The sequence below is a fragment of the Flavonifractor sp. An9 genome (genome assembly GCF_002161245.1).
GTDB lineage: Bacteria > Bacillota > Clostridia > Oscillospirales > Oscillospiraceae > Flavonifractor > Flavonifractor avicola.
On record NZ_NFHC01000001.1, the window covers coordinates 226814 to 284484 of the forward strand.

At 59.7% G+C, this 57671-nt stretch carries 51 protein-coding genes (2 of these 51 running past the window's edge); 28 read left to right on the forward strand and 23 right to left on the reverse strand.

Annotation, left to right across the window (positions count from 1 at the left end):
- Window positions 1-168, forward strand: partial view of an alanine/glycine:cation symporter family protein gene (locus tag B5G40_RS01155; RefSeq protein ID WP_087398489.1) — the 3' end only. Its footprint begins 1212 nt before the window's first position; only the last 168 of its 1380 coding nucleotides appear in the window; the start codon falls outside the window, past its left edge; its stop codon occupies window positions 166-168.
- Window positions 169-212: 44 nt separating this feature from the next.
- Here B5G40_RS01155 and B5G40_RS01160 read toward each other — a convergent pair whose 3' ends face one another.
- Window positions 213-1985 (reverse strand): CvpA family protein, encoded by a 1773-nt coding sequence (locus tag B5G40_RS01160; RefSeq protein ID WP_242959108.1) that lies wholly within the window; start codon window positions 1983-1985, stop codon window positions 213-215.
- 265 nt (window positions 1986-2250) lie between these two features.
- On the opposite strand from B5G40_RS01160, the gene B5G40_RS01165 reads away from it, so the two are divergent.
- Window positions 2251-3909, forward strand: a complete 1659-nt coding sequence (locus B5G40_RS01165) for a Na/Pi cotransporter family protein (protein WP_087398490.1) — start codon at window positions 2251-2253, stop codon at window positions 3907-3909.
- A gap of 59 nt (window positions 3910-3968) precedes the next feature.
- Here B5G40_RS01165 and B5G40_RS01170 read toward each other — a convergent pair whose 3' ends face one another.
- From B5G40_RS01170 to aspS, 5 genes are all read right to left on the reverse strand, one after another.
- A complete protein-coding gene (locus B5G40_RS01170) occupies window positions 3969-5270 on the reverse strand; it encodes an MATE family efflux transporter (RefSeq protein ID WP_087398491.1) in 1302 nt (433 codons plus the stop codon).
- A 174-nt stretch (window positions 5271-5444) separates the two neighbouring features.
- Window positions 5445-6866 (reverse strand): Asp-tRNA(Asn)/Glu-tRNA(Gln) amidotransferase subunit GatB, encoded by a 1422-nt coding sequence (gene gatB / locus B5G40_RS01175; RefSeq protein ID WP_087398492.1) that lies wholly within the window; start codon window positions 6864-6866, stop codon window positions 5445-5447.
- Window positions 6863-8305 carry an Asp-tRNA(Asn)/Glu-tRNA(Gln) amidotransferase subunit GatA gene (gene gatA, locus B5G40_RS01180; protein WP_087398493.1) on the reverse strand — a complete coding sequence of 481 codons (1443 nt, stop codon included), beginning with the start codon at window positions 8303-8305 and terminating at the stop codon, window positions 6863-6865. Before gatA ends, gatB begins: the two co-directional genes overlap by 4 nt.
- Window positions 8306-8315: 10 nt before the next feature.
- Window positions 8316-8603: an Asp-tRNA(Asn)/Glu-tRNA(Gln) amidotransferase subunit GatC gene (gene gatC, locus B5G40_RS01185; RefSeq protein WP_087268720.1), complete on the reverse strand. Its 288-nt coding sequence runs from the start codon at window positions 8601-8603 to the stop codon at window positions 8316-8318.
- Between the two features lie 12 nt (window positions 8604-8615).
- The gene (gene aspS, locus B5G40_RS01190) at window positions 8616-9914 is read right to left on the reverse strand and encodes an aspartate--tRNA(Asn) ligase (RefSeq protein ID WP_087328382.1); all 1299 of its coding nucleotides are present in this window, start codon (window positions 9912-9914) and stop codon (window positions 8616-8618) included.
- Window positions 9915-10361: 447 nt separating this feature from the next.
- On the opposite strand from aspS, the gene B5G40_RS01195 reads away from it, so the two are divergent.
- Window positions 10362-10898 (forward strand): uracil-DNA glycosylase, encoded by a 537-nt coding sequence (locus B5G40_RS01195; RefSeq protein WP_087268725.1) that lies wholly within the window; start codon window positions 10362-10364, stop codon window positions 10896-10898.
- A 76-nt stretch (window positions 10899-10974) separates the two neighbouring features.
- Here the strand turns inward: B5G40_RS01195 and B5G40_RS01200 are convergent, their stop codons facing one another.
- Both B5G40_RS01200 and B5G40_RS01205 read right to left on the reverse strand, forming a co-directional pair.
- Window positions 10975-11187 carry a helix-turn-helix domain-containing protein gene (locus B5G40_RS01200; RefSeq protein ID WP_087188564.1) on the reverse strand — a complete coding sequence of 71 codons (213 nt, stop codon included), beginning with the start codon at window positions 11185-11187 and terminating at the stop codon, window positions 10975-10977.
- Between the two features lie 12 nt (window positions 11188-11199).
- Complete coding sequence (locus B5G40_RS01205) at window positions 11200-11757, reverse strand: DUF2975 domain-containing protein (RefSeq protein ID WP_087328385.1); 558 nt, start codon at window positions 11755-11757, stop codon at window positions 11200-11202.
- 146 nt (window positions 11758-11903) lie between these two features.
- Here B5G40_RS01205 and B5G40_RS01210 point away from each other — a divergent pair, with 146 nt between their 5' ends.
- The 5 genes from B5G40_RS01210 (at window position 11904) to rpsU (ending at window position 16949) form a co-directional block, all read left to right on the forward strand.
- Entirely contained in the window at window positions 11904-12386 is a 483-nt protein-coding gene (locus B5G40_RS01210) for an RNA polymerase sigma factor (protein ID WP_087328387.1), read from the forward strand.
- The gene (locus B5G40_RS01215; protein WP_087398494.1) at window positions 12380-13687 is read left to right on the forward strand and encodes a DUF4179 domain-containing protein; all 1308 of its coding nucleotides are present in this window, start codon (window positions 12380-12382) and stop codon (window positions 13685-13687) included. The genes B5G40_RS01210 and B5G40_RS01215 overlap by 7 nt, the downstream gene beginning before the upstream one ends.
- A gap of 146 nt (window positions 13688-13833) precedes the next feature.
- Window positions 13834-16254, forward strand: coding sequence for a leucine--tRNA ligase (gene leuS, locus B5G40_RS01220; RefSeq protein ID WP_087398495.1), 2421 nt, complete (start codon window positions 13834-13836; stop codon window positions 16252-16254).
- Window positions 16251-16655: a VOC family protein gene (locus B5G40_RS01225; protein WP_087188558.1), complete on the forward strand. Its 405-nt coding sequence runs from the start codon at window positions 16251-16253 to the stop codon at window positions 16653-16655. The genes leuS and B5G40_RS01225 overlap by 4 nt, the downstream gene beginning before the upstream one ends.
- Window positions 16656-16766: 111 nt before the next feature.
- Window positions 16767-16949 carry a 30S ribosomal protein S21 gene (gene rpsU, locus B5G40_RS01230; protein ID WP_009259223.1) on the forward strand — a complete coding sequence of 61 codons (183 nt, stop codon included), beginning with the start codon at window positions 16767-16769 and terminating at the stop codon, window positions 16947-16949.
- Window positions 16950-17004: 55 nt separating this feature from the next.
- On the opposite strand, the gene B5G40_RS01235 is transcribed toward rpsU, so the two are convergent.
- Window positions 17005-17784, reverse strand: coding sequence for a hypothetical protein (locus tag B5G40_RS01235; RefSeq protein ID WP_087398496.1), 780 nt, complete (start codon window positions 17782-17784; stop codon window positions 17005-17007).
- 248 nt (window positions 17785-18032) lie between these two features.
- Between B5G40_RS01235 and B5G40_RS01240 the strand changes: the two genes are divergently transcribed.
- The 10 genes from B5G40_RS01240 (at window position 18033) to B5G40_RS01285 (ending at window position 27193) form a co-directional block, all read left to right on the forward strand.
- Window positions 18033-18533 carry a YqeG family HAD IIIA-type phosphatase gene (locus tag B5G40_RS01240; RefSeq protein ID WP_087398497.1) on the forward strand — a complete coding sequence of 167 codons (501 nt, stop codon included), beginning with the start codon at window positions 18033-18035 and terminating at the stop codon, window positions 18531-18533.
- Window positions 18530-19378: a TIM barrel protein gene (locus B5G40_RS01245; protein ID WP_087398498.1), complete on the forward strand. Its 849-nt coding sequence runs from the start codon at window positions 18530-18532 to the stop codon at window positions 19376-19378. The genes B5G40_RS01240 and B5G40_RS01245 overlap by 4 nt, the downstream gene beginning before the upstream one ends.
- 265 nt (window positions 19379-19643) lie before the next feature.
- Window positions 19644-20705: a M24 family metallopeptidase gene (locus tag B5G40_RS01250; protein WP_087398499.1), complete on the forward strand. Its 1062-nt coding sequence runs from the start codon at window positions 19644-19646 to the stop codon at window positions 20703-20705.
- A 79-nt stretch (window positions 20706-20784) separates the two neighbouring features.
- Entirely contained in the window at window positions 20785-21354 is a 570-nt protein-coding gene (gene efp / locus B5G40_RS01255; RefSeq protein ID WP_087188553.1) for an elongation factor P, read from the forward strand.
- Window positions 21355-21550: 196 nt separating this feature from the next.
- Window positions 21551-22021, forward strand: a complete 471-nt coding sequence (locus B5G40_RS01260) for a CD1247 N-terminal domain-containing protein (RefSeq protein ID WP_087188552.1) — start codon at window positions 21551-21553, stop codon at window positions 22019-22021.
- Between the two features lie 202 nt (window positions 22022-22223).
- Window positions 22224-24671, forward strand: a complete 2448-nt coding sequence (gene feoB, locus B5G40_RS01265) for a ferrous iron transport protein B (protein ID WP_087398500.1) — start codon at window positions 22224-22226, stop codon at window positions 24669-24671.
- 4 nt (window positions 24672-24675) lie between these two features.
- Window positions 24676-24840, forward strand: coding sequence for a FeoB-associated Cys-rich membrane protein (locus B5G40_RS01270; RefSeq protein WP_087328412.1), 165 nt, complete (start codon window positions 24676-24678; stop codon window positions 24838-24840).
- A gap of 13 nt (window positions 24841-24853) precedes the next feature.
- Window positions 24854-25579, forward strand: coding sequence for an NAD-dependent protein deacylase (locus B5G40_RS01275; protein WP_087398501.1), 726 nt, complete (start codon window positions 24854-24856; stop codon window positions 25577-25579).
- A 100-nt stretch (window positions 25580-25679) separates the two neighbouring features.
- A complete protein-coding gene (locus B5G40_RS01280) occupies window positions 25680-26135 on the forward strand; it encodes an AlbA family DNA-binding domain-containing protein (protein ID WP_087328418.1) in 456 nt (151 codons plus the stop codon).
- A gap of 131 nt (window positions 26136-26266) precedes the next feature.
- The gene (locus B5G40_RS01285; RefSeq protein WP_087398502.1) at window positions 26267-27193 is read left to right on the forward strand and encodes a helix-turn-helix domain-containing protein; all 927 of its coding nucleotides are present in this window, start codon (window positions 26267-26269) and stop codon (window positions 27191-27193) included.
- Window positions 27194-27240: 47 nt separating this feature from the next.
- Here the strand turns inward: B5G40_RS01285 and trxA are convergent, their stop codons facing one another.
- The 3 genes from trxA to B5G40_RS01300 are packed head-to-tail and all read right to left on the reverse strand — an operon-like array spanning window position 27241 to window position 28735.
- Window positions 27241-27555, reverse strand: coding sequence for a thioredoxin (trxA, locus tag B5G40_RS01290; RefSeq protein ID WP_087398503.1), 315 nt, complete (start codon window positions 27553-27555; stop codon window positions 27241-27243).
- A gap of 26 nt (window positions 27556-27581) precedes the next feature.
- Window positions 27582-28439 carry an NAD(P)/FAD-dependent oxidoreductase gene (locus tag B5G40_RS01295; protein WP_087398504.1) on the reverse strand — a complete coding sequence of 286 codons (858 nt, stop codon included), beginning with the start codon at window positions 28437-28439 and terminating at the stop codon, window positions 27582-27584.
- On the reverse strand, window positions 28421-28735 hold the full coding sequence (locus B5G40_RS01300; RefSeq protein WP_087188541.1) for an ArsR/SmtB family transcription factor: 315 nt from the start codon (window positions 28733-28735) through the stop codon (window positions 28421-28423). Before B5G40_RS01300 ends, B5G40_RS01295 begins: the two co-directional genes overlap by 19 nt.
- A gap of 155 nt (window positions 28736-28890) precedes the next feature.
- Here B5G40_RS01300 and B5G40_RS01305 point away from each other — a divergent pair, with 155 nt between their 5' ends.
- The 9 genes from B5G40_RS01305 (at window position 28891) to B5G40_RS01345 (ending at window position 41487) form a co-directional block, all read left to right on the forward strand.
- Window positions 28891-29154: a metal-sensing transcriptional repressor gene (locus tag B5G40_RS01305; RefSeq protein WP_087188540.1), complete on the forward strand. Its 264-nt coding sequence runs from the start codon at window positions 28891-28893 to the stop codon at window positions 29152-29154.
- 20 nt (window positions 29155-29174) lie between these two features.
- Window positions 29175-31694: a heavy metal translocating P-type ATPase gene (locus B5G40_RS01310; protein ID WP_087398505.1), complete on the forward strand. Its 2520-nt coding sequence runs from the start codon at window positions 29175-29177 to the stop codon at window positions 31692-31694.
- A gap of 225 nt (window positions 31695-31919) precedes the next feature.
- Window positions 31920-33155: a BMP family lipoprotein gene (locus tag B5G40_RS01315; RefSeq protein WP_087398506.1), complete on the forward strand. Its 1236-nt coding sequence runs from the start codon at window positions 31920-31922 to the stop codon at window positions 33153-33155.
- 166 nt (window positions 33156-33321) lie between these two features.
- Window positions 33322-34863: an ABC transporter ATP-binding protein gene (locus tag B5G40_RS01320; RefSeq protein ID WP_087328448.1), complete on the forward strand. Its 1542-nt coding sequence runs from the start codon at window positions 33322-33324 to the stop codon at window positions 34861-34863.
- Window positions 34860-36161, forward strand: coding sequence for an ABC transporter permease (locus B5G40_RS01325; RefSeq protein WP_087188536.1), 1302 nt, complete (start codon window positions 34860-34862; stop codon window positions 36159-36161). Before B5G40_RS01320 ends, B5G40_RS01325 begins: the two co-directional genes overlap by 4 nt.
- Entirely contained in the window at window positions 36158-37189 is a 1032-nt protein-coding gene (locus B5G40_RS01330) for an ABC transporter permease (RefSeq protein ID WP_087188535.1), read from the forward strand. Before B5G40_RS01325 ends, B5G40_RS01330 begins: the two co-directional genes overlap by 4 nt.
- Window positions 37190-37267: 78 nt before the next feature.
- On the forward strand, window positions 37268-37717 hold the full coding sequence (locus B5G40_RS01335) for a helix-turn-helix domain-containing protein (protein ID WP_242959110.1): 450 nt from the start codon (window positions 37268-37270) through the stop codon (window positions 37715-37717).
- Window positions 37718-37798: 81 nt separating this feature from the next.
- Window positions 37799-39088, forward strand: coding sequence for a glutamine-hydrolyzing GMP synthase (guaA, locus tag B5G40_RS01340; protein WP_087328453.1), 1290 nt, complete (start codon window positions 37799-37801; stop codon window positions 39086-39088).
- Between the two features lie 218 nt (window positions 39089-39306).
- Complete coding sequence (locus B5G40_RS01345; protein WP_087398508.1) at window positions 39307-41487, forward strand: alpha-galactosidase; 2181 nt, start codon at window positions 39307-39309, stop codon at window positions 41485-41487.
- 45 nt (window positions 41488-41532) lie between these two features.
- Here the strand turns inward: B5G40_RS01345 and B5G40_RS01350 are convergent, their stop codons facing one another.
- From B5G40_RS01350 to B5G40_RS01380, 7 genes are all read right to left on the reverse strand, one after another.
- Window positions 41533-43230, reverse strand: coding sequence for a glycoside hydrolase family 13 protein (locus B5G40_RS01350; protein WP_087398509.1), 1698 nt, complete (start codon window positions 43228-43230; stop codon window positions 41533-41535).
- A 6-nt stretch (window positions 43231-43236) separates the two neighbouring features.
- Window positions 43237-45240, reverse strand: coding sequence for an alpha-amylase family protein (locus B5G40_RS01355; protein WP_087398510.1), 2004 nt, complete (start codon window positions 45238-45240; stop codon window positions 43237-43239).
- Window positions 45230-46186, reverse strand: coding sequence for a carbohydrate kinase family protein (locus B5G40_RS01360; protein ID WP_242959112.1), 957 nt, complete (start codon window positions 46184-46186; stop codon window positions 45230-45232). Before B5G40_RS01360 ends, B5G40_RS01355 begins: the two co-directional genes overlap by 11 nt.
- A 34-nt stretch (window positions 46187-46220) precedes the next feature.
- Window positions 46221-47561 (reverse strand): glycoside hydrolase family 32 protein, encoded by a 1341-nt coding sequence (locus B5G40_RS01365; protein WP_087398511.1) that lies wholly within the window; start codon window positions 47559-47561, stop codon window positions 46221-46223.
- A gap of 114 nt (window positions 47562-47675) precedes the next feature.
- Window positions 47676-48536, reverse strand: coding sequence for a carbohydrate ABC transporter permease (locus tag B5G40_RS01370; RefSeq protein ID WP_087188254.1), 861 nt, complete (start codon window positions 48534-48536; stop codon window positions 47676-47678).
- On the reverse strand, window positions 48536-49408 hold the full coding sequence (locus B5G40_RS01375) for a carbohydrate ABC transporter permease (protein ID WP_087188255.1): 873 nt from the start codon (window positions 49406-49408) through the stop codon (window positions 48536-48538). Before B5G40_RS01375 ends, B5G40_RS01370 begins: the two co-directional genes overlap by 1 nt.
- 12 nt (window positions 49409-49420) lie before the next feature.
- Window positions 49421-50797 carry an ABC transporter substrate-binding protein gene (locus B5G40_RS01380; protein WP_087327974.1) on the reverse strand — a complete coding sequence of 459 codons (1377 nt, stop codon included), beginning with the start codon at window positions 50795-50797 and terminating at the stop codon, window positions 49421-49423.
- A 373-nt stretch (window positions 50798-51170) separates the two neighbouring features.
- Here B5G40_RS01380 and B5G40_RS01385 point away from each other — a divergent pair, with 373 nt between their 5' ends.
- Window positions 51171-52214, forward strand: a complete 1044-nt coding sequence (locus B5G40_RS01385) for a LacI family DNA-binding transcriptional regulator (protein WP_087398512.1) — start codon at window positions 51171-51173, stop codon at window positions 52212-52214.
- Between the two features lie 198 nt (window positions 52215-52412).
- On the opposite strand, the gene B5G40_RS01390 is transcribed toward B5G40_RS01385, so the two are convergent.
- The 4 genes from B5G40_RS01390 to metK form a co-directional block, all read right to left on the reverse strand.
- Window positions 52413-53660, reverse strand: a complete 1248-nt coding sequence (locus B5G40_RS01390; protein ID WP_087398513.1) for a WG repeat-containing protein — start codon at window positions 53658-53660, stop codon at window positions 52413-52415.
- A 31-nt stretch (window positions 53661-53691) separates the two neighbouring features.
- Window positions 53692-54198, reverse strand: a complete 507-nt coding sequence (locus tag B5G40_RS01395) for an RNA polymerase sigma factor (protein WP_158099463.1) — start codon at window positions 54196-54198, stop codon at window positions 53692-53694.
- A gap of 121 nt (window positions 54199-54319) precedes the next feature.
- Entirely contained in the window at window positions 54320-56860 is a 2541-nt protein-coding gene (locus B5G40_RS01400) for an RNA polymerase sigma factor (protein WP_158100252.1), read from the reverse strand.
- A gap of 144 nt (window positions 56861-57004) precedes the next feature.
- On the reverse strand, window positions 57005-57671 hold the 3' portion of the coding sequence (metK, locus tag B5G40_RS01405; RefSeq protein WP_087268823.1) for a methionine adenosyltransferase. Its footprint extends 515 nt past the window's final position; the window shows 667 of its 1182 coding nt (coding positions 516-1182); its start codon lies beyond the right edge, outside the window — the gene reads right to left on this strand; its stop codon occupies window positions 57005-57007.

Here is a 57671-nt window from a genome sequence, read left to right on the forward strand (position 1 = left end):
GTATTTTTGTGGGCGCTGGTGTGGGGCAGTGTAGCCGACGTAACAGCGGTGTGGCAGCTGGCGGATATTTTCAACGGGCTCATGGCACTGCCCAACCTGTTCGCCCTGCTGCTGCTGTCCCCGGAGGCTTTGGCCCTGCTGCGGGAGTGGAAAAACAAACAGAGATGAAAAAGCGCACGCTGCTGATGCAGCGTGCGCTTTTTGTAGAAATCTTATTCCGCCGGAGCAGGGGAGGGAGAAGCTTCCCCGGTATCGGTCTCCTCCTGAGGAGCGGGAGTGACGATCGGCGAGGGAGCGGGCTGGGCCGCTCCGTCCAGAGTGATGGTGGAGCCATCCAGAATGGAGGAGGTCTCCCCGTCAATGGCGGGGGTGTGCTGGATAGTCACCTGGTCGCCCACATTGAGAATGACAGCCAGGGGATTCTGAGCGGCAGAGATGGCGTAGTAGGTGGGATCGCCCTCCAGCTGAATGAAGTAGTAGGAGTTGCCCTCCATGACTGCCGAGCGGATGTCGCTGATGACGCCGGAGACCTCAGTGCGTGGGGTGTCCTCCGGGGTGGTGATACCCTTGTTGTTGAGCAGCTTGATATACTCCTGCTCACAGGCCGACACGGTGGAGCCGGTGGCCACCACCTGATACTGGGCCACGTTGACCATGGCGTAGCTCTTCACCAGATTGGTGGCGTCCTTCAGGGGAATGAAATAGGTGGGCTCCCCGGCGATGTTAAGCAGCAGCGGGAAGGTGGCGGTATACTTCAGGTCCTGGACCACACCTTCCGCGGAGGACATGGCCGCCGCTTCGGTGGCGCCGGGGGCGGAGTAGAACTTGGTCTCCTTGGTACGCTGATTGGACAGCAGGAAGCCCAGGTTGGACTGGTCGGCATTGGCGGAGGTAACGCCGGTGTACATATACACGTCGTCGTTGAGGGCAATATAGTTGGAGCCGCTGGTGGTGATGGTCACGTCCCGCTGGCCGAAGATGGAGTTGATGAAGCCGTTGACCAGGGTGCCATGATAGTCATACTGCTGCATGATCAGCTCAGGGGTAAACACGTTGTCCACCCAGCTGGGGATATCGGCCAGCTCATAGTAGGTGCATTCACCGGTGATGGCGTCCACCAGCACCGCACCCTGGATATCGTCACCGCCGAACAGGCCGATGGTCTTGACAATGCGGGGGGCGATCCAGTAGGGGTGGCCCTCCTCGTCGATCTCAAACTGAGGCGTGCCAAAGATAAAGGTAGGGTAGTTGAAGCGCAGGTGGCGCTCGATGTTGCGGTTAAGGGGCTCAGAGAAGGAGTATTTCATGCCCTCCTCCAGCCGGACCACCGTGGCCTCCTGGGTAACCATGTCCACCATCACATAGGCGGGCAGACCGGTACCTCGATTGGTAAACCATTTGAACAAGTCGGCGTAGGCAATGGGGGCCACGCGGACAGGCCGGCCCTGGTAGTTGATCTGGGTGGAGTCAAAGGAATATTCAAACTGACTCACCATATCGCTGAGGGTACCCATCTGGCGGTCGCTGAGGTATTCGGCGGAGGACTCGTCCAGGGTGGGAATCTCGTTGAAGGAGATCTCGGCGATGTCGGTGGCAAAGTTGCCGTCCTCCACGGTGAGCAGATCCCGGTAGGCCCCGGCCCGGAAGATAGGCAGGGAAATGAGGGTGCCCACGATGCCGATGGCGATGAGAACCAGCAGCAGGATGCCGGCCGGCAGACAGCGGGATTTGATGAAGCGCAGGTAGTCCTTGGGCCCACTGCCGTCCCGGATCAGGTCCATGCCGGAGGTGAGGATGGAGGTGACCACAAATACGATACACAACACGGCGATAAAGACATAAAAATCGCCGGACTGGGGATTGATAGGGGGCAGAGCCACATAGAAATAGACCAAGCCGATCAAAATGGTGAGTACAATACAGAGCACCAGTTTTCCGGACTTGCTTTTGGGCCCATGGGCCTTTTTGGCCGGTTGCTGTTCCATGAACGTTTCTCCTTTAGGCAATTTCGACATTTTTTTCAGTATCAGAAGGGACTGATAAAGGTAGTATAGCCCATAGTGGTGGAAAAGGCAACTGAACAGGCATTAAATTTCCATAAAATGAGTGGAAAAACCTGCCGGAGCAGAGGGAGAAAGGGAGCAAAACTTCGTACAAAATCCCATTGACGACAAACTTTACATTCGATATACTTAGACATGACATTGTAAAGAAACTGAAAAAGAAATATAAAAAAAGAGGAGAAAAAACGTGGGAAACATAAGCATCCTTCTGGGGCTGCTGGGCGGCCTGGCCTTGTTCCTCTACGGTATGCAGATGATGAGTTCCGGCCTGGAGGCCGCAGCTGGCAACCGTATGAAGCGCATCCTTGAGCGACTGACTTCCAACCGTTTCCTTGGCGTCCTGGTGGGCGCGGTGATCACTGCGGTGATCCAATCTTCTTCCGCCACAACAGTCATGGTGGTGGGCTTCGTTAACTCCGGCATGATGACCCTGCGGCAGGCTGTGTGGATCATTATGGGCGCCAATATCGGTACCACCATTACCGGCCAGCTCATCGCCCTGGACGTGGGCGCCATGGCACCCCTGTTCGCCTTTGTGGGTGTGGCCATGGTGGTGTTCCTGAAGAAACCCCAGATCCACCACTACGGCAACATCCTGGCCGGTCTGGGCGTACTCTTCATCGGCATGGAGATGATGAGCTCCTCCATGGAGCCCCTGCAGGAGTGGCCCGCCTTCGTGGATGTGGTCAGCACCTTCTCCAACCCTCTGATCGGTATTCTGGTGGGCACCCTCTTCACCGCCCTCATCCAGTCCTCCTCTGCTTCGGTGGGTATTCTGCAGGCCCTGGCGGTCAGCGGTGTGATTGGTCTGGACAGCGCCGTGTTCGTTCTGTTTGGCCAGAACATCGGCACCTGTATCACCGCTGTGCTTGCTTCCATTGGCACCAGCCGCAACGCCAAGCGCACCACGGTGATCCACCTGATGTTCAACCTGTTCGGTACGGTGCTCTTTACCACCATGTGTATCCTGACGCCGCTGACCGACTTCATGGTGAGCCTGACCCCGAATTATCCGGCGGCCCAGATCGCCAATATGCACACCCTCTTTAACGTTGTCACCACCATTCTGCTGTTGCCCCTCGGCAACGGGCTGGTGAAGCTGGCCATGTTCATCCTGCCCGACCGGAGTGAGAGCGGCGAGGAGGGAATGCACCTGGCCTACCTGGTGCCCAACCCCACCCACACCAAGCAGGAGCACCCCATCGGCTTCTCCGCCATGTATATCACCCAGCTGCGGCAGGAACTGAACCGGATGCTGGGGATGGCCCGGGAAAACATCGCCACCTGCTTCCAGGCGGTGCTGGATGTGGACCCCAAGAAAATGGAAGGTGCCGAGGCCACCGAGGACTATCTGGACTACCTGAATAAGGAGATCTCCCAGTATATCTCCCAGGTTATCGTCCATGAGACCAACGAGCAGGATTCCACCGCCGTCAGCGCCTACTTCAAGATCACCGGCAACATTGAGCGCATCGGCGACCATGCCATGAACATCTGCGAGTATACCCAGATGATGCATGATAAGAACATCCAATTCTCTCCCGAGGCCCGGGAAGAGATTAAGCGGATGGAGCAGGTCAGCCTGGAGGCCCTGGATCTCCTGGGACAGGAGGTTACCGATCCCACTAAGTGGCTGACCAAGGTATCCGCCCTGGAGCAGCGGATGGACGACATGACCGAGGAATACCGCCGCAACCAGCTCAAGCGGATGCGGAAGGGTTCTTGCTCCGACGAGGCCTGCATCATCTTCTCCGAGCTGCTCACCGACTTTGAACGGATTGGCGACCACGCCCTGAACATTGCTCAGGAGCGGGCCTCCATTTCCTCCGACGCCACCGGCGTTTAAACCAAACCAAAACTCCCCCCGGTTCAACCTTTGAGCTGAACCGGGGGGAGTTTGTTTTATTAAGATAGTGGAGTACGAAGGACCCTGCGGCTGACACCCAGAGCCAGAAAGAGGGTAAGCAGCTCTGTGACCGGGAAAGCCAGCCAGATCCCGGTGACGCCCAGCAGCCATGCCAGCAAAAGTACCAGCGCGGCAATGCCTACGCCGCCCCGGAACAGGGACAGGAGAAAGGAGGCACGGGGCTGCTCCACAGCACCCAGAAAGGAGGCGGCAATAATGTTGGGTCCGGCAAAGAGAAAGCCCCAGAAATAGATCCGCAGCCCGCTTACTGCCAGCCGGGCCAGTTCCGGGTCGCCATCCCGGTTGAACAGGGCTGCCAGGGGCTCGGCCCCGAATTGAGCGATGAGGGCCAAGGCCAGACCCACCAGACAGGAGACCAGCAGGGCCAGACGGCAGAGCCGACGGACGGTGTGATGGTCTCCCCGACCGTAGGACTGACTGATGAGAGGCTGGGCCCCCTGGGACAGGCCGGTAAACAGAGCCAGAGCCATGAGCGCCAGATTGGCCACCACGCCGTAGGCTGCCACCCCAACCGTACCGGCAGCCCGGAGCATCAGGGCGTTATAGAGAGCCAGCACCATGCAGGAGGTAAACTCATTGAGAAAGGCGGCGCTGCCCAGGCCTGCCACGTCGGCCAGGGACCGGACCGGGTTGGCAGGCCGGCTCAGCCGGTACTGATTCCGACCAGTGAGGCTGTGGAGAGAGGATAGACACAGCCCGATTACCGGAGCGATGCCGGTGGCCAGAGCTGCCCCGAAAATGCCCATATTCAAAGGGTAGAGGAAGAGGTAGTCCAGGGCGATGTTGGCCAGACTGCCGGTGAGCATGGCGGTCATGGCCAGCTTGGGATTGCCGTCATTGCGGACAAAGCACACCATTATGTGATTGAGCAGGAAACAGGGGGAGAAGAGCAGCACCGTGCGCAGGTATGCGGTACACAGAGGGAGGGTGCCGGTGTCAGCCCCCAGCAGCAGAGCAATGGGCCGGGCACAGAAGGCTCCCAGCAGAGCCAGGATGATCCCCAGCCCCAGCCCGGTGAGCAGGGACAAGGTAAAGGTGCGGTTGGCCCGGTCCTCATCCCCCTGATACCGGCAGATGGAGTAGCGGGTGGCGCCCCCGATGCCCAGCAGGATGCCCAGTCCGTTGATGAGCCCGAAAATGGGAATAGCCAGATTGAGGGCCGCCAGCCCGTCGGAGCCCAGCCGGTTGGCCACAAAAAAGGTGTCCGCCATAATGTAGCCGGACAGGCCAAGGGCCCCCAGCATATTTAAGGAGATGTACTTGAAAAATGTCCGCCGCATGGTTTGTCCTCCCGGGTGCAAATGAAAAACGTGCCTGAGTATATTCCTTCAAAGACCTACGGAATATACTCAGGCACGTTGTCTCGCCCATCCGGTGACGGGCGTCATGCACATGGTTTACTTGTGGATAAGAGCATACCAGAAGAGCGGAATCCTGTCAAGGTGTGAGGCGCGTTACTGGGACAGCTTTTCCCGCAGCACCTGGTTGACCACCGCCGGGGCGGCCTGGCCTTTCAGCTGCCGCATGACCTGGCCCACCAGGAAGCCGAAAGCCTTTTCCTTGCCGGATTTGAAGTCCTCCATCGACTTCTGGTTGGCGGCCAGCACCTGTTCCACCACGGCGGCCACCAGCCCGGCGTCGGACACCTGGGCCAGACCGTGCTCCTTAATATAAGCATCCACGTCGCCGTTGTCGGCAAAGACGGCCTCAAAGACCTTGACGGCGGTGTTGCGGTTGAGCTTACCCTCCTGAACCAGAGCGATGAGTTTGGCCAGAGTGGCGGGCGTCAGCTTCATGTCCTTGGCCTCCAGGCCGTGGGCGGACAGCTGGCCCAGCACCTGGCCCATGATCCAGTTGGAGGCCTGCTTGGGATCGGCTCCCAGGGCAACCACTTCTTCAAAAAAGTCAGCCAGAGCCTTCTGGGAGGTGAGCATCTCAGCGTCGTAGGCGGGCAGCCCCCAGTCCCGCTGATATCGCTCCCGCTTGGCCTCGGCCAGCTCGGGCTGGGCGGCCCGGAGTCTTTCGATATATTCGTCGGACAGCTCCAGCGGCGGAATGTCCGGCTCGGGGAAGTAGCGGTAATCCTGGGCGTTCTCCTTGGAGCGCATGGCGTAGGTGGCGTCCTTGTTCTCGTCCCAGCGGCGGGTCTCCTGGACCACCTGCTTGCCTTCCTCAATGAGCTCGATCTGCCGCCGGGCCTCATAGGCGATGGCCCGGGAGATGGCCTTGAAGGAGTTCAGGTTCTTCATCTCGGTGCGGGTGCCGAACTCTGTGGACCCGGCGGGACGCACCGACAGGTTCACGTCGCACCGCAGGGAGCCCTCCTGCATCTTGCAGTCGGACACGCCCAGATATTGCAGGGTGGAGCGCAGCTTCTCCAGGTAGGCGATGACCTCCTCAGCCGAGCGGAAGTCGGGCTCGGTGACGATCTCGATGAGGGGCACGCCGCAGCGGTTGTAGTCCGCCCGGGTCTGGTCCAGCCAGGGGTCGTGGACCAGCTTGCCCGCGTCCTCCTCCATATGCAGCTCGTGGATGCGGATGGTTTTGCCTTCCCCAATGTCCACTTTGCCGTCGTGGCAGATGGGCAGGTAGAGCTGGGAGATCTGATAGGCCTTGGGCAGGTCAGGGTAGAAGTAGTTCTTCCGGTCAAAGCGGCTGAAACGGCTGATCTCGCAGTTCAGAGCCAGACCGGCCTTTACCGCAAACTCCAGTACCTTTTCGTTGAGTACCGGCAGGGTGCCCGGCATACCGGTACACACCGGACAGCAGTGGGTGTTGGGCGCGCCGCCGAATTGGGTGGTGCAGGAGCAGAAGATCTTGGTTTTGGTGGCCAGCTCCACATGGGTCTCCAGACCGATGACGGTTTCCCAGGTCATTGTGCGTCGCCTCCTTTGGGGGTTTTTCTGTGCCAGCCGGTGTCCAGCTGGAAGGCGTGGGCGGCGTTGAGCACCCCGCCGTCGCCCAGGGCGGGACCGATGAGCTGGGCGCCGATGGGCATACCCTTGCCGTCAAAGCCGCAGGGCATGGACAGGGCGGGCAGGCCCGCCAGGTTGACCGACACGGTGTAGATGTCGCTGAGGTACATCTTCAGGGGATCGGTGAGGCTCTCCCCCAGCTTGGGGGCGGTGGTGGGGGCCACCGGGGTAAGGAGCAGATCATACTTGGTAAAGGCCTCATCAAAGGCCTTCTTGATGAGGGCTTTGACCTGGAGGGCCTTTTTGTAGTAGGCGTCGTAGTAGCCGGAGGACAGCACGAAGGTGCCCAGCAGGATGCGCCGCTTCACCTCGGAGCCGAAGCCCTGGGTACGGGTCTTGCAGTAGAGGTCGGTGAGATCCCCGTAGTCCTCAGCCCGCCATCCGTACTTGACTCCGTCGAACCGGGACAGGTTGGAGCTGGCCTCGGCGCAGGCGATGATATAGTAGGTGGGTACCACGTATTCCATCACCGGCAGGGCAAATTCCTCCACCTCGGCCCCACGGGCCTTCAAAACCTCGGCGGCGGCCAGCACGGCGGCGCGCACTTCTGGGTCCAGGCCTTCGCCGAAGCAGTCTGCCGGCAGGCCAATCTTCTTGCCATTCAGGTCGCCGGTGAGGGAGGAGAGGAGCCCCCCGGCGGGGGCGTCCAGGCTGGTGCCGTCCCGGGGGTCCTTGCCCTGGATGAGATCCAGCACCGCCGCGCAGTCGGCAGCGGACCGGGCGATGGGGCCCATCTGGTCCAGGGAGGAGGCGTAGGCAATGAGGCCGTACCGGGACACGGTGCCGTAGGTGGGCTTCATGCCGGTGACGCCGCAGTAGGCGGCGGGCTGGCGGATGGACCCGCCGGTGTCCGAGCCGATGGCGTACCACACCTCACCAGCTGCCACGGCGGCGGCAGCGCCGCCGGAGGAGCCACCAGCTGCCCGGGTCAGATCCCAGGGGTTTTTCACTGGGCCGTAGTGGGAGGTCTCAGAGGTGGAGCCCATGGCGAACTCGTCCATGTTCAGCTTGCCCATGGAGATTGCCCCGGCGGCGGACAGACGCTCCACCACAGTGGCGTCATAGCAGGGGACAAAGCCCTCCAGGATCTTGGAAGCGCAGGTGGTGGCCACACCCTTGGTACAGATGTTATCCTTGTAGGCCATGGGCACCCCGGCCAGAGGGGAGGCAGACAGGTCGGCCGCCGGGAAGACGGGGCCGTCCACCGTGACAAAGGCGTTGTTGCCCGGCTGGGCGGCGTGAATACGGGAGAGGGCGGCCTCCACCGCCTCCTGCTGGGTTACCTCGCCGGTGCGGAGCTTTTGCTCCAGCTCCAGGGCAGTCAGTTCATACAGTTCCATGTGTGCCACCTCACTCTACCGCCTTGGGGACCAGAAAGGTCTCGCCGTCCCCGGCGGGAGACCCAGCCAGCAGGGTCTCCCGGTCGTAGGACGGGACCACCTCGTCGGCGCGCAACACGTTTTTCAGGGGGAAAATGTGGCTCAGGGGCTCCACATCGGTGGTATCCAGGGTGTTGAGTACATCCATATAGGCCACGATGCGTTCCAGTTCCGCAGTCATGGCGGTTTTCTCCTCCGCCGGCAGCTGGAGCCGGGAGAGCTGGGAGATATAGTCGACCATATCTTCGGTGATTTTCATGTTCAATCCTCCTTACGGTTCCAGTCGGGTGCGGTCTCTGGGGAACAGACAGGCCCGGCGGACGTTGTCCAGGCCGCACAGCTGCATGGTCAGCCGTTCCAGGCCGATGCCCAGTCCGCCGTGGGGGGGCATCCCGTGCTTGTGGATCATGAGATAGCTTTCAAACTCTGCCGGGTCCATGTCCCGGGCCTCCATCTTGGCCACCTGGGCGGCGTAGTCGTGGATGCGCTGACCGCCGGTGGTCACCTCAAGACCCCGGAAGAGCAGGTCGAAGGACAGGGTGAAGCGGGGATCATCAGGGTCGTCCATGGCGTAGAAGGGACGCTTCTTGCTGGGGTAGTGGGTGACGAACACAAAATCGCTGCCCCATTCCTCCTTGGCGTACTTGCCGATGGCGTGCTCCTCCTCCGGCTCCAGATCGAAGGGGTCCCGGATCTGGTAGCCGTACTTCTCCGCCGCCAGCCGCTTGATCTCGTCAAAGCGGACGGCTGGAATTTGGGAGGTGTCGGGCAGTTCCATCCCCAGCAGATCCAGTTCAGCAGAATACTCTTTCTTCAGCAGCTCCATCAGGTGCTGGAGGAAGCCCTGCTCCATCTCCATGATCTCGGTGAAGGACTGGATATAGCCCATCTCGAAGTCCAGAGAGGTGTACTCGTTCAGGTGCCGCTGGGTGGAATGCTTTTCCGCCCGGAACACGGGAGCCACCTCGTATACCCGCTCGAAGGCCCCCACCATGGTCTGCTTGTAGAACTGGGGGGACTGGGCCAGGAAAGCCTTTTTGCCGAAGTAATCCAGGCGGAAGATGTTGGACCCGCCTTCGGCTCCGGCGTGGACGATCTTGGGGGTGTGGATTTCAGTAAAGCCCTCGCCCTGGAGGTAGTCCCGGAAGGCCCGGCCGATAGCGGCCTGGATGCGGAACACCGCCCGTTCCTTGGGGGCTCTCAGCACCACCGGCCGCAGACCCAGCTCGGTGTCCAGATTCAGATCCAGCTTTTTCTTGGACAGCGGCACCGGAAGAGGAGCGGCGGGGCGGGACAGGACGGTGAGGCTGGCGTCGGTCAACTCTTTCCCGCCGGGAGCCCGGGGTTCGATGCGCCACATACCGGCGGCGGTGACGGCGCACTCCTCGGTGGCCCCGTCCAGGGCGTCCTTTTGGGTGCAGACACACTGGACCAGACCGGTGCGGGTGCGCAGGGTGACGAAGGTGATGCCGCCCATGTCCCGCAGGGCATAGACCGCGCCGTGGATGGTGACGGGCTGGTTATTCCGGCCCTCCACCGCTTTGTCGATTTGTTTTGCCAGGAATACCATACCGTTCACAACCTTTCTTGTTTGAAAAAAATAAAAAAAGTCCCGAAGTCGATCAAAACGACTTCGGGACGGAAAAACTCCGCGGTACCACCCGTAGTTGCCCCATCACCCTTGATGGAGCCACTTGGAACTCTTAACGCGAGTAATACGGACGAACCTACCTCCCAAACGGGGCTCGGCACGCCAGCTCAAAAGTGTTGCGCCATCCCATCCTGCCGGACCGGGCTCTCAGTCGGTGACCCGGATTCTCTGTCGGCTCTCACGGGCGGCGGTCTTTGTCGCAGCCTTTATGGGCGTAGTATATGCGCTTTTGCGTGGAAAAGCAACTGTGAATTTTGACAAAATCTGCCCTAGGCAAGGAGGGCGGCCCTATGTTACAATGGGGAAAATCCTCGAAGAAAGGGGGCGGAGGACACGAAAAACTGGGACGAGCTCTATGCCGAATGTATGGACTGCCGCAAGTGCTCCCTGGCCGATACCCGGCACAACGTGGTCTTTGGCGAGGGCGCCCGGGACGCGGAGGTCATGTTCATCGGCGAGGGGCCCGGTGAGCAGGAGGACCTGACCGGACGGCCCTTTGTGGGCCGGGCGGGCCAGCTGCTGGACGATATGCTGGAGATGATCGACCTGCGCCGGGAGAAGGTGTTCATCGGCAATATGGTCAAGTGCCGTCCGCCGGGAAACCGGGACCCGCTGAACATTGAGCAGGAGGCCTGCATCGGTTACCTGCGCAATCAGGTGGCCCTGATCCGGCCCAAAATCATCGTCTGCCTGGGGCGCATCGCCGCCATTCGGCTGATGAAAGACGACTTCAAGATCACCCGGGAGCACGGACAGTGGATGGAGAAGGCCGGGGTGTGGATGATGGCCATGTTCCACCCTTCCGCTCTGCTGCGGGACCCCTCCAAGCGGCCTGAAAGCTTTGTGGATCTAAAGACCCTCCAGGCCAAGATCCGGGAGATCTGCAACCATACCTACGACTGAAGAACGGGACCTGCCTAAGGCAGGTCCCAATTTTTTATTCGTTTTTTATCACAGAAGGCAAAGGGAGCGTTATGGTTCACTCCGTCTCCGGCACATATTCCAGAATATCCCCGGGCTGGCAGTCCAGGGCCTTGCAGATGGCCTCCAGGGTGGTAAAGCGGACCGCCCGGGCGTGGTTGTTTTTCAAAATGGACAGGTTGGCCAGGGTGACATCCACCTTGGCGGACAGCTCATTGAGGCTCATCTTCCGCTTGGCCATCATCACATCCAGATTCACAACGATGGGCATGGGAACACCTCCTCAGATGGTCAGGTCGTTTTCCGCCTTCATCTCCGCCGCCTGGCGGAAGAGGGCGGATATGACCAGACAGAGCAGCCCGGCCAGAAAGAAGAGCGGAACAAAGAGTGTATTATAGCTGAACAGAGGCGCGATGGATTGGGCATAGCAGATCCTCCAGATTACACGCACCAGGGCGGCCCCGGAAATCAGAAAGCAGAGGACCGCCGACCCCAAAAGGCTTTTGGCATTTTCCAGGCAGAAGGGAGTACCTTTGAGGACAGTGCCCAGCACCCGGCGGCCCTGCCACAGGATGGCCGCTGTACAGGCGCCGCAGAAGAGTAGAAAACCAGACAAAACATCCGCCTGGATGCCGTTGCGCCCCCACATGGACCAGCCGCCGATGAGCAGCATATGCAGGGTATCGTCGATGTCATAGTCCCACCACGCCGCGAGCACCTGCTGTGAGCCGATGTGTACCAGCCCGGGCACCATGATAAGTGCAATGAGATTGCATACAAAAGTGATGGTAACCAGTATTGTCAGCACATGGGCCAGTTTCTGCACGCCGGTTCTCTCCATAACCACGCCTCCTTTGGCATCACTGTACCACGGAACACATTGCTTGTAAATGCGTTTTTATCGTTTTTCAATATAACGACGGGGCTTGTAACGTTTTGCGGAGCAAAAACGTGTATTCTATAGAAACAGAGAAAGGAGAGTGGGCTATGGATCGGGAGGAAGCCGCCCGGCTGGTGGAGCAGTACAGCCCGGCGGTATACCGGCTGGCCTACGCCCGGACGGGCAGCCGGGAGGATGCGGAGGATATCACCCAGGAGACCTTTCTGCGGTTGGTGCGGGCGGCCCCTGTTTTTCGGGATGGGGAGCATTGCAAGGCCTGGCTGCTGCGGGTAGCCGCCAACTGTGCGGGAGATCTGCACCGCTCCCCCTGGCGCAGGCGTGCGGTGCCGTTGGAGGAGGCGGGGCAAATGGCCGCGCCGGAGCCACCGGAGGAGCAGGGCATGGAGACCGCCATTCTGACGCTGCCGGAGGACTACCGGGTGGTGGTCCATCTCTATTACTACGAGGAGCTGAGTACCGCGGAGATCGCCAAGGTGCTGGGCAAGCGGGAGGGGACCATCCGTACCCGTCTGAGCCGGGCCCGGGCTATGCTGCGGGAGGACTTACAGGAGGGGGAAACGCCATGCTGAAGCAGGATTATCAGACCTGGATGGACCAGGTGGAGCCGGATCAGGACTTTCAGGCCCGGCTGACGGAGGCCATGACATCAGAACCGGTAAAAACCCCTAGACATACGTTCCGGGTGCTTGTGGCGGCGGCAGTGATGTGCGGTGCGCTTGTGGTGTCGGCGTTGGCGCTATCCCCCGACCTGCGGCAGACCCTCAGCGGGATACTGGAGGGATACACCCCCCACAGCCAGACAGTGGAGGGGGTATCGGTTACTGACCAAGGGGTGAAGGTGGAAATAGTGGCCGCCCTCACCGACGCCGCCGGTGGCACCGCCTATCTGGAGGTCACCGACCTGGAGGGAGACCGGATCGGACCGGATACCACCCTGGCCGGCGGGGAAGAACCCCTGGCCTACGACAGCGAGAGCAGCACTGCCCTGTATGCCTGGGAACTGGACCGGGGGGGCCTTTGGGAGGACGGCACGGTGGAGGTGTCGCTGTCTGGGTTCTGGCCGGGCCAGGTGCGGCAGGGCGGCATTGAGCTGCCATGGGAGGAATTTGCCTCCTTTGAGACGCTGGCTTCCACCGCTGTGACTGGCGCAGACGGGACCGCCCTTACCGCTCTGGTACCAGAGCAGACCCATATGGCCCTGGAGGGCACCGACGATGTGTGGATCTCCTCAGTGGGCTATGATCGGGGCGGGCACTTCCACATCCAGTTCGGCCTGTCGGAGGCTGTGACCCACCTGGAGGAGGCGGAAATCCTGTCCGCCGACCTAACGGACATCCACTATGTGGTGCTGGAGGGTGGACGGTATATCGATTGGTACTGGAAGGAGAGCGGGGAGCTGGCCCTGGAGGAACTGCCGGAGATGATTTCCGCCTCCTACTGGACCGGGACGGCCATTCAGGGTGACTGGACCCTTCGCTTTGAGCCGGAGCTGCTGCCCCAGCGCACGGTGGCCCTGAGCCAAAGACAGGAGGGCCTGCGCCTGGAGCAGGTGGAGCTGACCGCCATGTCCCTCAGCCTGCGGGTGGGCTTTGAGCACCCGGAGCTGGGCGTGGACGGCGGGGCCTACCTGGGTACCCGTTCCACGCTGCTCCAGCTGAAGAACGGCGAACAGGTGGCCCTGGCCTTTGACCAGCGGTATCAGGTGTTCCAGAGCGAGGATGGCAGTCTGTACACCATTCTGGATCAGACCAGCCCCGGTGGGGAGCGGTATGGCGCCCTCTATGTCTGGATCTTACCGGAGGCCATCGAACCTGATCTGGTGGAGGGCTTGTGGCTGGGTAAGACGTATCTCCCGCTGCATGAAGCTTGATCGGGACGTAAAAACCATCAGGCCCCGCCGCATTTTGCGGCGGGGCCTGATGGTTTTTCTTGCATTGATGTTGTATTTCAAGTATAATGTCATAGATTATGGAGGCGGCAGAGGCCGCCAGGATATGATATGAGGAAGTGCAGTCAATGAAGTACGATTTTGCTGCCATCGAGCCCAAGTGGCAGAAAAAATGGGCAGAGGAAAAAACCTTCCACTGTGAAAACCACAGTGATAAACCCAAGTTTTACGGCCTGGTGGAGTTCCCCTATCCCTCCGGACAGGGTCTGCACGTGGGCCACACCCGCCCCTATACCGCCATGGACGTGGTGGCCCGCAAGCGCCGTATGGACGGCTACAATGTGCTGTTCCCCATGGGCTATGACGCCTTCGGCCTGCCCACCGAGAACTATGCCATCAAGAACCACATTCACCCCGCCAAGGTGACCCACGATAACATTGAGAACTTTACCAAACAGCTGCATATGCTGGGTTACTCCTTTGACTGGGACCGGGTCATCAACACCACCGATCCCAGCTATTACAAGTGGACCCAGTGGATCTTCCTGCAGCTCTGGAAGCACGGTCTGGCCTACAAGACCACCATGCCCGTGAACTGGTGTACCTCCTGCAAGTGCGTGCTGGCCAACGAGGAGGTTGTGGACGGCGTGTGTGAGCGCTGCGGCGCTCCCGTGGTCCGCAAGGAGAAGAGCCAGTGGATGCTCAAGATCACCGAGTATGCCCAGCGCCTCATCGATGACCTGGACGACCTGGACTTCATCGAGCGGGTCAAGACCCAGCAGAAGAACTGGATCGGCCGCTCCACCGGCGCCGAGGTCACCTTCAAGGCCACTACTGGCGAGGAGATCGTGGTGTTCACCACCCGGCCCGACACCCTGTTCGGCGCCACTTATATGGTTCTCTCTCCCGAGCACGCCCTGGTGAAGGGCTGGCTGGAGAGCGGCAAGCTGGCCAACGCCGACGATGTGCGTGCCTATCAGGCCGCCGCCGCCTCCAAGTCCGATCTGGAGCGCACCGAGCTGAACAAGGAAAAGACCGGCGTGTGCCTGGACGGCGTGAAGGGCATCAACCCGGTCAATGGCAAGGAGATCCCCATCTTTATCTCCGACTATGTGCTCTCCACCTACGGCACCGGTGCCATCATGGCCGTGCCCGCCCACGACGACCGTGACTGGGAGTTTGCCAAGAAGTTCGGCTGCGAGATCATCGAGGTGGTCTCCGGCGGCGAGGACGTGCAGAAGGCTGCCTTCACCGCCAAGGATGAGACCGGCATCCTGGTCAACTCCGAGTTTCTCAACGGCCTGACCGTGAAGGACGCCATCCCTGTCATCACCAAGTGGCTGGAGGAGAAGGGCATCGGCGAGGCCAAGGTCAACTACAAGCTCCGTGACTGGGTGTTCTCCCGTCAGCGTTACTGGGGCGAGCCCATCCCCATGGTGTACTGTGAGAAGTGCGGCTGGCAGCCCATTTCCGAGGACCAGCTGCCCTTGCTGCTCCCCGATGTGGACTCCTACGAGCCCACCGACGACGGTGAGTCCCCCATCTCCAAGATGACCGACTGGGTCAACACCACCTGCCCCCACTGCGGCGGCCCCGCCAAGCGGGAGACCGACACCATGCCCCAGTGGGCCGGTTCCTCCTGGTACTTCCTGCGCTATATGGACCCCCACAACGACAAGACCCTGGCTTCCAAGGAGGCTCTGGAGTACTGGAGCCCTGTGGACTGGTACAACGGTGGCATGGAGCACACCACCCTGCACCTGCTGTACAGCCGGTTCTGGCATAAGTTCCTCTACGACATCGGCGTGGTACCCACCAAGGAGCCCTACCAGAAGCGCACCTCTCACGGCATGATCCTGGGCGAGGGCGGCGAGAAGATGTCCAAAAGCCGCGGCAACGTGGTTAACCCCAACGACGTGGTGGCCCAGTACGGCGCCGATACCATGCGCACCTATATCATGTTCATCGGCGACTTTGAGAAGGCCGCCTCCTGGAGTGACAACGCCGTTAAGGGCTGTAAGCGCTTCCTGGACCGTGTGTGGAACCTGTCCGAGAACCTGACCGACTCCATGGAGTACTCTGCCGCCAACGAGAGCGCCATCCACAAGACCATCAAGAAAGTGGCCGACGACATCGAGGCCATGAAGTTCAACACCGCCATTGCCGCCCTGATGGCTCTGGTCAACGACTTCTATGCCAACGGTTGCTCCAAGGGCGAGTACAAGACTCTGCTGCTGCTGCTCTCCCCCTTCGCTCCCCACATGGTGGAGGAGCTGTGGGAGACCCTGGGCTTCAATGCCGACGGTATGGCCTGCCAGCAGGCCTGGCCCGCCTACGACGAGAGCAAGACCGTGGCCGCCGAGGTGCAGATGGCCGTCCAGGTGTGCGGCAAGCTGCGTGCCACCGTCACCGTCCCCATGGACAGCGACGAGGCCACTGTGGTGGCCGCCGCTCTGGCCGATCCCAAGGTACAGAAGTTTACCGAGGGCAAGAACCTGGTTAAGACCATCCTGGTACCCAACAAGCTGGTCAACCTGATTGCCAAATGAGCATCAAAGGGGTCCATCATGTCTCCCTGAAGGCCCAGGGAGCGGAAGAATTCCAGCGGGTTCTGGATTTCTATCAGCAGGTGCTGGACTGCTCCCTGATCCGCCATTGGGGGCAGGGGGACAGCCAGGGCGCCATGCTGGATCTGGGTAATACCATTCTGGAAGTTACCTCCAATGGTACGGAGCGCGGCAAGGGTTTCTTTGCCCACCTGGCTTTTGCCACAGACGATGTGGACGGTATGGTGGAGCGGCTTCAGGCCGCCGGATGCCCGGTGCTGGTCCAGCCGGTGGATAAAAATCTGGGCGGGAACTACCCCATCCGCATCGCTTTTTGTGCCGGTCCCATTGGGGAAGAGCTGGAATTTTTCCAGGAACTGACCCAGGAAAAAAGAAAGAAATAAATCTGCACTTGACATTTGCTTGCGGATAGCATACAATGATTCTGTTAAAGCCATATCTATGTGTGGCCCTTTGGCGGTGGAACCCCGCCGCTTCGGAGGGAGGGGAAGTCAATGTCGGAAGTCCATGTGAAGGACGGCGAGTCCTTGGAGAATGCGCTGAAGCGTTTCAAGCGCAGCTGTGCCAAGTCTGGCGTTCTGGCCGAGGTTCGCAAGCGTGAGCACTACGAGAGCCCGAGCGTTAAGCGGCGCAAGAAGTCTGAGGCCGCCCGCAAGAACCGCAAGAAGTATTACTAATCCTACAGATTACAGGACCCCGCGCCATAGGCGCGGGGTCCTGTTGTATCTTTGCCTATCCTGCCAGAATATCCTCCAGCACATCCTCAATTTGTGGATAGGACAGCACCGCCTGCCGGATGCCCAGTCCCCGGGCCACCTGCAATTTTTTGCGGATGGACCCGGCGTCGTCAAAGAGAACGAAATGAGCGCCGTTCTCCTGGGACATATAAGTAAAGTAGTGGGCGCACAGCTCGGTAGAGAAAAAGATGGAGGGACTGCGTTCGTCCATCAGCCGGCGCAGCTCCTCCTGGCTGAGAGGTTGCCCCTGACCGGAGGGGGAGGGGAGGTAGAAGTCCTCTGCCACCCGCTCTATGGCCAGGGCCACCCGGCCCTGGCCGTACCGCTGCGCCGCCTCCGCCAGCCGCTGGGCCAGAGAGCCGCCGGACAGGGCGGAGGAGATGAGCACTTTGGCGCTGTCGGCATAGCCGCCGTAGGTCTCGGTCACATAGAGAGGCCAGCCCCGCTTTTGGGTGAGACCGGCCAGGGTGCGGACGATTTCCGTCAGCAGGGGCATGGGACGGCCCTCAAAGTCGCATAAGATGCCGTCATACCCCCGGGCGGAGCACTCCCGCAGAACCTCTTGACAGAAGGGCCCGGCCTCACCCCGGCCGTCAAAGCCCACGCAGTCCAGGGCCATCAGGCCGCCCCGGACGGATATGGGCATATTGGCCCGGAAGAGATGGGGGCCGCCCCCCACTCGATAGGCCGCATGGGCCACGGGAAGGCCAAACCGCAGAGCCGCCCGGCTGTGGGCGGGGGGTGCGGTGAGAATCAATGTGGAATTCAGCTGCATATCAGCTACCCCCTTGTCCAAGTTGTAAGAAGCGTGTATAATCAGCTTGTCGAAAAGGCTTTCCGACAAGCTGAAGCACGTTTTGAAACTTGAGCCAAGTTTCAAAACGTGTTTGATCGAACGCGAAAGACAACCCTGACGGTTTTCTTTCACACTATCTTTCCCTCCGAATCCTTTGCTCTGGAGGTTCTTTTCGATAGCCTGTACCATCCTATGCGGACCAGACTGCAAATAGACGAGGTGAAACCATGCTGACGGCCCACTGGTCAGGAAAAACCATTTACGACATCGATCCCGCCGCGCTGGCCGGGCGGGGTATCCGCCTGCTGCTGGCCGATCTGGACAATACCCTGGTGCCCTATGGGGTGCCGGAACCCACCCAGAAAGTGCGGGAGTGGACGGCGGAACTTCAGAATCAGGGAATCACCCTGTTTGTGCTGTCCAATAACCGGCATCCCCAGCGGCCCGAGCGGTTCTGCAAGGCGCTGGGCGTTCCCTACATCGGCCACGCCGGGAAGCCCAAGCCGGGCTCCTTTATCAAGGCCATGGAGCAGATGGGCTGCACCCCGGAGCAGACCGCCATTGTGGGGGATCAGATTTTTACCGATATTCTGGGCGGCAGCCGGGCTGGTGTGACCACGCTGCTGGTGGAGCCTATCCGGCTGGCGGGCAATCCGGGGCGCTACCTGCGGTACGCCGCCGAGTGGCCCTTCCGCGCCCTGACAAAAAGGAGAGCAAAACCATTATGAGCGCTATCTTCGGACCGGCAGGCAATGCCGAGTCCTTTCCCTATAAATCCTCGGTGGACGCTCCCCGCTGGCTGGCGGGGCTGGGACTGGACTGCTACGAGTACCAGTGCGGCAAGGGCGTCAACGTAGGGGAAGCCACGGCCAGAAAGGTGGGGGAGGCGGCCAGGGAGGCGGGCATTGCCCTATCCCTCCACGCTCCCTATTTCATCAATCTGGCCAATCCCGATCCCGACAGCCTGCAAAAGACCATCGGCTATATCACAGCGGCCTGCCAGGCGGCGGACTGGATGGGGGCCACCCGGGTGGTGATCCATTCGGGCGCCCTGATGAAGCGCACCCGGCGGGAGGCCCAGGACATCGCCCTGCACTCCCTGAAAGAAGTGGTGGCCGCCTGCGACGCCGCCGGATTTGGACACATCACCCTCTGCCCCGAGACCATGGGCAAGATCAACCAGCTGGGGGATCTGGACGAGGTGCTGGAGCTGTGTACTCTGGATGAGCGGCTTACCCCCTGCGTGGATTTCGGCCACCTGTACGCCCGTACTCTGGGAGAGCTGGAGGGCCATGAGGCCTGCGTGAAAATGCTGGACCGCATCAAAGAGGTGCTGGGAGAGGAACGGGCCTCCCGTTTCCACAGCCACTTCTCCAAGATCCAGTTCACCCCCAACGGGGGAGAGAAGATGCACCTGACCTTCGATCAGGCGGACTTCGGGCCCGACCCGGAGCCTCTGATGACCGAGGTGGCCCGCCGGGGCTGGAGCCCTACTTTTATCTGCGAAAGTGCGGGTACCCAGGCGGAGGATGCGCTGACTATGAAGAAGCTGTACCAAGGCAGTCTGACCTGAACTTTGGCGCACTTTCGCAGGGGCCCCGCAGAGCGGGGCGGCGCGTTTGCGCCGAGCCAAGCGTTTTGGGCTTTCGGCCCAAAACCTTGATGCCGGGCGAATTCAGTTCGCCCGAGCAGATAAAAAAATATGGGGCCCCCGGCGGACCGTGGTCCGCTGGGGCAAAGTGCCGGGACACAGGCCGAGGACGCTCTAACCATGAAAAAGCTGTACCAAAGCGCCCTTTAGGGCTGCTGCGGCGCGAGATAGAAAGGAAGTCTTTATCATGAATCATCTCAATCAGATCGCGGCCAAGCTGGACGAATACAAGCTGGATGCCATGCTCATCACCAGCGATCCCGGCGAATACTACGCCATCGGGTTCCACGGCGAGGGCATGGTCATCGTGACCAAGAACGAGAGCCGCTACTTCACCGACTCCCGGTACATTGAGGCTGCCGGCAACCTGGTCACCGGCGCCGCCATCACCATGACCGACCGGAACAAGAACTTCATGGTGCTGGCCGAGCAGGCCGTCCGGGAGCTGGGCATTCAGCAGATGGGCTTTGAGGACGGCTATGTGACCGTGGCCTCCTACAACCAGTATTCCAAGCTGCCCTGTGAGCTGGTGCCCGCCCAGAGCCTGGTGAACAACCTGCGGGCCGCCAAGGACGAGGAAGAGATCGCCCTGATGAAGCGCGCCCAGGAGATCACCGATCAGGCTTTTGATGCCATCCTGAAGTTCATCCAGCCCGGCATGACCGAGCAGGAGATCGCCGCCCGCCTCCAGTATGAGATGCTGTGCCGGGGCGCTGAGAAGATGAGTTTTGACCCCATTGTGGTGTCCGGCCCCAACGGTTCCCTGCCCCACGGCATCCCCAGCGAGAAGAAGGTGCAGAAGGGCGAGTTCATCACCATGGATTTCGGCTGCAAGTTCGGCGGCTACTGCTCCGACATGACCCGTACCATCGCCCTGGGCGAGCCCACCGAGGAGATGCGCAAGGTGTACGATACCGTGCTGAAGGCCCAGATGGCCGGTATTGCCGCCGCCAAGGCGGGCGTACCCGGCAAGGAGATCCACAACGCCGCCGCCAAGGTGATTGAGGACGCCGGTTACGGGGCATACTTTGGTCATGGCTTTGGCCACAGCGTAGGCATCGAGATCCATGAGTCCCCCAATGCCAACGGCCGTGACGAGACCCCCATGCCTGTGGGTGCCGCTGTTTCTGCTGAGCCCGGTATCTACCTGCCCGGCAAGTTCGGTGTGCGTATTGAGGATGTGCTCATCTACACCGAGGAGGGCACAGTGAACCTCACCAAATCTCCCAAAGAGCTGATTATTCTGTAAAAAGCCTTGCAATGAGGGGAATAATAAGGTAAAATGACTTAGCTGATGATTTAAAAAACCTTTTGGAGGATGAATTTCAATGCCTACGATTTCTGCCAGTGATTTCCGCAACGGCGTGACCTTTGAGATGGACGGCCAGGTCATGCAGGTCGTCGAGTTCCAGCACGTCAAGCCCGGTAAGGGCGCCGCTTTCGTCCGCACCAAGATGAAGAACGTCATCACCGGCGGCGTGACCGAGACCTCTTTCAACCCCACCGCCAAGTTTGAGCAGGCCTATGTGGAGCGCAAGGACATGGAGTACAGCTACAACGACGGCGATCTGTACTACTTCATGGACCCCGAGACCTACGATCTGGTGCCCATCGGCTCCGAGCTGCTGGGTGACAACTTCCGCTTCGTGAAGGAGAACATGGTGTGCAAGATCAACTCCTACAAGGGCAAGATCTTCGCCGTGGAGCCCCCCACCTTCGTGGAGCTGGAGGTCAGCGAGACCGATCCCGGCTTCAAGGGCGACACCGCCACCAACGTGACCAAGCCCGCCACCCTGGAGACCGGCGCCGAGATCAAGGTGCCCCTGTTCATCAACCCCGGCGACAAGATCAAGATCGACACCCGTACCGGCGAGTACCTGGAGCGCTGCAAGGGTTAAAAAATGTCCAGGGGGTATCCTATACCCCCTAGATACAAATGGGCCGCGCCGTATGGCGGCACAGCCCATTTGATACCCCCGGTTTCGCGCCCGTGGCGCGGGTCGAGGTGTTTTGGGGTGAAGTGAATTCACCCCAAAACAGATCTATATTCTACTGGCCCTTCGTGGCTGACTGATGAAGAAAAGGAGACGCATTATGACGATTTCTGAGAAGGTCGCGTACCTGAAGGGCCTGGCTGAGGGCCTGAATATCGACACCGAGAAGTCCAAGGAGGGCAAGCTCCTCAACGTGATCATCGGCATCCTGGAGGAGATCGGGATGTCCATTGAGGATCTGGAGGAGAACACCGTGGCTCTGGGCGAGGAGATTGACGCCATCTCCGACGATCTGGCCGACGTGGAGAAGGCCGTCTATGAGGACGAGGACGACGAGGATGACGACGACGATTGCTGCTGCGATGACGACGACTTCTTCGAGACCGAGTGCCCCAACTGCGGCGAGACTCTGGTGATCGACGAGTCCGTTCTGGACGAGGGCGTAATCCAGTGCCCCAGCTGCAAGCAGAAGTTCGCTCTGGACCTGTCTGACGACTGCTGCTGCGGCGATGAGGACGAGGACGACTGCGGCTGTGGCTGCGGCTGTGAGGATCATGACCACGAGGACTAAGTTCCAAGGTATATCGGGAGCGCTGCGGAGATTCCGCGGCGTTCCTTTTTTGCCTTTGTTCGATGTTTTCTCTTATGGCCACAAAACCAGTGGGATTTTGGTGAAAATGGCGGGGGAAGTCTCTTGCGTCTGCCGCTGCCAGCGTAGTATAATGGGCACGGAATTAGATTAGATTAACTCTGAGAACTGCGGATGGGATAAGATGAAACTACAAGAGACACAGACACATAAGACTCTGGAGGAAGTCCAGCCCGGGGAAAAGGGCATCATTCTCCAGGTAGGCAATGACCGGGGGCCGGTGAAGCGCCGCCTGGTTGACATGGGCCTGACCCCCGGTACCCAGGTCATGGTGCGCAAGGTGGCCCCCTTCGGCGACCCGGTGGAGCTCAACCTGCGGGGCTACGAGCTGTCGCTGCGGAAGTCAGACGCAGCCCAAATCCTCATCGCCACCGGCGAGGAGGGAGAGCGGAAGGCCCAGGCCAGAAAAAAGCGCATGGGTATGGTGCAGCACTTGCCCGACGAGGAGACCATCCGGCGGATGGATGCCGACCACGCCCATGAGGCTGCGGCCCACGGCGGCGTGCCGGACTATGCCAGCCATGATACCCGGGAGATGAAACTGGCTCTGGTGGGCAACCCCAACTGCGGCAAGACCACCCTCTTTAATGCCCTTACCGGCTCCAACCAGTATGTGGGCAACTGGCCCGGCGTGACGGTGGAGAAGAAGGAGGGCAGGGCGGAGGTAGATGGGAAATCCGTCACCGTGGTGGATCTGCCCGGCATTTACTCCCTGTCCCCCTACTCCATGGAGGAGATCGTGGCCCGGGATTTTATCGTGGGAGAGCGGCCCGACGCCATCATCGACATCATTGACGCCACCAACATTGAGCGCAACCTGTATCTGACCGCCCAGCTGCTGGAGCTGGAGCGGCCTATGGTCATTGCCCTCAACTTTATGGACGAGGTGGAGAAGCACGGGGACAAGATCGATGTGGACCGGCTGTCCGAGGAACTGGGCGTACCGGTGATCCCCATCACCGCCCGGTCGGGCAAAAACATCCAGAAGCTGCTGGAGGTGGCCCACCACCAGATGCACGTTGGGGTCACCGTGGAGCCGGACGACCTGTACGACGACTTCACCCACCAGATCCACCATAAGATGGGCGAGCTCATCCACGATAAGGCCTATGCCGCCCACATTCCCGCCCACTGGGCTTCCATCAAGCTCATTGAGGGGGACGATCTGGTGGAGAAGGCCCTGGGCCTGAACGGGGTGGAGAAGGCCGCCCTGGAACGGGTCTGTCAGGAGTATGAGAGCGCCTATGAGCTGGGCGACCGGGAGACCCTCATCGCCGACGCCCGGTATCAGTTTATCCAGAAGGTGGTGGACAGCTGTGTGCACCGGGGCCGTCCCCTGGGTACGCCCACCCTGTCCGATCGGATCGACGCCATCGTCACCCATAAGGTGTTTGCCATTCCTGTGTTCCTGCTGATGATGCTGGCTATGTTTGCCCTCACCTTCGGCCCCGGCCAGATGCTGGCTGACGGGGTGGATACCCTCATCGGCGGCTACTTTGCCGACTGGGTGCGGGGTGTGCTGGCTGCTGCCGGCACCGCCCCCTGGGTGGAGGCCCTGCTGGTGGACGGCGTCATTGCCGGTGTAGGCGGCGTGTTGACGTTCCTGCCCCAGATCGCCATTCTGTTCCTCTTCCTGTCCTTCCTGGAGGACTCGGGCTATATGGCCCGGGCCGCCTTCATCATGGACCGGCTGCTGCGGCGCTTCGGCCTCAGCGGCAAAGCCTTTATCCCCATGCTGATGGGCTTTGGCTGTACGGTGCCCGCCGTCATGGGCGCCCGCACCATGGAGAATGAAAAAGACCGGCGCATGACCATCATGCTGGTGCCCTTCATGTCCTGCTCTGCCCGGCTGCCGGTGTACGGCCTGCTTACTGCCGCCTTCTTCCCCCGGTACGGTGGATTGGTGGTGTTTTCCCTCTACCTTCTGGGCCTGATCTTTGCCATCCTCTCCGGTATCCTGCTGAAGAAGCTGGTATTCAAGGGGGAGCCTGCCGCCTTTGTGCTGGAGCTGCCCCCCTACCGCCTGCCCACTCTGAAGAATATTGCCCTCCATGTGTGGGAAAAGGTGAAGGGCTTCCTTATCAAGGCGGGTACCCTGATCCTGGCCATGAGCGTGCTGCTGTGGTTCCTCCAGACCTTCGGCTTCGAGGGCGGAGCCTTCGGCATGGTATCCAACGAGGAATATTCCATTCTGGGCGCCATCGGGTCCTTCCTGGCCCCCCTCTTCGCGCCGCTGGGCTTCGGCACCTGGCAGGCGGCGGTGGCCCTCCTCTCCGGCCTCATCGCCAAGGAGATGGTGGTGTCCTCCATGAGTATGTTCTACGGCTTCTCCGTCACCGCCAGCGGCACCGCCATTGCCGCCGCCCTGGGCGGCACCTTCCAGAGCCCCCTGGCGGCCTATTCCTTCCTGGTGTTTGTACTGCTCTATGTGCCCTGCGTGGCGGCGGTGTCTACCATCCGCAAGGAGATGAACTCCGCCAAGTGGACTCTGGCCTCCATCTGCTGGCAGCTGGGTGCGGCCTGGCTGGGCTCCTTCCTGGTTTACCAGATCGGCTCCCTGTTTTTGAGGTAATGCTATGTTAAAATACCTGATCTACGCCGGGGTGGCCGTCCTCATTATTTGGGCGGCGGTCTACCTGATCTATCGCTTCCATCAGAATCTGAAGGGCAAGCGGGGGTGCGGCTGCGGCGGCTGCTCCAGCTGCCCCCACACCTACTGCCGCCATCGGAAAGCGCCGTAAGGAGGGGCTTGGTATGGATCAAAAACTGGAACAGCTCCAGAAATGGATCGACGAGAGTGAGAATATTGTCTTTTTCGGCGGGGCAGGTGTGTCCACCGAGAGCGGCATCCCTGATTTCCGCAGCGTGGACGGCCTGTACAACCAGCAGTACCAGTATCCCCCGGAGACCATTCTGAGCCACACCTTCTTCCAGAAGAATCCGGAGGAGTTCTACCGCTTCTACCACAACAAGATGCTCTTTCCGGACGCCAAACCCAATGCTGCCCATCTGAAGCTGGCGGAGCTGGAGCAGGCGGGCAAGCTCAAGGCCGTGGTGACCCAGAACATCGATGGGCTCCACCAGGCTGCGGGCAGCGACAACGTCTATGAGCTCCACGGCTCGGTCCACCGCAACTACTGTATGAAGTGCCGTCAGTTTTATGATCTGGACTTCATGATGGAACAGAAAGGCGTGCCCTACTGCCCGGTGTGCGGCGGGATGATCAAGCCCGACGTGGTGCTCTACGAGGAGTCCCTGGACCAGGAGACCATCGAAGGGGCAGTGCTGGCCATCTCCCGGGCGGATATGCTTATCATCGGCGGCACCTCTTTGGCGGTGTATCCGGCGGCGGGTCTCATCCGCTACTACCGGGGGAACAAGCTGACCCTCATCAACAAGAGCCCCACCCCCTACGACAAGGAGGCCGACCTGGTGATTGCCGGACCCATTGGGGAGATTTTGGGCGCTGTTACCGTATAACCCATAAAAGGGATCTGTCCACGGACAGGCCCCTTTTTTCCTTGTCAACGGCCATCCTTCCCGGTATAATGAAGGCACTACGAAAGGGGAGGCCGGCCCTATGTTCGACTTCACACAGATCAGCCGCTATCGGGAGAACAACCGCCTGGAGGCCAAGCTGGCCACTGGCGGCCTGCCCCACAGCATCTGGGAGACCTACTCCGCTTTTGCCAATAGCTACGGCGGGGTGATCCTGCTGGGGGTGGAGGAGCTGCCCGACCACAGCCTGCGGGTACAGGGCCTGCTGGACCCCCAGGGTATGGTGGAGGAGTTTATTGCCGGCCTGGACGACCCGGCAGTGGTCAGCGTCAACATCCTCCGGGAGGAGGATATCCAGATCCTCCATGTGGATGGCGGGGACATTGTGGCCATCACTGTGCCCATGGCGGAACAGGACCAGCAGCCGGTCTATATCGGGGGAAACCTCCGCCGGGGGTCCTACCGCCGCAGCGGAGACGGGGATTATCACTGTACCCAGGCGGAGCTGAACGCCATGCTGGGCGGCCGGTCCCACTGAGCATTTTTTGAGGGCAAAAAGCCCGATGCAACCGAAAGTTTACAGGAAAAAACCCAAACGCAACTGCAAATTGGTTTCAGTTGCGCTTGGGTTTTGATATGTTTTAGCCACCTTGAGAGGAGGCAGAGACCATGAGTTTTGGGGCGAATCTACAATTTCTCCGGGACCGGGCCGGGATGACCCAGGAGGGACTGGCCGAGGCCCTTCAGGTGTCCCGGCAGTCGGTGAGCAAGTGGGAGTCGGATACCAGTTTTCCAGAAATGGAAAAATTACTGGTGCTGTGTGAGCTGTTCCACACCGACCTGGACACCCTGCTGCGGGGGGATGTGCGGGAGCATTACCACACCGACGCTGCCGGGTACGACCGCTTTATGAACTGGTTTTCCAATGCGGTTGCCCTGGGTGTTGGCCTCATCATCCTGTCGGTGAGCGGAGGATTGGCGCTGTATGGCTTTGCGGGCTTTCCGGAAAACTGGGTGGCTGCAGTGCTCATCTCAGGGATTGCGGTGGCGGTGGCTATTTTGGTGATCGCCGGCATGCGCTATGACCGATTTGAAAAGGCGCACCCGGTACTACGGGATTTCTATGCCGACGAGCAGCGGGAGCGGTTTCTAAACCGGTATCCCTTCCTCGTTGCCCTGCCCATCGTGGGCTTTTTTCTGGGTGTGGTGTGGCTCATCCTGCTGGGAGACAGCGCCGAACGGATGGGGGAGCGGGCGGAAGCCAAGCTGGTAGCGGTCTTTCTGCTCATCGTGGCTCTGGGCGTGACTGTCCTGGTGTGGGCCGGACTGCGCAGAGGCAAGTATAACATTGAGGGCTGGAATAAAGAGCATGACTCCAGCCCGGAGGCGATGGCGCTCCGAAAAAAGGAGAACTGGATCTGCGGCGCTATCATGATAGCCGCTACTGTGATCTATATGATCGTAGGTTTTGGCTCCATGGCGGTGTCGGGAGAGTACGGGGACAGCTGGGGCTGGCGCTGGGGGTGGATCGTCTATCCCATCGCCGGCATGGTTTGCGCCCTGGCTTCCCACCTGCTGAAAAAAGGGGAGGAATGACAGAGAAGGCCTGCCGCATCAGCGGCAGGCCTTCTTTTACTTCCAGCTTACAGGTTGGCGTCCAGCACGGCGGTGTAGGCCTGAGGAGGCATCACGCCCACCTTGCGGTCAAACTCCTTGCCGTCCTTCAGGAAGATGACGGTGGGGATGCTCATGACGCCGAAGCGCATGGCCAGGTCGGGCTCGTCGTCCACGTTGACCTTGCCCACTAGGGCCTTGCCCTCGTACTTGCCCGCCAGATCCTCCATCACAGGGGCCAGCATTTTGCAGGGACCGCACCAGGAAGCCCAGAAATCCACCATGGAGATACCGTTGGAAACCGCCTTGTCAAAAGCCTCATTGGTCAGATGAATGATAGACATAGATAACATCCTTTCTCTGTATCAAATCAATTTGAATTGCTCATGTGGTCTACGTATTCCGCAGCCCGCAGGCCGGCCACCAGGCCTTCCCCCACGGCTTTGGATACCTGGAGCGGGAGACCGGTACAGTCGCCGGCGGCAAAGACGCCGGGGACATTGGTAGCCATGTTCCGGTCTACCTGGATATATCCGCCCTCCAGTGCCAGGCCGGGGAGCAGATCAGCGGGAGCCACCGAGGGGCGGAGGATGAACACACCCTCACAGGGAATGGTGGTGCTGCCGGCCCGAATGGATTCCACCTTGCTGCTGCCGGTAATCTCCACCTTGGGGGCCTTCACATAGGGAATGTCGGGCCGCAGGCCGTCGGGGGCCTTGTCGCTGACGTAGGTGACCTTGCATCCCAGCTCCTGAAGATAGTTGGCCTCCTGAGGCGCGTCGGCGGCTTTGCCCACCACAACGACTTCCTTGCCCCGGTAGAGCATTCCGTCACAGGTGGCGCAGTAGCTGACGCCCCGGCCCAGATACTCTGCCTCGCCGGGATACTTGTTGGCCCACACCACGCCGGTAGCCAGAATGATGGCCCGGGCCTGTTCCATCTCAGAACCGATGCTGAGATAGAATGTGTCGCCCATGGGCATGATATTCAGAACACGGCCCTCTTTTCGTTCGGCTCCCATTTCACGAGCGTGGGCGTGGAACCGATCCAGCAGTTCCTGTCCGCTGGCTTGGGGAAAGCCCAGGTAGTTTTCGATGCGTGGAGTTTTATAGAGGGGATTATCCCGGTCGTCACCGCCCACCACCAGCACCGATTTATTTCGAACCCGTGCCTGGACGGCGGACGACAGGCCGGCAGGGCCGCTGCCGATTACTGCGATGTCGTACAATGGTATTCCTCCTCACACTCTCCGAACAGAGCGGCAATCACAGCCGCTGTCTGAGGATCGGAGACCTCGTAATAGACCTCGTTGCCTGACCGGGCCGCCTTTACAATACCGGCGGCCTTCAGGCGCATCAGGTGCTGGGAGATGCAGGACTGGGACTGGCCGGTGTTGGCTTCCATGCAGCCCACGTTGCGGCAGCCGCAGTGGAGCAGGCCCCGGACGATCCGCAGTCGGACGGGATGGGACAGGGCCTTCAGCAGCTCCGCCTTCTCCAGATAGATGGAATCCGTACCTTCCATGGGATCACCTCCCTGTCTTGATCTGTATATTATTATATTCAAATATTCTAATATGTCAACCCCTTTTTTCCTGCTTTTTTTCCGGGACTTTTCGACAGGGGAGGTTGACACGACTAACTGATGATGCTATACTACACCCCAGGGGGGTGTCTGATATGATGGCAGACCAGAAAACAGTCCTCCGGCTGCTGCGTACCGCCCGGGGACAGATTGACGGAATTATAAAAATGGTGGAAGAGAATCGATATTGTATCGATATCTCCCAGCAGCTTATGGCTACGGAAGCTATTTTGAACCGTACCAATAAAGAGATCCTGGCAGCCCATCTCAAGCACTGCGTTCAGGAGGCGGAAACGCCGGAGGAACGCAGCCAGAAGGTGGATGAGTTTATCGGCACGCTGGGCAAGATTTTAAAGTAGAAAGACGATATGGTGAGACCATGAAGCAAAAGTTCGATGTACAAGGCATGACCTGCGCGGCGTGTTCGGCTCATGTGGAAAAGGCCGTGTGCAAAGTGGCCGGCGTGGACGGGGTCAATGTGAATCTGCTGGGCAACTCCATGGTGGTGGACTACGACGAGGGTGCCACCGACGCCGGGCAGATCATCCACGCGGTGGAGGAGGCGGGCTACGGAGCCTCCCTCCCGGCAGTCAAAGGAGTGACAGCCCAGCCTAAGCAGGTCAATAGGATGGAGGAAGAGGCCGCCGGTATGAAGCGACGGTTTTTGACCTCCCTCATTTTCCTGGTGCCTCTCTTCTATATCGCCATGGGCCACATGATGGGCTGGCCTCTGCCCGCCTTTTTCCACGATCCGGGCAACGTGTTTGTGGTGGCTCTGATTCAGTTCCTGCTTACCCTGCCCATTATGTATATCAACGACAAATACTATAAGGTGGGCTTTAAAACGTTGTGGCACCGCTCACCAAACATGGATTCCCTCATCGCCCTGGGATCGGCCGCTGCTGTGATCTACGGTGTGGCCGCCCTGTTCCAGATCGCTTGGGGCCTGGGCCACGGAGATCAGGCCCGGGTGGACAAGTGGTCCATGGATCTGTACTTTGAGTCAGCCGGTATGATCCTTACCCTCATTACCCTGGGCAAGTGGCTGGAGACCCGGTCCAAAGGCAAGACCAGTCAGGCCATTACCCGGCTGATGGATCTGGCCCCTAAAACTGCCGCGGTTCTGCGGAATGGGGCAGAGGTGGAGATCCCGGTGGAAGAGGTAACGATGGGCGACCTGGTGGTGGTGCGTCCCGGCGGCCGCATCCCGGTAGACGGGATCGTGGTGGAAGGGAACTCCTCGGTGGACGAGTCCGCCCTCACCGGCGAGTCCCTGCCGGTGGAGAAAGGGGTCGGCGACCAGGTAGCCGCCGCTACCATCAATAAATCCGGTTACTTTGTCTTCCGGGCCACCCGGGTAGGGGAGGACACCACCCTGGCCCAGATGATCAAATTGGTGGAGGAGGCCTCTGCCTCCAAGGCACCCATTGCCAAACTGGCCGACAAGGTGGCCGGGGTCTTTGTGCCGGTGGTAATCGGCATTGCTCTGGTGACGGCGGTGGTGTGGTTTGTCCTCACCCAGTCCATCGAGTCTGCCCTCACCGCCGGAGTGGCGGTGCTGGTGATCTCCTGCCCCTGCGCCCTGGGCCTGGCTACTCCGGTGGCCATTATGGTGGGTACCGGCAAGGGCGCGGAAAACGGCATCCTCATTAAATCCGCCGAGGCGTTGGAAACCCTCCACACGGTCCGTACCGTGGTGGTGGATAAGACGGGCACCCTGACCCAGGGCAAACCCGCGGTCACCGACTGCATCCCGGCGGAGGGGGTGACGGCGGAGGAACTTTTGTGCGTGGCAGCCTCCCTGGAGAAACCCTCTGAGCACCCGCTGGCGGAAGCCATCCTGACCGAGGCGGAGGAGCGGAACATTCCTCTGGCTCCCATCCAGGACTTTCAGGCCCTGTCCGGACGGGGGGTCCGGGGCACGCTCCACGGTGTTCCCGTGCTGGCGGGCAACCGGGCCATGCTGGAGGAGGCGGGCATTTCTCTGGAAAGCTTTGGAGACAGGGGAGAGGCTCTGGCCCAAAACGGCAAGACCCCGCTGTACTTTGCCGAGCATGGTAAGATATTGGGTGTGGTGGCGGTGGCCGATCCCCCCAAGCCCACCAGCGCCGCAGCCGTCCGAGGCTTCCGGGAGCTGGGCATCGACGTGGTTATGCTTACCGGCGACAACCGGCGTACCGCTGAGGCGGTAGGCCGGGAGCTGGGGGTAACCCAGGTCATTGCCGAGGTTCTGCCCCAGGATAAGGAGAAGGTCGTGGCCGATCTCCAGGCCCAGGGGAAGCGGGTGGCCATGATCGGCGACGGTATCAACGACGCCCCCGCGCTGGCCCGGGCCGATGTGGGCATGGCCATCGGGGCGGGCACCGACGTGGCCATCGAGTCGGCCGACGTGGTGCTGATGAAAAGCGACCTGCTGGACGCGGTCACCGCCGTGCGCCTGTCCAAAAAGGTAATCCGCAATATCAAGGAGAACCTGTTCTGGGCCTTCATCTACAATATTATCGGTATCCCGCTGGCCGCCGGGGTATGGTTCCCCATCACCGGCTGGCAACTCTCTCCCATGTTCGGCGCCGCTGCTATGAGCCTCAGCTCGATGTGTGTGGTGTCCAACGCCCTGCGTCTGAAGTTTTTCCGGCCCCTCCATCAGGAGGTGCCGGCGGAGCAAATCGAAACACAGAAAGGAACGAGTACCATGACTAAGACTATGACCATCAACGGAATGATGTGCGCCCACTGCCAGGCCCATGTGGAGAAGGCGCTCAATGCCATCGACGGTGTGACCGCCACTGTGGATCTGGCCGCCAAGTCCGCCACCGTTACCCTGAGTAAGGATGTAGCGGACGAGATATTGAAGAATGCTGTTACAGAAGCGGGCTACGAAGTGGTCTCCATTCAGTGACAAATTGTGGCAAAGGAGCGGCGGAAGGCCGCTCCTTTGCCATTTTTGCTGGAAGGGGCAGGAAAACAGCGTTGAGAATTTGTAAAAATTGAATGGTTTGTGTAAATTGTAGGTTGCCCTTTTTTCGGGAACAGAGTATAATAAGACCAAGCTCAGGGAGGAGAAACAACGCCGTTGCAGACCGACCTGGGCGATTTGTGTGATATGAAAGGAAGGTAGATCACATTGAAGAAGTCTAAGAAGCTCCTTGCGCTGCTGCTCTCTCTTGCCATGATCGCTGGCCTGGCAGCCTGTGGCGGTGGTGGCGGTACCACCGAGACCCCCAGCGGCAACAGTGAGACTCCCGGCAACGTGGAGACCACTCCCGGCAACACCGAGACCCCCGGCGGCGAGGCTGCCACCGATCCCGACTCCATCCCCGACACCATGACCTCTGAGGACGGCAAGTATCAGGTGGCTTTCGTCACTGACGTGGGCCAGCTGAAGGACAAGTCCTTCAACCAGGGCACCTTCGACGGCGTGAAGCTGTATGCCGCCGCCAACGGCCTGTCCTACAAGTACTATCAGCCCGCCAACGCCAACGAGGCTACCGACGATGACCGCTACGACGCCATGAAGGCTGCCGTGGACGGCGGCGCCGAAGTGGTCGTGTGCGCCGGCTTCCTGCAGGAGGCCGCCCTGCGCAAGGCCGCCATTGACTTCCCCGAAGTTCCCTTCGTGTTCATCGACGGCTATCCTCTGACCGAGGATCCCGAGAATCCCGACAGCCCCATCCTGACCAACGTGGCCGCTATTGCCTTTAAGGAAGAGCAGGCTGGTTACCTGGCCGGCTACGCCGCTGTGAAGGACGGCTTCACCAAGCTGGGCTTCTCCGGCGGCGGCGGCGGCACCAACCCTGCCTGCTGCCGTTTCGGCTACGGCTATGTCCAGGGCGCCAATGACGCCGCCAAGGAACTGGGCACCACTGTTGAGATGAACTACTCCTGGCAGTACGGCGCTACCTTCTCCGGCTCCACCGAGCTGCAGACCATGATCAGCGGCTGGTATGCCAACGGTACTGAGATTGTCTTTGCCTGCGGCGGCTCCATGTTCCAGTCCATCGCCGCTGCCGCCTCCGCTAATGACAAGTACGTCATCGGCGTGGACGTGGATCAGTCCGGCGAGTCTGATTACGTTGTTACCTCCGCCATGAAGGGCCTGTCCGACGCTGTGCAGTGGGCCGTGGGCCACGTCTATGACGGCACCTTCAGCGAGATCGGCGGCGTTGCCACTTCTCTGGGCGTGGAGAACAACTCTGTGGCTCTGCCCACCGCTGACAGCTCCTGGCGGTTCGAGACCTTCACCGTTGAGGAGTACGAGGCTCTGTATCAGCAGATGCTGGACGGCTCTCTGGTTGTGGACGCCGACTATGAGAAGCTGGAGTCCACCGATTGGAGCAACCTGACTCTGAACGTCATCTGATTATCAGTCCATCCGGAGGGCGCCCTGCGGAATTCCGCAGGGCGCTCTTTCTTTTTCCGCAGAAGGAGACTCAGAAATTGGAGAATAGAACAAATTTCTTGAGTTTCTCCTACCGATATTGTATAATAAAAACAACCAACTCACGGAGGAGGGCGGGATAAGGATTATGGAGACTGAGAACATCATTGAGATGCTCCACATTACCAAGGAATTTCCTGGTATCATCGCCAACGACGACATCACCCTCCAGCTGCGCAGAGGAGAGATCCATGCGCTGCTGGGCGAAAACGGCGCGGGAAAATCGACTCTGATGAGCGTGCTTTTCGGCCTGTATCAGCCGGAGGCAGGCGAGATCCGCAAAAATGGCGAGAAAGTAAAGATCAATAACCCCAACGACGCTACGGCGTTGGGCATCGGCATGGTGCACCAGCACTTCAAGCTGATCGACGTATTTACGGTGCTGGACAATATCATTCTGGGCGCGGAGACCACCAAACTGGGCTTCCTGCAGAAGAAAGAGGCCCGGAAAAAGGTGGAGGAGATCTCCAAGAAATACGGCCTGAGCGTGGATCTGGACGCCAAGGTGGAGGATATCACGGTCGGTATGCAGCAGCGGGTAGAGATTCTGAAAATGCTCTACCGGGACAATGAGATCCTCATTTTTGACGAGCCTACCGCCGTGCTGACTCCCCAGGAGATCGACGAGCTGATGGCCACCATGCGTGAGTTTGCCAAGGAGGGGAAGAGCATCCTCTTCATCTCCCACAAGCTGAACGAGATCATGGCGGTGGCCGATCGGGTCACCGTACTGCGCAAGGGCAAATATGTGGGCACGGTGGATACCAAAGACACCGACAAGCAGTCCCTGTCCAATATGATGGTGGGCCGGCCGGTTCAGCTTCAGGTGGAAAAGACGCCTGCCACGCCCGGCGAGGTGGTGCTTTCTGTCGAAGGGATGACAGTGCCCTCTCATACCCATAAGCGCAATGCGGTCAATGACGTATCTTTCCAGGTCCGCAAGGGTGAAATCGTATGTATTGCGGGCATCGACGGCAACGGCCAGAGCGAACTGGTATACGGTCTTGCCGGTTTGGAGAAGTGCAGCGGCGGTTCCATCCAGCTGTGCGGAAAGGAAATCAGTCACTGCTCCATTCATCAGCGTGGGGAGAACATGAGCCACATTCCTGAGGACCGGCATAAGCACGGCCTGGTGCTGGACTTTACCCTGGAGCAGAACATGGTACTCCAGCGGTTCCGGGAGCCCAGATTCCAGCACCTGGGATTTATCAAGAGAGGCGAGGTACGCAAGTATGCCGAGGCCCTGATTGAGCAGTATGATGTGCGTTCTGGCCAGGGACCGGTGACCATTGCCCGGTCTATGTCGGGCGGTAACCAGCAGAAGGCCATCATTGCCCGGGAAGTGGATCGGGACAAGCCCCTGCTGATTGCGGTGCAGCCCACCCGCGGCCTGGACGTGGGCGCCATCGAGTATATCCACAAGCAGCTGGTGGCTGAGCGGGACAAGGGCCGTGCTGTGTTGTTGGTCTCCCTGGAGCTGGACGAGGTTATGAGTCTTTCCGACCGCATCCTGGTTATGTACGAGGGTGAGATCGTGGGTGAGCTTGACCCGAAGACCACCACCGTTCAGGAGCTGGGCCTCTATATGGCCGGCGCCAAGCGGACAGAGAAGGAGGGGAAAGGCGCGTGAAAGAGAGAGGTTCCACCTTACTACAAAAAGAGGGTACCAAATCGGTGCTGGCTTCGCTGATCGCCATCCTCATCGGCCTGGCAGTGGGCGCCATCATCATCCTGATCGTCGGTATCTTCAACCCCAGCTTGGGGATTAAGGGTGCGCTGGAGGGCGTTCAGCTGGTATTCGGCGGCCTGTTCAGCACCGGACGCAGCGCGGCTGGTGCCCTTACGTTCGGATTTAACTCCACCAACATGGGCAATATGCTCTTCCGGGCTACGCCTCTGATCCTCACCGGTCTCTCGGTGGCAGTGGCCTTCAAGACCGGCCTGTTCAACATCGGTGCACCCGGTCAGTATCTGATGGGTACGGCGGCCACTTTGATCCTGGCCCTGTCCATCCCCACCAGCGTGGTGCCTGCTCCCCTGGTGTGGGTGATCGCTTTTGTGGGCGGCTGCCTGGCTGGCGCCATCTGGGGTTGTATCCCCGGCCTGGTCAAGGCCTTCCTCAACATCAACGAGGTGCTGGCCTGTATCATGACCAACTGGATCGCCGCCAACCTGGTAACCTGGCTGTTTGACAACGGCAGTCTGTTTGCCAACCTCCAGAACCATGTGGAGAACACCAAGACGGCCTATATCTATAAGACTTCGTTTAACGGTGTGCAGACGGCCAAGCTGGGGCTGGACAAGATCTTCCCCGGCTCCCAGGTCAACGGCGGCATTGTGGTGGCGATCATCATTGCCATCCTGATCTTTATCCTTATGACCAAGACCACCCTGGGCTACCAGCTGAAGGCCTGCGGCGCCAACCGCCATGCCGCCCGGTATGCGGGTATTGCGGACAAGCGCAATATCGTGCTGTCTATGGCCATTGCCGGCGCCCTGTCCGGTGCTGCTGCCTCCCTGTACTACCTGTCCGGCAACACTGAGTTCTACTGGACCTCGGCTTACCAGACGCTGCCCGCCACCGGCTTTAACGGTATCCCCGTGGCCCTGCTGGCGGCCAGCCATCCCATCGGCGTCATTTTTGCCGGCTGCTTCATGTCCATGCTGGATATTGTGGGCCTGCAGCTGACCAACCTGACCGCCTACAACGAATATATTACCGACGTAATCATTGCCATCATCGTTTACCTCAGCGCTTTCTCTCTGGTGATCCGGATGCTCATCAGCGGCCATAAGAAGCGTAAGAATGCCAAGGTGCAGACGGTGGCCGCAACCACAGAGCCGCTTCCGGCGGATACACCGCCAGATACGCCGCCGGACACGCCCCCGGACAGCGCCGCTGTGGAGGAAGGAGGCGGTGAAGCATGACGTTCCTCATTCAGCAGACTTTGATCTATGCCGTGCCTCTGATGATCGTGGCACTGGCCGGCGTGTTCGCCGAGCGCAGCGGTATCATCAACCTGGCCCTTGAAGGTATTATGATCTTCGGTGCCTTTGCTGGCGTACTGTTTGTGCGGCTGATGCAGCAAGCTGGCTTCTATGTAGATGCCAAGGCTGCCGGTGACTGGGTAGCCCTCCAGGGCTTTATGATCCTGGCTATGGTAGTTGCCGCGGTGCTGGGCGCCATTTTCTCCCTGCTGCTCTCCTTCGCATCTGTGAATCTGAAGGCAGACCAGACCATCGGCGGTACCGCTCTGAACCTGCTGGCTCCCGCCCTGGTGCTCTTCTTCATCCGCATCGTGGCCAACCAGAACACCCTGCAGATGGCGGAGGGCGACGCGGCCAGCTACTTCATGATCAAAAAGAGCTTCTTTGGATACGGACGCAGCGAGGAGATGGGCTTCTTCGGCTCCACCTTCATTGATAAGACCTATCTGGCCACTTATATCTGCATCATCCTGTTTGTCATCCTGTCCATTCTGCTCTACAAGACCCGCTTTGGTCTGCGGCTGCGCTCCTGCGGTGAAAATCCCCAGGCTGCCGACTCTCTGGGCATCAATGTGTACAAGATGCGCTATGCCGGTACCACCATCTCCGGTGCCCTGGCCGGTATGGGCGGCTTTGTGTACGCCCTTACCACCGCCAACTGTGCCTCCACCGGCGAGGTGGCAGGCTTCGGCTTCCTGGCCCTGGCGGTTATGATCTTCGGTAACTGGAAGCCCCTGAATATCGCTGGTGCAGCCCTGCTGTTCGGCTTGTTCAAATGTATCGCCGCCTCTTACACCAGCATCGATATCAACGGTGACGGTGTGTTTATGCTGGCGGAGATCGGTGTCAGCCCCCATTTGTACCGGATGCTGCCCTACCTGATCACCCTGATCGTACTGGCCTTTACTTCCAAGAAGTCCAGAGCGCCCAAGGCAGAGGGTATTCCCTACGACAAGGGACAGCGGTAAATCACACACAGACGAAAGGGGCCATCCGGCCCCTTTCGTTTTGCATATTGGAAAAAGGAGAGATAAAACATGGTTACGATGGCACAACGGATTGAGGCCCTGCGGGACGAGGCGGGCCTGTCCCGCCCCGCCCTGGCGTCAGCCTTGGGTTTTCCCAAAAACGCCATTGAAAAGTTTGAGACTGGCCGTGCCACCCCCACCAAAGACCAGCAGGAGAAGATGGCGGCCTATTTTGACGTGTCGCTGTTCTACCTGCGGGGGGAGAGCGGGGACCGCACTCGCCAGGAGGACTGGATGAGCGGCGGCCTGACCGCCGCGGAGGAGGAGCCGGTATATCGCCCCGCGCCGGTCAAGCGGCCCAAGGCGGAGTCGGCATCCAGCGGCGGCGCTACCATGCTGGATGCCATCTTCTCCAGCAAACAGGCCAAGGATCAGTTCAAGGCCATGGTGCTGGAGGTTCTTCGGTCTCCGGAGGGACAGGAGGTCATTGCCCAGGCGGTGTGGAAGGAACTGGCCAAACGCCGCTGACAGGTTTTCACAGGCTGGAGAATGTGATATAATGTCAAAAAGCGCCGCCGCCGGCCGCGCATAGAACAGGGAGGTACTGCAATGAAGCAGGACATGATTCTGATCCTGGACCTTGGCAGCAAGGAGAACGCCAAAATTGCCCGTGAGGTTCGGGCGCTGGGTGTTTACAGTGAGATTCATCCCCATGACATTACCCTGGCAGAGGTTCAAGCTTTGCCCAATGTGAAGGGCATCATTCTCAACGGCGGTCCCAACCGGGTGGTGGACGGCGTGGAGATTGACGTTTCCAAGGAGATTTATAACTGTGAGCTGCCGGTATTGATGGTCGACCACAAGGGGGATGCCCCCTGGCCTGAGGATGACGAGGCCCGGAAACAGGCCCTGTCCAACTTCGTCTTCGGCGTGTGTGGTGCCGAGGCCAACTGGAATATGGATAACTTCATTGCCGACCAGATCGAGCTGATCCGTCGACAGGTGGGGGATAAAAAGGTTTTGCTGGCCTTGTCCGGCGGCGTGGACTCCTCGGTGGTGGCCGCCCTGCTTATCAAGGCCATCGGCAAGCAGCTCACCTGCGTTCACGTCAACCACGGCCTGCTCCGCAAGGGCGAGCCGGAGCAGGTGATCCAAGTATTCCGCCATGAGATGGATGCCAACCTGATCTATGTGGACGCAGTGGACCGGTTCCTGGACAAGCTGGCCGGTGTGGCTGATCCGGAGCAGAAGCGTAAGATCATCGGCGGTGAGTTTATCCGGGTGTTTGAGGAAGAGGCCCGGAAGCTGGAAGGCATCTCCTTCCTGGGCCAGGGCACCATCTATCCCGATATCATTGAGTCGGGTACCAAGACGGTGAAGGCGGTGAAGAGCCATCACAACGTGGGCGGCCTGCCGGAGGACCTGGACTTTGAACTGGTGGAGCCCCTGAAGATGCTCTTCAAGGACGAGGTGCGTGCCTGCGGCAAGGCCCTGGGCCTGCCTGACAACATGGTCTACCGCCAGCCCTTCCCCGGCCCCGGCCTTGGGGTGCGGTGCCTGGGCGCCATTACCCGTGACCGTCTGGAGGCGGTGCGGGAGTCGGACGCAATCCTGCGGGAGGAGTTTGCCAAAAACGGTCTGGAGGGCAAGGTTTGGCAGTATTTTACCGCTATTCCCGATATCAAGAGCGTGGGCGTCCGGGATGGCAAGCGGGCTGATGAGTGGCCGGTTATCATCCGTGCGGTGAATACGGTGGATGCTATGACCGCCACGGTGGAGGATGTGCCTTTTGCCCTGCTGCAGCACATCACCCACCGGATCACCCATGAGGTGCCGGGCGTCAACCGGGTGCTCTATGATCTGACGCCGAAGCCCACGGGAACCATTGAATGGGAGTGAGCCAACAAAGCCGGCAAAGCATTGCGTCGCAATGCTTTGCCGGCTTTTATAATGCGATATGGAGGTAAGGTGGAAATCTGGCAGAAGAATCCGACAAAGCAGATGAAACGCAGCCTGCAATGTGATATAATATGGTCCGTTAAGCAGGGGCAATATAGGGACCGCTGTTTCCCTGATTTTTGCCATGCTCTACTCTTTCTGTTAAAGGATGAAACCGTATGATTCAATATGATCCTCAACGCCGTACCATCACGCTGCACACCCGCAGCACCAGCTATCAGATGAAGATCGATGCCACCGGCGTGCTGCTTCACACCTATTATGGTGAGAAATTGCGAAAGGGAGATCTTTCCCGGCTGATTTGCCCCGAGGACCGGGGCTTCTCTCCCAACCCGGACGAGGTAGGGATGGATCGTACCTGGTCCCTGGATACTCAGCCCCAGGAGTATTCTTCCAGCGGTGTGGGTGACTTCCGGCAGCCTGCCCTGGAGGCCGACCTAGCGGATGGCAGCCACATTGTGGATCTGCGCTACGTCAGCCACACGGTTTCCGACGGCAAGTATGCGCTGGAGGGTTTGCCCGCCTTCTATGATGAGGGCGTGACTGCCCAGACGCTGACCGTAGAACTCCAGGACAAGTGCAGCGGCCTGACGGTGGAGCTGCTGTATGGCGTTCTGGAGGAGTACGATATGATCACCCGGGCCGTCCGGGTGCGCAATAACGGGGCCGCCCCCATCCGGCTGACCCGGGTAACCTCCGCCTGCCTGGATTTCCCCGTTGGCAATCACGATTTCATTACCCTGGGCGGTGCCTATGCCCGGGAGCGCGAGCCGGTACGGACTGCCCTGACCCAGGGTGTCCACACCGCGGGCAGCGTCCGTGGTTCCTCCAGCCACCAGCAGAACCCCTTCCTGGTACTGTGCGATCCGGATACCACCGAGGATACCGGCCGCTGCTGGGCCATGGCTCTGGTGTACTCCGGCAACTTCCTGGCCTCGGTGGAGCACACCCAGTTCCATGAGACCCGGATGACCATGGGGATCCATCCGTTCCACTTCTGCTGGCAGCTGGCGCCCGGCGAGACCTTCACCGCGCCGGAGGCCGCTATGGTGTTCACCCGGCAGGGTCTGGGCCATATGAGCCGCCTGTTCCACCGGGCCATCCGCCTCAATCTGTGCAGGGGCCCCTGGAAGGACGCCCGCCGTCCCATCCTCATCAACAACTGGGAGGCCACCCTCTTCGATTTTGACGCCGACAAGATCTATTCCATTGCCCAGGCTGCCAGCAAGGTAGGCGTGGAAATGATGGTCATGGACGATGGCTGGTTCGGCCAGCGCAACGACGATTTCGGCGGACTGGGGGACTGGAACGTCAACCAGGAGAAGCTGCCCGGCGGACTGGCCCCTCTGGCAGAGCGCATCAAGGGCCTGGGTATGAAGTTCGGCATCTGGGTGGAGCCGGAGATGGTCAATGAGAATTCCGACCTCTATCGGGCCCACCCTGACTGGGCCTTCCAGGCCCCCGGCCGTCCTGCCACCCGGGGCCGGTACCAGCTGGTGCTGGACCTCACCCGTGCCGAGGTGCGGCAGTATATTCTGGACAATCTGCGGACCATGCTCAAGAGCGCTGACATCTCCTATGTCAAGTGGGACATGAACCGCAGCCTCACCGATGTGTGGAGCGCTGGTCTGCCCGCTGAGCGCCAGGGCGAGGTGTACCACCGCTTTGTGCTGGGCGTATATGAGATCCTGGAAGCCCTCCATCAGGAGTTCCCCAATCTGCTCATTGAGGGTTGCTCCGGCGGTGGCGGCCGGTTCGACTGCGGGATGCTCTACTATACCCCCCAGATCTGGTGCTCCGACAACACCGACGCCATGGACCGGCTGCGTATCCAGTACGGTACCTCCTACTGCTACCCCTGCTGTACCATGGGTGCCCATGTGTCCGCTGTGCCCAACGGCCTGACCCACCGGTCCACTCCCCTCCATACCCGGGGGGTGGTGGCCGCTGCCGGTACCTTTGGCTATGAGCTGGACCTGAATGAGCTGTCTCAGGAGGAGCTGGAGGAGGTGGCGGCCCAGATTGCCGCATTCCGGTCCTACTGGGATGTGGTGATGCGGGGAGACTACTACCGCCTCACCGACCCCTTCCAGCATGAGTGCTTCTGTGCCTGGATGCACGTCTCCCCCGACCGGGAGCGGGCCGTGGTCAGTGTGGTCCAGACTCAGCGCCACGCCAATCCGGTGCGGCCCCTGCTGCGTATGAAGGGATTGGACCCGAACAAGGACTATCTGGTGGATGGCAAGGTGTACGGAGGCGACGAACTGATGTATGCCGGGCTGGCCCTCCCGTTCCTGGACGAGTGCCAGGCGGTACAGTATCAGATCAAACAGGTGTAAAAAAGAGGATCTGCTGCATAACGCAGCAGATCCTCTTTTTATATGTTACTCCAGAACCCAGGCGGCAGCCTGCCAGGGCCGGAACTCCAGCGCGCCGGGAACGGCGGCGGGGGCCTCCGCCCAGTTGGCGACGAGCAGACGGCTCTTCCGGTCCGCCAGCTCCTCCGGCAGGGCGAAGGCTGCCGGCTGGCCGGACAGGTTGCATACGGTGAGCAGGGTCTTGCCCTCCAGGGTGCGCAGGTAGGCAAACAGCTGGGGATGGTCCGGCAGGATCAGCTGGTAGCTGCCGTACACGATGAGCTCGCTGTCCGGGGAATTGCGGCGCAAGGCAATGAGCTTCTGGTAATAGTGGAACACAGAGTCCGCCCGATCCAGCTGTTCCTTGGCATTGATCTCTCGGTAGTTGGGATTGACCATGATCCAGGGCTCGCCGGTGGTAAATCCAGCGTTGGGGGAGTCGTCCCACTGGAAGGGGGTACGGGCGTTGTCCCGGCTCTTGTAGGCGATGGCCTCCAACAGATCCTCCGGCTGGAAGACGCCCCGGGCGGTGAGATCATGGTAGGCGTTGATGGACTCCAGGTCCCGGTAGTTCTCAATGGGCCCAAAGGGCACGTTGGTCATGCCCAGCTCCTCCCCCTGATAGACGTAGGGGGTGCCCTGCATCAGGTGGAGGCAGGTGGCGATGCACTTGGCGGATAGTTCCCGATACCGGGGGGAGTCGTCTCCCAGCCGGGAGACGATGCGGGGCTGATCGTGATTGCAGAAGTAGAGGCTGTTCCAGGCCACGTCCTCCAGCTCGTTCTGCCACCGGGACAGCAGCTTCTTGAGGGCTACCAGATCGATCTTTCGGGTACTCCATTTGCCGGTGACCGCGTCGCCGCCGTCCAGGTCCACGTGCTCGAACTGGAATACCATGTTCAGCTCGGTGCCCTGGGCGTTGGCGTACTGCTTGGCCTGGTCGATGGTCACACCAGCGCACTCGCCCACGGTGAGCAGGTCATACTTGGAGAGTACCTTCCGGCGCATCTCCTGCAAATACTCGTGGACGTGGGGGCCGTTGCAGCAGCCCAGATTGCAGGAGGCATAGAGGGCGCCGCCGGTGGGCATATCGGGCAGACCCTCCCGCTTGGAGATCATGGAGATCACGTCCATGCGGAAGCCGTCGATGCCCTTGTCGCACCACCAGGTCATCATGTCAAAGACGGCGTTACGCACCGCCGGATTATCCCAGTTCAGGTCGGGCTGCTTGGGGGAGAAGCAGTGGAGGTAGTACATATCGGTGGCGTCATCATAGGTCCAGGCGGAGCCGGAGAAGGCAGAGCCCCAGTTGTTGGGCTCTTTACCCTCCTTACCCTCCCGCCAGATGTAGAAATCCCGCTTGGCATTGTCGCGGGACTGGCGGCTCTCCGCAAACCAGGCGTGCTCGTCGGAGGTGTGGTTGACCACCAGATCCATTACGATCTTGATGCCCCGAGCGTGGGCCTCGGCCAGCAGGCGGTCAAAGTCGGCCATGGTGCCGAACTCCTCCATAATGGCCTGATAGTCGCTGATGTCGTAGCCATTGTCGTCGTTGGGAGAACGGTAGACGGGGGAGAGCCAGATCACATTGGCTCCCAGCTCCTTGATGTAGTCCAGCTTGCTGGTGATGCCGGGCAGGTCGCCGATGCCGTCGCCGTTGGAGTCACAGAAGCTGCGGGGATAGATTTGATAGATAACGCTCTCTTTCCACCATGCTTTGTTCATGACCAATCACTCCTCCGTGTGCAGGTACCAGGCAAAGCCGTAGGGGTAGAGCTTTACCTGCCTGAGATCATCAAAGGTCCCGCCGTAGATCAACTCCTCAAAGGGACCCTGGTCAGCGTTGGAGACGGTGACAAATTCCTGACTGAAGTTGAACAGGGCGATGAGTTTGCGGCCCTGGTACCACCGGCCGATGCCCAGCACCCGGCTGTCCCCGGTGTCAAAGGTCCACATCTCCGCCCGGGCGTCGAAGGCGGGCTCTGCTGCCCGCAGCTCCTCCAGCCGGCGCAGGCCGATGAACTGCTTGCCCTGGCGGGTGGTGGGATCGTGGCGCATCTTGGCCAGGTCCCACTGGAAGTCGCCCCGGTGGATGTAGCGGCTGTCGTCCCACTTCTCGCCGTCGTGGTGGTAGGAGTAGTCGTTGAGCTGCCCCACTTCGTCCCCGCTGTACAGCACGGGGATACCGCTCTGGGTGAGCATCCAGGCGTGGAGCATCAGGTCGCAGGAGATTGCCCGCTCCAGCTTGAAGGGGTCACGCTCATAGTCGGCGGCCTCCACTCCGCACAGGGAGGCGGTGGTGCCGCACAGCCGAGCGTCGCCCAGCCGGGGATCGTCGTTGTAGAGTTCGCCCCGGCTGTTGCTGCCGGGCAGCTTACCGGTAAAGAAATCATTGAGATACTTCTTGTGGGCAACCTCGTCGGTGCCGAAGTGCTCCTTCAGCCAGGGGTAGTCCAGGCCCCAGCCGATGTCGTCGTGGCAGCGCAGGTAGTTGAGGAAGAGAAAGTCCCGGGGCAGGGCGCACACCGCGTCCACCTGGTGGCGCAGCAGGGACACGTCGGCAGTGGCCAGGGTGTGCCAGGTGGTGGCCATGGTGGTCACGTTGTAGAGCATATGGCATTCCGGCTTGTCGGTGGAGCCGAAGTAGGGGGCCACCTTGGCCGGCTCCATGACCACCTCGCCCAGCAGCAGTACACTGGGGCAGACGATCTCGCACACCATACGCATCATCCGCACCAGGGTGTGGACCTGGGGCAGGTTGCGGCAATCGGTGCCCAGTTCCTTCCAGATGTAGGGCACCGCGTCCAGCCGGATCACGTCGATGCCACGGTTGGCCAGGTAGAGCAGGTTCTCGGTCATGTCGTTAAATACCATGGGGTTGGCGTAGTTCAGATCCCACTGGTAGGGGTAGAAGTTGGTCATGACCACCTGCTTGCAATCGTCCAGCCAGGTAAAGCTGCCGGGGGCGGTAGTGGGGAAGACCTGGGGCACTGTCTTTTCGAATTCCCGGGGGATATCCCAGCTGTCATAGAAGAAATAGCGCTCCCGGTAGCCGGGCTCGCCTGCCCGGGCCTTTTTGGCCCACTCGTGGTCCTCGCTGGTGTGATTCATGACGAAATCCAGACAGAGGCTGATGCCGTCTTTCCGGCAGGAATCCGCCAGGTGCTCCAGGTCGGCCATGGTGCCCAGCTCGGGCTGCACCTTCCGGAAGTTGGAGACGGCGTAGCCGCCGTCGCTGCGGCCCTTGGGGCTCTCCAGCAGGGGCATCAGATGGAGATAGTTGACCCCGCACTCCTTCAGATAGGGCAGCTTCTCAGCCACCCCATTGAGGGTGCCGGCAAAGGCGTTGGTGTAGAGCATCATGCCCAGCAGCTCCCGGCGGCGGTACCAGTTGGGGTCGGCTTCCCGTTGGGCGTCCTGCACCCGCAGGTCCGCCTTGCGGTCCTCCCAGCTCCGGCGGAGCATCTGGATAAAGTAGTCAAAGGCGCCCAAATCGCCGTGGTACAGCTCGCAGTAGAGCCACTTCAATTCATCGTAGTGCCGGGCCAGACGGTGCTCAAAGACGGAGAAATCCGCTCCGATCCCCACCTGGGCGGGGGTCAGGGGCGCTGCCGCCTTGGTTTTCTTTTTGGGTTTGGACGCCTTGGGGACGGTTGTCTCCGCCGCCTGCTGAATCAGCCGGCCGGTCTGTCCGGCGGTGGTGGGGGCGGCTTCCTTGGTCTGCTTACGCTTCATGGGCGTTGTCTCCTTCCTCCAGCTCCGCCATGGTGGGCATGGCGGGAATGGCTCCGCTGCGGGAGCAGGTCTTGGAGGCCGCCCGGTTGGCAAAGGCAAGGATGGCTTCCAGTTCCGGGGCAGTCAGGCCCTCCAGGGGCTTTTCGCCCCGGCTCACCAGACGGCTGAGCACTGCGCCCAGGAAGGTATCCCCGGCGCCGTTGGTATCGGCCACAGTGGTGGCTACGCCGGGCACCAGGCCGGTCTTGCCCTGCCAGCGGTAAAAAGCACCCTTGTCGCCCAGAGTCACAAGGATCAGGCGAATCCCTTCAGCCTCCAGCCGACGGGTTCCCTCTTCGGGATTGTCGGTGCCGGTGATGAGGGGCAGCTCCTCGTCGGACAGTTTAAGTACATCCACCAGGGGCAGAGGCTTCTTCATCCACTCCACCGCCTCTTCCTGGCTGTTCCACAGGGCGTCTCTGTAGTTGGGATCGTAGCTTACCAGCACACCGGCCTCCCGGGCGCTCTGTGCGGCAAAGAGGGTGGCCTCCCGGGCGGGACCGGCGGTCAGGCTGACCGAGCCGAAGTGGAGCACTTTGCTTCCGGTGATCAGCCCAGTGTCCACCTCTTCCGGCTTCAGGTTGCAGTCTGCCCCCCGCACAAAGCGGAAGGAGCGCTCGCCGGTGTCGGACACGGCCACCACAGCCATGGTGGTGGCAGCGTCGTCGGTCCGCAGGCCGGACACGTCTACCCGGTTCTCAGTCAGCACCCGGGTCAGGTAGGCGCCGAATCCGTCCTGGCCCACCTTTCCGATAAACGCGGTATTGGCCCCCAGCCGGGCGGCAGCAACTGCTACGTTGGCAGGTGCGCCACCGGGATTGGCGGCAAACAGCGGTACCTTTTGCTCATTGACCCCAGTCTGGGTCAGGTCGATCAATACTTCGCCAATGGCGGTAATATCCATCATGGACAATCCTTCCCTTTCTCCTTGAAATAGGTCCTCAGCCGTCCTCCCTGAGGGTAAGCAGCTGCTCCACCGGACCTTCCAGCCGGTCCTTCAGGCCGTATACCACATGGCTGACCACATAACGGCCGCCATCCACAAATATCTCGATCAGATGGTCGTCTACAAATACATCCAGCCGGCAGTACTCCTCGCCCAGCGCCGGAGTCTGGGCGGTGGTCCGATAGTTGGGCAGATGGGGGAATACCTGGCTGCGGTCGGTGACGATCCGGCCGTCCTCCAGCGCAATGCGGTAGCCGCACACGTCCAGCACATCCCCGGACCGGAGGGTGGTTTTCAGGCGGAAGGGACGATTCCGCACCGCCTGGTCCCAGCTGCCGTCCACAGGACGGAAAAGCCCTTCCACATTGGGATGGGGGACAAAGCAGACCTTGCCCTGCCGCAGCTCCAGCACCCGGGGCAGGCTCATCATGCCATTCCAGGGGCCCCGGCCGTCCCCAGGGTCCTCTGCCGCCTGGGGCATCCGCATCCAGGCGATGAGCACCCGACGGCCCTCCTGATCCACAGCGGTCTGGGGGGCATAGAGATCCAGACCATAATCCACAAACTGCATCGGCCCCTTGAGGGCGAGGGTGCAGGTCTGGTGGTCAAAGTCCGCCAGGCCCCACATGGCGTGGTGGGCATATTCAATCTCCGGTTGGGTGACGCCCATGGGGGAGCCCAGGAGCACAAATGCCTCCCCCAGCCGGACCAGATCGGGGCACTCCAGCATGGTACGGAACTCCGGGGAGGAGTACTGGTTCACATAGTCCCAGTGCAGAGCGTCCCGGCTGCGGTAAAAGAGAGCCTTGCCCTGTTCCTTGCGGAAGGTGCTGCCCAGAATCATGTAATAGAGCCCATCCTTTTCCCACACCTTGGGGTCTCTGGTGTCCTTGGGGTCACCGATGGATTCGTCGGCCAGCACCGGGATGATCTGGCGCTTGGCTCCCATGTTGTCAAAGGTCCGGCCGTCGTCGGAGATCACCATGGCCTGGCTGGTCACAAATGCGTCGTTGGGGGGAATGTGGATATCTTCCTCGTTCTGCTGGAGGTAGCGCACGGCGGAGTAGTACAGATACAGCTTTCCGTCCCGTTCCAGAGCGCTGCCCGAAAAAACGCCGTTCTGATCGTAGCTCTTGGTGGGATAGAGGGCTACCCCCAGGTGCTCCCAATGGACCAGGTCGCGGCTCACCGCATGGCCCCAGTGCATGGTACCCCAGCGGGGGGCGTAGGGGAAGTGTTGGTAAAAAAGGTGGTACTCACCTCGATAATAAATAAAGCCGTTGGGATCGTTGATCCAGTTTCCCGGCGCTTTCAAATGCAGGGTATCTTTCCGCATGGGTGTGCTTTTTCTCCTTTCCCTGTAGCCCCTGAGGGCAATGCTGAAAGCCAGTATAACCGAAATTCTACCACAAGGGCAAGAGACCCTTGTGGTAGAATTGAACGGGTTTTGTTATTTGACTGCGCCGGAAACAACGCCGCCGATGATCTGCTTCTGGAGGATCACATAGAGGATGAGAATGGGGATAACGCACAGCAGCAGGCCGGCCATGATGGTGCCGTAGTCGGCGGAATAAGTACCGTAGAAGCTGTAGGTGGACAGGGGCAGAGTGAGCAGCTCCTTGTCGGTCAGCACCAGGGAGGGCAGCAGGTAGTCGTTCCAGAAGGCAAGGGAATTGAGGATGACCATAGTGGCGATGATGGGCTTGAGCAGGGGGAAAACGATCTTGAAGAAGGTCTGCCGGTGGGTGCAGCCGTCGATGTAGGCCGCTTCCTCCAGGGCGATGGGGATATTGCCCTTGATAAAGCCGTGGAACATGAACACTGACATGGCCATGGAGAAGCCGGTGTGCATGAAGATCAGGGTGATGCGGTGGTTGAGCACGTTGAGGGTGCCGCCGTAGATGCTCACCAGGGGAATCATGATGGCCTGGAAGGGGATGATCATGGAGGCCACCATCAGAGCAAAGGCGATCTTGGAGATGATGTTGTTGCGGCGGACAATGTAGTAGGCCAGCATGGAGGACAGCAGGGTGACCAGCACGGTGGCCGACACCGTTACGATCAGGGAGTTTTTAAACGCGTTGAGGAAGTCCATCTGGGTAAAGGCCTTCACGAAGTTGTCGAAGGACAGACCCTTGATGGTAAACAGCCAGGAGAAGGGATCGGTGATGATATCCCGCTTTTCCTTCAGAGAGTTGATGACCACCATGATGAAGGGGAACATATAGGCGATGAAGATGATGATCATGCCGGTCATGGCCAGCGCATTGGCTACCTTGCGCTTGGTGCCGCCGATGGTCGAATTATTCATTATGCATCCACCTCACGTTTCTTGGTCAGGTACACCTGAATACCGCTGATAATAGCCACGATCACAAACAGGATCAGGGCCTCAGCCTGGCCCACGCCGAACTGACGGGAGGTAAAGGCCTTTTCGTAGACGTGCATGGCGGCCATCTCGGTGGTGCCGTAGGGAGCGCCGGCAGTCAGGGACAGGTTCACATCGTACACCATGAAGGCACGGGACAGGGTGAGGAACAGGCAGATGGTGATGGAGGACATCATCAGGGGCAGGATGATGTGACGCAGCTTGGTCCAGCCGGTAGCGCCGTCGATGCTGGCGGCCTCCATCACGTCCTTGTTCAGGCCCATAAAGCCGGCCACATAGATGAGGATCATGTAACCGGACAGCTGCCATACGGAGACGAACACCAGAGCCACAAAGGCCAGGGTGGGGTCAGACAGCCAGGAGGCACCGAAGAGCTCCCAGCCGGTGGCCTCGCCGATGCCCACGAACACGCGGGAGAATACGAACTGCCAGATATAGCCCAGCACCAGGCCGCCGATCAGGTTGGGAGTAAAGAAGCCGGCCCGGAAGAAGTTCTGACCCTTAAAGCCGCGGGTCAGCAGGTAGGCGATGGCAAAGGCCAGAATGTTGACCACCACTACCACGACCACCACATATTTGAAGGTCAGCAGCAGGGAGGACCAGAATTGGCTGTCCTTAAGTACACTGAGGAAGTTGGCTCCGCCGATGAAGTTCTTTGTATCGGAGACGCCGTTCCAGTCGGTCAGGGTCAGATAAATACCGTAGATAAAGGGGATGATTACCACTGCCGCGAAACAGAACAGGCCGGGCAGGGCAAATCCGCAGAAATCTTTTCCTCCGCTTTTTCTTTTCATCCTAGCTCCTCCTTATTGCTGCTCGTCCCAATAGGCCACGATGGAATCGATCAGCTCCGCCCGGTCGCTTCTGTCGGCCAGATACTTCTGCATGGCGGCGCCCAGAACAGACCAGTGGTCGTTGGGAACAATGGCGGACGCGTTGAAGGCGGTACCCTCATGCACCCGGCTGTAGATGTCCCGGCTCAGGGGATCAGAAGGCTCATAGGGGTTGTTCTGGAAGGGGGGGATGATCTTGCAGGTCTTGACCAGCATCTGCTGGCCGATCTCGCTGAACACGATCCAGTTCAAAAACTCCTTGGCCGCAGCCTGCTCCTGCTCCGTGGCCACGACCCCGTCCAGCATGACCTGCTTGGAGGGAGAGGCCTGGATCTGCTGGTTCACGAAATCGTCGGGGTCATTGTTCATGAAGTAGGGCAGGAAGCCGTACTCATCGTCCTCCTCGGCGTCGGCCTCGGCCAGGTTGGGCCAGGCCCAGTTGCCGTTGAACCAGAAAGCAGTCTTGCCGTCGGCCAGGTCGATGGCCATCTCGTCATAGTCGGCGCCCAGAGGGTCACGATAGGCCACATTGTACTTCTTCAGGATATCAAACATATCCAGGAACTGGGACATACGGTCATAGGTGGTCAGATCCAGCTGACCGTCCTTGATGAGGTTGATACACTCCGCGGCGCCGTCAGAGGTGCCGTCGTAGGTCTCATAGATGTACTGCAGGTGATGGGCGCCCAGGGACCAGTCCTCCATAGCCAGGGAGATGGGGTGCTCCATGCCGGCTTCCACCAGCCGGTCCAGCAGGGCCACAAAGTCGTCCTGGGTCCGGATGGTGGTGGGATCAAAGGGCTCGCCCAGGGTCTCCTCGATGACTTCCTTGTGGTAGATGATGCCGCGGCCCTCAATACAGAGCGGGAAGCTGTACACTTTGCCGTTGATTTCAGTGGTATAGCCCTCTGCCTCGGCGATCCAGGGCTGGTCGGACAGGTCAGCCGCCTTTTCCTCAGCCAGGGCGATGACGTCAGTGGTGTCCAAAATGGACAGCGTGGGGGGATTACCAGAGTTGTACAGGCTGACTACTTTGGTATAGGGGGAGTCGCCGTCAGTGACGGGCATGACTTCCACGTGTACACCGGACTTTTCCTCGAAGGCCGCCGCCATTTCCACCAGAGCGGTCTGGATCTCGGCCTTGGAGTTGAGCAGGGTGATGTTGGTGCCGCTCAGGGACGGGTCGTACTCAAAGGTGTCCACCGACATATCGATGGGCTCCACCGCTTCCACCGCGTTGGGGTCGTCCGGATCGCTGGCAAAGCCGAACCGGCATCCCGACAGCATTCCAGCCATCAGGGAAGCCGAAAGACCCAACGCAATGAATTTGGTCAATGCGTGTTTCTTCATTGTCTCTCCTCCTGTTTCCTCTTTTTTTCTTTGAATTGGTGACGAAAGCATATAAAAACCGGTTGTATAACCGGTAATGGAACCGGTTATTTTTAAATAATATTACTCCTTACGATAAGCTTCCGTCAATGCTTTTCCCCCGCTGGAAATATTTTTGTAAAATCCGCCTCATTTCCAGTGCTTAAAATTATGCACAATTACACCCAGCTTCCCCGAGACCAAGGGATTGCATCCATTTCTTCTCTTTGCTATAATAAAATTCAATCAATTCCGAGAAGAAATCGCGCATTTATCTTCAAGGTTTTACCAGCCGTGTGTTCTGTCTGCGCCAAAGCAGATTGGCACATGACCTCGGCAGATTGAAGGGCTTGATATGGAAGAGAAAAAAAGAGTGACCTTTGACGACATTGCCAGATATACCAATTTTTCCAAGACAACCATATCCAGATATTTTAACGACCCGGATTCTTTGACGGAGAAAAGCCAGCAGATCATTTCCGATGCACTGGAGAAGCTGGACTACCATGAGAACCGGGTAGCCCGCATTCTGGCCATGGGAAAGACGGAATTCATCGGCGTCATCGTCCCCGAGTTTTACCACCGCTTTTATTCAGAGGTGCTCAACCAGATTCTGGCCACTTACGAGACCTTTGGCTATAAATTCCTGGTGTTTATCGGCAACAATAATAAGGAGAGCGAGCGCCGGTACATCAAAGAGCTGCTCTCCTATCAGATTGAGGGCATGATTGTACTGAGCCATACCCTCTCCTCCCAGGAGCTGTCTCAGTTTCAGATCCCGGTGGTGGCCATCGAGCGGGAGGACCAGTTTGTATGCAGCGTGAATACCGACAATGAAGCCGGTGGACGGCAGGCGGCTGCCCTGCTGGAGGAGCAGCAGTGTGATATTCTCATCCATATCAACTCCCCTACAGATCCCCGCATCCCTGCTTATGGGCGCATCCGGGGGTTTGAGGATTATTGCCAGGCCAACGGTCTGGCTCACGAGGTGATTCTGCGGGAGCTGGACCGGTCCTATGAGGAGGACCAGGCCATCCTGCAGGACATTCTGAGGGAATGGGACAAGAAATACGCCCGCAAGAAAATCGGTGTGTTTATGGCCAACGATACTACGGCCAACACCCTGCTGAACCTGATTATCCGGCGGTATGGTTATCTGCCCAAGGAGTATTGCATCGTTGGGTTTGATAACTCGCCCACGTCCAGAGAGGCCATTATTCCGCTCAGTACGGTGGGGCAGCAGGTGGACCGGCTGGCCCATGAGGCGGTCCAGCTGTTGGTGGATCAGATCAAGGCCCGCAAACAGGGAAAGACGCTGGCGGAGTCGGTCCCCGTCCATAAAATTGTCCCTCCTGTCCTGTTCCGGCGGGCCACTGCCGGAGGCGTGGATGTGATCTGAGGGCTGAACGATAAAAACCGGCGGACTGCTGTTACAGCAGTCCGCCGGTTTTTTATCGCACGTTCTGGCCGGAACTTCCGGGGCGGCGAGAGACAGTCAAAATGTTCCGCTGAATGAAGGGAAAGGAATGGAAGCAGCAGATGAAAAAACTTTTGTCTGGCATTTACCGCAGCGGGGAGACAGCTCCGGGGCACAGCGTCAATATTCCATGACGATATTGCCTTCCAGATCGACGATCACACGTTGTTCATCCAGGGTTTCCGCCTTGGCATAGCCGTCGGAATAATAGGCGCTCACATCCTGGATACCCTTGTCGTAGGGGACATACAGGATCTCCATATCCTCGTTGACGGCCACGGTGGCATAGTCCTCAGTGCCGCCGATGCCGGTGATGTTGCCCTGGTCATCCTTGAGGACCGGCGCCGGACCCACATAGACTCCGTTTTTGATGGCAAGGGTACCGTCCGAATGGGAGTGCTCGTAGGCGTCGGTGGGGAAGAAGGTCTCGCCCTCGGCGTTGATGAAGTTGAAGTCGGTACCGCCCCGACTGGAGAGGTGAGAGGAGACCTCCACCCAGTCGGTGTTGTTGAAGTTGCTGGTGATGGTGGAATAGTGGCTGTCGGCTACATCAAAAACCACGTTGCCGCTCTTGTCGATGAGCTGGTTTTCCACCACCGCGATGCCGTTGTCGGCGAAGGGACCGCCCCGGGAGCTCAGGCCCCGAATGACGATATTGCCTTCCACATCCATGTAGCCGTACTCAGAGTACCCCTTCGGGGTGTTCTTGAAATCAAAACTCACCATGCCATTGGATACCTGGACCAGATAGTAGTCCTCCTGGGGTTCAATGACATACTCAAACTGATCGTTGATGACGGCCTTGTTGTCCACCACAGCGTAACCGTCGTCGGAAAAGGCGGTGAAGCTCTCTTCCTCCCGAGGCTCAAAGGCGATCTCCCCGTCCTCCAGGTAGAAGTAGCCGGTGCCCAGTTTGGTGCCGTCGGCCTCACATACCGTCCCCACGGCGATGCCGTTGGCGGAGAAGGCCAGCTCGTCAAAAAAGCGCATGAAGATATAGTCCGAGACAAAGTTGCCCTCCCGGTCAATGAGGCGGAACTCGTCGCTGTTGCTGCCGGTGCGGACAAAGGCGGTGCCGTTGACTTGGAAATCACGGGCAAAGGTATACTGAGGCTCGATTACCCATGTCCCCTGGGGATTTTTGTAGCCGTATTTTCCTGTCTCGCTGTCCTTGGCGGGGGTCATGCCGTACTGGAACAGGGCGTCGGGATCGTAGGTGTCGGTGTAGGAGGCGTTGCCGCCGGCCGGCTCCGATCCACCGGCGGAGCCGGAGGGGGACTGGCCGGGGGACTGTCCGCAGGCGGAGGCCAGCAGAAGCAGGCTGCTCAGCGCTGTCAGTGCAAAAATTTTTCCGGTTGTGCGCTTCATAGTGTCAGATCTCCTTTTCAGATAGGGTGGCTTATTCGAGAAATTGGGGCAGCTTTTTCAGGGCCCGCTGGGCCCGCTTTTTGACCCGCTCGTAGTCGATATTCAAGCGGATGGCAATTTCTCTGATGGTGTGTCCTTCAAAGTATTTCAGCTGCAAGATCTCTCGGTCCAGTTCGGGGAGCCGGGCCAGCGCCTGACGGAAGTGCTCCTGTTGTTCCCAGACTGCGATGGGATCATCAGGCGGGTCTGCCGACTGTGCTGCCAGCCATTGCTGCTGATTTTGCCTCCAGCGCCGAATGGCTTTGCGCTCGGAGATGGCCGTCAGATAGGCTCGCAGACTTCCTTTTCCCGGATCGAACTGCTTTCTTTGCAGATAAAAGTCAGAAAAGGTATCCTGCACGCAGATATGAATATCCTCGTCGCAATCCAGCTTTTGAGCGGCGGCAAAGCGAACCGGCTCCCCGTAGCGCTTCCACAGCAGGTCCATACCTGCAGTGGGATCAGCATCCAACAGTTCCAGCAGCTGTCGATCGTCCAAGTGTGTCCCTCCCTTCCACATACTAATTGCAGGCAAAAGGGAAAAAGGGGACAGCTGGACAAAAGATTGGGAAAAAATCCGCCTCCTTCCAATGGGGAAGGAGGCGGATTTGATAGAGGTACTATGGAATGGTGACGGGGATATCGAAGGGGTGGTTCCAGCGTAAGACAGGATCGGTAAAGGTAAGATCTGTGGCATAGAGGCCGGGTGCGTGGCGCAGCAGCAGGCTGGTCAGCCGGGGTTCACCCTCCTCAAAGACATATTGTCGCTCGCAGGCGCCGGAAAAGTAGGCCTCGTCGGTCAAAAAGAGCTGAAGACCCACATCTACCAGGGTATAGTCCTCCATGCCGGAGTGGAGGGAGAGGTCCAGCCGGGACACCAGAGGGGCCTCCTGGGGCTGGTTAATCCCGCCGGAGGGGTAAGTGATGACGGCGGCGGCAAACTGCTCCAGAATCGCCGGGTCGGTCCCTATCCCGGTGATGGATGACAGCTCGATCCGGCCTGAGAAGCAGGTATAGACCGGTCCCACAGGCAGAACCTGTCCCTGCTGCTGGGGCAGGGGAATGGCCATATGCCAGCTTTCCGGCGCCGTCAGGTAGAGGTAGGGGACATGGAGGGTGTAATCCCCGGCGGGGATGTCTCCAAAACTCCAGTCACTGGCGTTATTCTGCCGTCCGGGCTGATATTCTCCCTCATATACGGTGCCGTCGGCGGCCGTCAGGGTAATGGGCGCGTCCGTGGCGCCCAGAGCAGTCAATGGGCTGCGGGTCAGCGTGCTGGTGGGAATCATATATTTGTCGGAGGAGGCGGGGGACAAATTAAGAATCACTGCGCCGTCGGTCCGGCGTGGCGTGGCGGTAAGGCTGTAGTTTCCCGATGTGCCGGTATAGGAAGGCCGCTCCGGCTCGGGCTGTACCGTCATGGAAATGGTGAAGGGGTGGTTCCAGCGGTAACAGAGTTTTTCCGCAGGCAGAGAGAGGGTGGCCTGATCCAGCCCGTTCAGTGTGCCTACCACATAGCCTCGGAACTGGGTATATTGCCCGTCCGAATCATAGACCGGCTCTGTCCATAGACCGGCCTCCACATTGTGGTAGGTCGTATTGTTCAGTATCACAGTGCCGGCCCCGTCCTCCAATACCGGAATGGCTGCCGGGACACGCTCCGGGTCCTCTCCCTCCCAGGTGGCCTCCATAGCCCACCAGGTGTAGCCAGCCTCGTCATAGGAGTGGGAAATGGTGCTACAGTAGGCGGTGACGTCGTCAATGGGGAAGGGGCGATCCAGGGTCAGCGTGCCGCCGGGCAGGGAGAGGGAGACCGGTGCTCCGTCAGAAGCGGAGAGGGACAGCTGTACCGTGGGGGAGTCTGTACCGGCGGCTGGATATTGATAGACATAGGGGACGTTGAGCACATAATCCCCCGGCTCAGCAGGGCCGAAATACCAGTTCAGATAGGTATCGCCATTGAAGGGAGAATAGGAGGTGGGCTCGCCCTCCAGTACGGTGCCGTCCGGCGCGGTGACGGTGATGGGCAGTTGAGGTCCTCCGTAGTGGCTCCAGATCCCTTTGGTCAGGGAGGGAGAGGTGTTGAACGGGCCGGTGTTCAGCGGATGGATGGAGACCACCAGCTCCCCATTTTCAAGCCGGGGCACCGCCAGCAGGCCGCCGTCGGCCTCAGTCACCGAGTAGAATCCGGCCTGCTCCAGGGCAGTTTCCTCCGCGGCCACCAGGGTGATGGGTAGGTCGGTACCATCCAGGGTCAGAATCAGCTCCAGGGAGGAGGCGGAGGACTGCGGCAGATCTCCCTCATAGATCAGCCGCAGGGAGTAAGCTCCGAGAACGTCCAGCCCGTTCTGGCTGATGGAGATGGGCTGGAGGTTATCCAGGCCGCTGAGAGAGATATCCAGAGGCGTGAGGTAGGGACTGGTTTGGCCGTACAGGCTCAGATCGGCCAGGAAGGAGCCGTTCTGCCAATAGGCGTCCTCCAGATGGATCTCGTACAGCTCACCCTGAATGACAGCGCTTTGCTCCAGAATGTAGGTGCCGGCCTGAGGATCGGAGTCCACGCCGTAACCGGGTACAAAGCCGAAGTGGCGCAGGATCATGTAGGCGCAGGCAGCCAGCGCGGCCAGGATGAGGGCCACCAGCAGACCCAGGGACAGCGCCCGCAGCAGCTTTTTCAGACTGCGCTGCTGCCGCTTTTTCACCGTCTCATAGGGCAGGCCCAGGGAGGCGGCGATCTCACGGGCCGTCAGTCCGCCGTAATATTTCAGGCGGATGATCTGTTGGTCTACCGGGTCCAGCGCCGACAGGGCCCGCTCCAGTTCATCCTGCTGTTCCAAATGGGCGAAGGGGTCCGTTACTTCCTCCGGCTGTGGTGAGGAGGAACGTTCCCAACGGCAATTTTCCTGGTGCCGGCGTATGGCACACCGCCGGGCGATGACGGCCAGGTATCCTTTCAGGGTGCCCTTGCTGGGATCAAAGTGGTCCCTCTGTAAGTAGAATTCCGAGAAGGTCTCGTTGACACACTCCTTGATGTCTTCGGCACTTTGAAGATAAGTGCGGCACACCGACCAAAGCAGGCCGCTGTACCCTTCGATCAAGTCCGCCATGCCCTGTTCCGGATCCCGGTCCAGAAGGGCCAGCAGCTTCCGGTCCTGCTCCATGAACACATCGCCCCTTTTCATGAGAAGCTTTATTTATGTATTATCTCATAAGCTGGAAAATGGGACAAGTGCTGGAAATCAGAGTGCAAAAAATAAAAAGACCTGCCATCCGCAAAATGCGGACGGCAGGTCTTTTTAGAAAGCTTACAGATAGCTCTTCAGCTTCTCCACCATGTCGGTGTGCTCCCAGGGCAGATCGATGTCGGTACGGCCGAAGTGACCGTAAGCGGCAGTCTGCTCGTAGATGGGACGGCGCAGGTCCAGCTTCTCGATGATCTTGGCCGGACGCATATCAAAGCACTCGTTGACGATAGCGGACAGCTTCTCCTCGGAGAGGACGCCGGTGCCGTAGGTGTCTACCAGCACGCTGACGGGGTGAGCCACGCCGATGGCGTAGGCCAGCTCGATCTGGCACTTGCGGCACAGGCCGGCAGCCACCAGGTTCTTGGCGATGTAGCGGGCCATGTAGGCAGCGGAGCGGTCCACCTTGGTGGGGTCCTTGCCGGAGAAGCAGCCGCCGCCGTGGGCAGCGGAACCGCCGTAGGTGTCCACGATGATCTTACGGCCGGTGAGGCCGGTGTCGCCCACAGGGCCGCCCACCACGAAGCGGCCGGTGGGGTTGACGTAGAACTTGGTGTCCTTGGTGATGTACTGAGCGGGGATGATGGGCTTGATGATTTCCTCCACCACGGCCTCACGCAGGTCCTTCAGAGCGATATCGGGGTCGTGCTGGGTGGAGACCACGATGGCGGGGCAGGAGAGCACCTTGCCGTTGTCGTCGTACTCCACGGTGACCTGGCTCTTGCCGTCG

Bases quoted from the DNA above. Each gene is read 5' to 3' on its own strand.
- B5G40_RS01215 (WP_087398494.1), top strand. From the start codon at position 12,380: ATGCTGAAGCAGGATTATCAGACCTGGATGGACCAGGTGGAGCCGGAT.
- gatB (WP_087398492.1), bottom strand. From the start codon at position 6,866: ATGACCTGGGAAACCGTCATCGGTCTGGAGACCCATGTGGAGCTGGCC.
- B5G40_RS01320 (WP_087328448.1), top strand. From the start codon at position 33,322: ATGGAGACTGAGAACATCATTGAGATGCTCCACATTACCAAGGAATTT.
- B5G40_RS01390 (WP_087398513.1), bottom strand. From the start codon at position 53,660: ATGAAGCGCACAACCGGAAAAATTTTTGCACTGACAGCGCTGAGCAGC.
- B5G40_RS01365 (WP_087398511.1), bottom strand. From the start codon at position 47,561: ATGCGGAAAGATACCCTGCATTTGAAAGCGCCGGGAAACTGGATCAAC.
- B5G40_RS01375 (WP_087188255.1), bottom strand. From the start codon at position 49,408: ATGAAAAGAAAAAGCGGAGGAAAAGATTTCTGCGGATTTGCCCTGCCC.
- guaA (WP_087328453.1), top strand. From the start codon at position 37,799: ATGAAGCAGGACATGATTCTGATCCTGGACCTTGGCAGCAAGGAGAAC.
- B5G40_RS01200 (WP_087188564.1), bottom strand. From the start codon at position 11,187: ATGCCCATCGTTGTGAATCTGGATGTGATGATGGCCAAGCGGAAGATG.
- B5G40_RS01385 (WP_087398512.1), top strand. From the start codon at position 51,171: ATGGAAGAGAAAAAAAGAGTGACCTTTGACGACATTGCCAGATATACC.
- B5G40_RS01240 (WP_087398497.1), top strand. From the start codon at position 18,033: ATGCTGACGGCCCACTGGTCAGGAAAAACCATTTACGACATCGATCCC.
- B5G40_RS01260 (WP_087188552.1), top strand. From the start codon at position 21,551: ATGACGATTTCTGAGAAGGTCGCGTACCTGAAGGGCCTGGCTGAGGGC.
- aspS (WP_087328382.1), bottom strand. From the start codon at position 9,914: ATGGTATTCCTGGCAAAACAAATCGACAAAGCGGTGGAGGGCCGGAAT.
- B5G40_RS01310 (WP_087398505.1), top strand. From the start codon at position 29,175: ATGAAGCAAAAGTTCGATGTACAAGGCATGACCTGCGCGGCGTGTTCG.
- efp (WP_087188553.1), top strand. From the start codon at position 20,785: ATGCCTACGATTTCTGCCAGTGATTTCCGCAACGGCGTGACCTTTGAG.
- feoB (WP_087398500.1), top strand. From the start codon at position 22,224: ATGAAACTACAAGAGACACAGACACATAAGACTCTGGAGGAAGTCCAG.
- B5G40_RS01280 (WP_087328418.1), top strand. From the start codon at position 25,680: ATGTTCGACTTCACACAGATCAGCCGCTATCGGGAGAACAACCGCCTG.
- leuS (WP_087398495.1), top strand. From the start codon at position 13,834: ATGAAGTACGATTTTGCTGCCATCGAGCCCAAGTGGCAGAAAAAATGG.
- B5G40_RS01360 (WP_242959112.1), bottom strand. From the start codon at position 46,186: ATGATGGATATTACCGCCATTGGCGAAGTATTGATCGACCTGACCCAG.
- B5G40_RS01160 (WP_242959108.1), bottom strand. From the start codon at position 1,985: ATGGAACAGCAACCGGCCAAAAAGGCCCATGGGCCCAAAAGCAAGTCC.
- gatA (WP_087398493.1), bottom strand. From the start codon at position 8,305: ATGGAACTGTATGAACTGACTGCCCTGGAGCTGGAGCAAAAGCTCCGC.
- B5G40_RS01250 (WP_087398499.1), top strand. From the start codon at position 19,644: ATGAATCATCTCAATCAGATCGCGGCCAAGCTGGACGAATACAAGCTG.
- gatC (WP_087268720.1), bottom strand. From the start codon at position 8,603: ATGAAAATCACCGAAGATATGGTCGACTATATCTCCCAGCTCTCCCGG.
- B5G40_RS01380 (WP_087327974.1), bottom strand. From the start codon at position 50,797: ATGAAGAAACACGCATTGACCAAATTCATTGCGTTGGGTCTTTCGGCT.
- B5G40_RS01210 (WP_087328387.1), top strand. From the start codon at position 11,904: ATGGATCGGGAGGAAGCCGCCCGGCTGGTGGAGCAGTACAGCCCGGCG.
- B5G40_RS01195 (WP_087268725.1), top strand. From the start codon at position 10,362: ATGGACTGCCGCAAGTGCTCCCTGGCCGATACCCGGCACAACGTGGTC.
- B5G40_RS01225 (WP_087188558.1), top strand. From the start codon at position 16,251: ATGAGCATCAAAGGGGTCCATCATGTCTCCCTGAAGGCCCAGGGAGCG.
- B5G40_RS01345 (WP_087398508.1), top strand. From the start codon at position 39,307: ATGATTCAATATGATCCTCAACGCCGTACCATCACGCTGCACACCCGC.
- B5G40_RS01275 (WP_087398501.1), top strand. From the start codon at position 24,854: ATGGATCAAAAACTGGAACAGCTCCAGAAATGGATCGACGAGAGTGAG.
- B5G40_RS01170 (WP_087398491.1), bottom strand. From the start codon at position 5,270: ATGCGGCGGACATTTTTCAAGTACATCTCCTTAAATATGCTGGGGGCC.
- B5G40_RS01335 (WP_242959110.1), top strand. From the start codon at position 37,268: ATGGCACAACGGATTGAGGCCCTGCGGGACGAGGCGGGCCTGTCCCGC.
- B5G40_RS01285 (WP_087398502.1), top strand. From the start codon at position 26,267: ATGAGTTTTGGGGCGAATCTACAATTTCTCCGGGACCGGGCCGGGATG.
- rpsU (WP_009259223.1), top strand. From the start codon at position 16,767: ATGTCGGAAGTCCATGTGAAGGACGGCGAGTCCTTGGAGAATGCGCTG.
- B5G40_RS01205 (WP_087328385.1), bottom strand. From the start codon at position 11,757: ATGGAGAGAACCGGCGTGCAGAAACTGGCCCATGTGCTGACAATACTG.
- B5G40_RS01400 (WP_158100252.1), bottom strand. From the start codon at position 56,860: ATGGAGCAGGACCGGAAGCTGCTGGCCCTTCTGGACCGGGATCCGGAA.
- B5G40_RS01330 (WP_087188535.1), top strand. From the start codon at position 36,158: ATGACGTTCCTCATTCAGCAGACTTTGATCTATGCCGTGCCTCTGATG.
- B5G40_RS01300 (WP_087188541.1), bottom strand. From the start codon at position 28,735: ATGGAAGGTACGGATTCCATCTATCTGGAGAAGGCGGAGCTGCTGAAG.
- trxA (WP_087398503.1), bottom strand. From the start codon at position 27,555: ATGTCTATCATTCATCTGACCAATGAGGCTTTTGACAAGGCGGTTTCC.
- B5G40_RS01370 (WP_087188254.1), bottom strand. From the start codon at position 48,536: ATGAATAATTCGACCATCGGCGGCACCAAGCGCAAGGTAGCCAATGCG.
- B5G40_RS01270 (WP_087328412.1), top strand. From the start codon at position 24,676: ATGTTAAAATACCTGATCTACGCCGGGGTGGCCGTCCTCATTATTTGG.
- B5G40_RS01235 (WP_087398496.1), bottom strand. From the start codon at position 17,784: ATGCAGCTGAATTCCACATTGATTCTCACCGCACCCCCCGCCCACAGC.
- B5G40_RS01305 (WP_087188540.1), top strand. From the start codon at position 28,891: ATGATGGCAGACCAGAAAACAGTCCTCCGGCTGCTGCGTACCGCCCGG.
- B5G40_RS01355 (WP_087398510.1), bottom strand. From the start codon at position 45,240: ATGAAGCGTAAGCAGACCAAGGAAGCCGCCCCCACCACCGCCGGACAG.
- B5G40_RS01350 (WP_087398509.1), bottom strand. From the start codon at position 43,230: ATGAACAAAGCATGGTGGAAAGAGAGCGTTATCTATCAAATCTATCCC.
- B5G40_RS01245 (WP_087398498.1), top strand. From the start codon at position 18,530: ATGAGCGCTATCTTCGGACCGGCAGGCAATGCCGAGTCCTTTCCCTAT.